The organism is Arthrobacter sp. GQ119 (assembly GCF_059759125.1).
Genome location: NZ_JCAXEA010000028.1, coordinates 1 through 55,925 on the forward strand (window position 1 = coordinate 1; position 55,925 = coordinate 55,925).

Annotated in this window: 54 protein-coding genes (1 of these 54 running past the window's edge); 23 read left to right on the forward strand and 31 right to left on the reverse strand. The window is 65.2% G+C overall.

All coding sequences use genetic code 11. The features are described from left to right. Window positions 1–18: 18 nt before the first annotated feature. Both AC6CH3_RS20455 and AC6CH3_RS20460 read right to left on the reverse strand, forming a co-directional pair. The gene (locus tag AC6CH3_RS20455; protein WP_498134165.1) at window positions 19–1,626 is read right to left on the reverse strand and encodes an HNH endonuclease signature motif containing protein; all 1,608 of its coding nucleotides are present in this window, start codon (window positions 1,624–1,626) and stop codon (window positions 19–21) included. Between the two features lie 94 nt (window positions 1,627–1,720). After that, window positions 1,721–2,407 carry a ferritin-like fold-containing protein gene (locus AC6CH3_RS20460; protein WP_498134166.1) on the reverse strand — a complete coding sequence of 229 codons (687 nt, stop codon included), beginning with the start codon at window positions 2,405–2,407 and terminating at the stop codon, window positions 1,721–1,723. A 41-nt stretch (window positions 2,408–2,448) separates the two neighbouring features. On the opposite strand from AC6CH3_RS20460, the gene AC6CH3_RS20465 reads away from it, so the two are divergent. The 3 genes from AC6CH3_RS20465 to AC6CH3_RS20475 all read left to right on the forward strand — a co-directional run bounded on the left by AC6CH3_RS20465 (window position 2,449) and on the right by AC6CH3_RS20475 (window position 6,767). After that, window positions 2,449–3,945 carry an RNB domain-containing ribonuclease gene (locus tag AC6CH3_RS20465; protein WP_498134167.1) on the forward strand — a complete coding sequence of 499 codons (1,497 nt, stop codon included), beginning with the start codon at window positions 2,449–2,451 and terminating at the stop codon, window positions 3,943–3,945. A gap of 252 nt (window positions 3,946–4,197) precedes the next feature. Beyond that, a complete protein-coding gene (locus AC6CH3_RS20470; protein WP_498134168.1) occupies window positions 4,198–5,886 on the forward strand; it encodes a DEAD/DEAH box helicase in 1,689 nt (562 codons plus the stop codon). A gap of 8 nt (window positions 5,887–5,894) precedes the next feature. After that, a complete protein-coding gene (locus AC6CH3_RS20475) occupies window positions 5,895–6,767 on the forward strand; it encodes a DNA-methyltransferase (RefSeq protein ID WP_498134169.1) in 873 nt (290 codons plus the stop codon). 15 nt (window positions 6,768–6,782) lie between these two features. Here AC6CH3_RS20475 and AC6CH3_RS20480 read toward each other — a convergent pair whose 3' ends face one another. Continuing rightward, entirely contained in the window at window positions 6,783–7,628 is an 846-nt protein-coding gene (locus AC6CH3_RS20480) for a PHP domain-containing protein (RefSeq protein WP_498134170.1), read from the reverse strand. A 107-nt stretch (window positions 7,629–7,735) separates the two neighbouring features. Here AC6CH3_RS20480 and AC6CH3_RS20485 point away from each other — a divergent pair, with 107 nt between their 5' ends. Beyond that, entirely contained in the window at window positions 7,736–9,325 is a 1,590-nt protein-coding gene (locus AC6CH3_RS20485) for an aminopeptidase P family protein (RefSeq protein WP_498134171.1), read from the forward strand. 107 nt (window positions 9,326–9,432) lie between these two features. Here the strand turns inward: AC6CH3_RS20485 and AC6CH3_RS20490 are convergent, their stop codons facing one another. Then, entirely contained in the window at window positions 9,433–10,485 is a 1,053-nt protein-coding gene (locus AC6CH3_RS20490) for a YflT domain-containing protein (protein WP_498134172.1), read from the reverse strand. A gap of 76 nt (window positions 10,486–10,561) precedes the next feature. Here AC6CH3_RS20490 and AC6CH3_RS20495 point away from each other — a divergent pair, with 76 nt between their 5' ends. The 3 genes from AC6CH3_RS20495 to AC6CH3_RS20505 are packed head-to-tail and all read left to right on the forward strand — an operon-like array spanning window position 10,562 to window position 13,690. Further along, the gene (locus tag AC6CH3_RS20495) at window positions 10,562–11,845 is read left to right on the forward strand and encodes a magnesium transporter MgtE N-terminal domain-containing protein (RefSeq protein ID WP_078028204.1); all 1,284 of its coding nucleotides are present in this window, start codon (window positions 10,562–10,564) and stop codon (window positions 11,843–11,845) included. Next, window positions 11,799–12,551 (forward strand): DUF1003 domain-containing protein, encoded by a 753-nt coding sequence (locus AC6CH3_RS20500; protein ID WP_498134173.1) that lies wholly within the window; start codon window positions 11,799–11,801, stop codon window positions 12,549–12,551. Before AC6CH3_RS20495 ends, AC6CH3_RS20500 begins: the two co-directional genes overlap by 47 nt. 11 nt (window positions 12,552–12,562) lie before the next feature. After that, entirely contained in the window at window positions 12,563–13,690 is a 1,128-nt protein-coding gene (locus AC6CH3_RS20505; RefSeq protein WP_498134174.1) for an Mrp/NBP35 family ATP-binding protein, read from the forward strand. 59 nt (window positions 13,691–13,749) lie between these two features. Here the strand turns inward: AC6CH3_RS20505 and AC6CH3_RS20510 are convergent, their stop codons facing one another. From AC6CH3_RS20510 to sigE, 3 genes are all read right to left on the reverse strand, one after another. Next, window positions 13,750–14,157, reverse strand: coding sequence for a twin-arginine translocase TatA/TatE family subunit (locus AC6CH3_RS20510; protein WP_498134175.1), 408 nt, complete (start codon window positions 14,155–14,157; stop codon window positions 13,750–13,752). 69 nt (window positions 14,158–14,226) lie between these two features. Beyond that, on the reverse strand, window positions 14,227–15,291 hold the full coding sequence (locus tag AC6CH3_RS20515) for an anti-sigma factor (RefSeq protein ID WP_498134176.1): 1,065 nt from the start codon (window positions 15,289–15,291) through the stop codon (window positions 14,227–14,229). A gap of 8 nt (window positions 15,292–15,299) precedes the next feature. Continuing rightward, window positions 15,300–15,920 (reverse strand): RNA polymerase sigma factor SigE, encoded by a 621-nt coding sequence (gene sigE, locus AC6CH3_RS20520; protein WP_498134177.1) that lies wholly within the window; start codon window positions 15,918–15,920, stop codon window positions 15,300–15,302. Between the two features lie 309 nt (window positions 15,921–16,229). Here sigE and AC6CH3_RS20525 point away from each other — a divergent pair, with 309 nt between their 5' ends. Then, window positions 16,230–16,862: an O-methyltransferase gene (locus AC6CH3_RS20525; RefSeq protein ID WP_205655450.1), complete on the forward strand. Its 633-nt coding sequence runs from the start codon at window positions 16,230–16,232 to the stop codon at window positions 16,860–16,862. A 232-nt stretch (window positions 16,863–17,094) separates the two neighbouring features. Here the strand turns inward: AC6CH3_RS20525 and AC6CH3_RS20530 are convergent, their stop codons facing one another. From AC6CH3_RS20530 to AC6CH3_RS20545, 4 genes are all read right to left on the reverse strand, one after another. Then, on the reverse strand, window positions 17,095–17,262 hold the full coding sequence (locus AC6CH3_RS20530) for a DUF3117 domain-containing protein (RefSeq protein ID WP_009357720.1): 168 nt from the start codon (window positions 17,260–17,262) through the stop codon (window positions 17,095–17,097). Between the two features lie 232 nt (window positions 17,263–17,494). Beyond that, window positions 17,495–18,742 carry a putative hexosyltransferase gene (locus AC6CH3_RS20535; protein ID WP_498134218.1) on the reverse strand — a complete coding sequence of 416 codons (1,248 nt, stop codon included), beginning with the start codon at window positions 18,740–18,742 and terminating at the stop codon, window positions 17,495–17,497. Between the two features lie 125 nt (window positions 18,743–18,867). Beyond that, window positions 18,868–19,326, reverse strand: coding sequence for a DivIVA domain-containing protein (locus AC6CH3_RS20540; RefSeq protein ID WP_498134178.1), 459 nt, complete (start codon window positions 19,324–19,326; stop codon window positions 18,868–18,870). A 32-nt stretch (window positions 19,327–19,358) separates the two neighbouring features. After that, window positions 19,359–20,144, reverse strand: coding sequence for an LOG family protein (locus AC6CH3_RS20545; protein ID WP_498134179.1), 786 nt, complete (start codon window positions 20,142–20,144; stop codon window positions 19,359–19,361). Between the two features lie 105 nt (window positions 20,145–20,249). Here AC6CH3_RS20545 and AC6CH3_RS20550 point away from each other — a divergent pair, with 105 nt between their 5' ends. The 4 genes from AC6CH3_RS20550 (at window position 20,250) to AC6CH3_RS20565 (ending at window position 23,526) form a co-directional block, all read left to right on the forward strand. Next, complete coding sequence (locus tag AC6CH3_RS20550; protein ID WP_498134180.1) at window positions 20,250–21,005, forward strand: amino acid ABC transporter ATP-binding protein; 756 nt, start codon at window positions 20,250–20,252, stop codon at window positions 21,003–21,005. A 51-nt stretch (window positions 21,006–21,056) separates the two neighbouring features. Further along, complete coding sequence (locus AC6CH3_RS20555; RefSeq protein WP_498134181.1) at window positions 21,057–21,941, forward strand: glutamate ABC transporter substrate-binding protein; 885 nt, start codon at window positions 21,057–21,059, stop codon at window positions 21,939–21,941. A 98-nt stretch (window positions 21,942–22,039) separates the two neighbouring features. Further along, window positions 22,040–22,690, forward strand: a complete 651-nt coding sequence (locus AC6CH3_RS20560) for an ABC transporter permease subunit (RefSeq protein WP_494034960.1) — start codon at window positions 22,040–22,042, stop codon at window positions 22,688–22,690. Then, on the forward strand, window positions 22,687–23,526 hold the full coding sequence (locus AC6CH3_RS20565) for an ABC transporter permease subunit (protein ID WP_494034959.1): 840 nt from the start codon (window positions 22,687–22,689) through the stop codon (window positions 23,524–23,526). Before AC6CH3_RS20560 ends, AC6CH3_RS20565 begins: the two co-directional genes overlap by 4 nt. 81 nt (window positions 23,527–23,607) lie before the next feature. Here the strand turns inward: AC6CH3_RS20565 and dapE are convergent, their stop codons facing one another. Then, on the reverse strand, window positions 23,608–24,732 hold the full coding sequence (gene dapE / locus AC6CH3_RS20570) for a succinyl-diaminopimelate desuccinylase (protein ID WP_498134182.1): 1,125 nt from the start codon (window positions 24,730–24,732) through the stop codon (window positions 23,608–23,610). Between the two features lie 59 nt (window positions 24,733–24,791). Here dapE and dapD point away from each other — a divergent pair, with 59 nt between their 5' ends. Beyond that, the gene (dapD, locus tag AC6CH3_RS20575; RefSeq protein ID WP_498134183.1) at window positions 24,792–25,820 is read left to right on the forward strand and encodes a 2,3,4,5-tetrahydropyridine-2,6-dicarboxylate N-succinyltransferase; all 1,029 of its coding nucleotides are present in this window, start codon (window positions 24,792–24,794) and stop codon (window positions 25,818–25,820) included. A gap of 58 nt (window positions 25,821–25,878) precedes the next feature. Continuing rightward, on the forward strand, window positions 25,879–26,733 hold the full coding sequence (locus AC6CH3_RS20580) for a hypothetical protein (protein WP_498134184.1): 855 nt from the start codon (window positions 25,879–25,881) through the stop codon (window positions 26,731–26,733). A gap of 8 nt (window positions 26,734–26,741) precedes the next feature. Here AC6CH3_RS20580 and AC6CH3_RS20585 read toward each other — a convergent pair whose 3' ends face one another. The 5 genes from AC6CH3_RS20585 to fdxA all read right to left on the reverse strand — a co-directional run bounded on the left by AC6CH3_RS20585 (window position 26,742) and on the right by fdxA (window position 31,253). Continuing rightward, a complete protein-coding gene (locus tag AC6CH3_RS20585) occupies window positions 26,742–27,353 on the reverse strand; it encodes a hypothetical protein (RefSeq protein WP_498134185.1) in 612 nt (203 codons plus the stop codon). A 90-nt stretch (window positions 27,354–27,443) separates the two neighbouring features. Next, complete coding sequence (locus tag AC6CH3_RS20590) at window positions 27,444–28,073, reverse strand: TetR/AcrR family transcriptional regulator (protein ID WP_498134186.1); 630 nt, start codon at window positions 28,071–28,073, stop codon at window positions 27,444–27,446. A 113-nt stretch (window positions 28,074–28,186) separates the two neighbouring features. Then, entirely contained in the window at window positions 28,187–29,470 is a 1,284-nt protein-coding gene (locus tag AC6CH3_RS20595) for a citrate synthase (RefSeq protein WP_498134187.1), read from the reverse strand. A 298-nt stretch (window positions 29,471–29,768) separates the two neighbouring features. After that, window positions 29,769–30,917 carry a succinyldiaminopimelate transaminase gene (gene dapC, locus AC6CH3_RS20600; protein WP_498134188.1) on the reverse strand — a complete coding sequence of 383 codons (1,149 nt, stop codon included), beginning with the start codon at window positions 30,915–30,917 and terminating at the stop codon, window positions 29,769–29,771. Between the two features lie 9 nt (window positions 30,918–30,926). Next, entirely contained in the window at window positions 30,927–31,253 is a 327-nt protein-coding gene (fdxA, locus tag AC6CH3_RS20605) for a ferredoxin (protein ID WP_028269445.1), read from the reverse strand. 152 nt (window positions 31,254–31,405) lie between these two features. Here fdxA and AC6CH3_RS20610 point away from each other — a divergent pair, with 152 nt between their 5' ends. Continuing rightward, window positions 31,406–31,651 (forward strand): putative acetyltransferase, encoded by a 246-nt coding sequence (locus AC6CH3_RS20610; RefSeq protein ID WP_400578775.1) that lies wholly within the window; start codon window positions 31,406–31,408, stop codon window positions 31,649–31,651. Between the two features lie 15 nt (window positions 31,652–31,666). Here AC6CH3_RS20610 and AC6CH3_RS20615 read toward each other — a convergent pair whose 3' ends face one another. Further along, complete coding sequence (locus AC6CH3_RS20615; RefSeq protein WP_498134189.1) at window positions 31,667–32,902, reverse strand: MFS transporter; 1,236 nt, start codon at window positions 32,900–32,902, stop codon at window positions 31,667–31,669. Window positions 32,903–33,009: 107 nt separating this feature from the next. Between AC6CH3_RS20615 and AC6CH3_RS20620 the strand changes: the two genes are divergently transcribed. Continuing rightward, the gene (locus AC6CH3_RS20620; RefSeq protein ID WP_494034951.1) at window positions 33,010–33,519 is read left to right on the forward strand and encodes a helix-turn-helix domain-containing protein; all 510 of its coding nucleotides are present in this window, start codon (window positions 33,010–33,012) and stop codon (window positions 33,517–33,519) included. Here the strand turns inward: AC6CH3_RS20620 and AC6CH3_RS20625 are convergent. Both AC6CH3_RS20625 and typA read right to left on the reverse strand, forming a co-directional pair. After that, a complete protein-coding gene (locus AC6CH3_RS20625) occupies window positions 33,516–33,947 on the reverse strand; it encodes a hypothetical protein (RefSeq protein WP_498134190.1) in 432 nt (143 codons plus the stop codon). The two genes, AC6CH3_RS20620 and AC6CH3_RS20625, sit on opposite strands and share 4 nt — an antisense overlap. A gap of 27 nt (window positions 33,948–33,974) precedes the next feature. Further along, entirely contained in the window at window positions 33,975–35,903 is a 1,929-nt protein-coding gene (gene typA / locus AC6CH3_RS20630) for a translational GTPase TypA (RefSeq protein ID WP_498134191.1), read from the reverse strand. A 271-nt stretch (window positions 35,904–36,174) separates the two neighbouring features. Between typA and AC6CH3_RS20635 the strand changes: the two genes are divergently transcribed. Then, window positions 36,175–37,020 (forward strand): SGNH/GDSL hydrolase family protein, encoded by an 846-nt coding sequence (locus AC6CH3_RS20635; RefSeq protein ID WP_498134192.1) that lies wholly within the window; start codon window positions 36,175–36,177, stop codon window positions 37,018–37,020. A gap of 10 nt (window positions 37,021–37,030) precedes the next feature. Here the strand turns inward: AC6CH3_RS20635 and AC6CH3_RS20640 are convergent, their stop codons facing one another. After that, window positions 37,031–38,860: an ABC transporter ATP-binding protein gene (locus AC6CH3_RS20640; protein ID WP_498134193.1), complete on the reverse strand. Its 1,830-nt coding sequence runs from the start codon at window positions 38,858–38,860 to the stop codon at window positions 37,031–37,033. Between the two features lie 79 nt (window positions 38,861–38,939). Here AC6CH3_RS20640 and AC6CH3_RS20645 point away from each other — a divergent pair, with 79 nt between their 5' ends. Continuing rightward, entirely contained in the window at window positions 38,940–39,569 is a 630-nt protein-coding gene (locus AC6CH3_RS20645) for a PH domain-containing protein (protein ID WP_498134194.1), read from the forward strand. 13 nt (window positions 39,570–39,582) lie between these two features. Here the strand turns inward: AC6CH3_RS20645 and AC6CH3_RS20650 are convergent, their stop codons facing one another. The 3 genes from AC6CH3_RS20650 to AC6CH3_RS20660 all read right to left on the reverse strand — a co-directional run bounded on the left by AC6CH3_RS20650 (window position 39,583) and on the right by AC6CH3_RS20660 (window position 44,222). After that, window positions 39,583–40,737, reverse strand: coding sequence for an ABC transporter permease (locus tag AC6CH3_RS20650; protein ID WP_498134195.1), 1,155 nt, complete (start codon window positions 40,735–40,737; stop codon window positions 39,583–39,585). Beyond that, window positions 40,734–42,275, reverse strand: a complete 1,542-nt coding sequence (locus AC6CH3_RS20655) for an ABC transporter permease (RefSeq protein ID WP_498134196.1) — start codon at window positions 42,273–42,275, stop codon at window positions 40,734–40,736. Before AC6CH3_RS20655 ends, AC6CH3_RS20650 begins: the two co-directional genes overlap by 4 nt. Before the next feature lie 168 nt (window positions 42,276–42,443). Further along, window positions 42,444–44,222 carry an ABC transporter family substrate-binding protein gene (locus AC6CH3_RS20660; protein ID WP_498134197.1) on the reverse strand — a complete coding sequence of 593 codons (1,779 nt, stop codon included), beginning with the start codon at window positions 44,220–44,222 and terminating at the stop codon, window positions 42,444–42,446. Window positions 44,223–44,835: 613 nt separating this feature from the next. Between AC6CH3_RS20660 and AC6CH3_RS20665 the strand changes: the two genes are divergently transcribed. Further along, window positions 44,836–45,117, forward strand: a complete 282-nt coding sequence (locus AC6CH3_RS20665; RefSeq protein ID WP_498134198.1) for a hypothetical protein — start codon at window positions 44,836–44,838, stop codon at window positions 45,115–45,117. Window positions 45,118–45,131: 14 nt separating this feature from the next. Here the strand turns inward: AC6CH3_RS20665 and AC6CH3_RS20670 are convergent, their stop codons facing one another. Further along, window positions 45,132–46,898, reverse strand: a complete 1,767-nt coding sequence (locus AC6CH3_RS20670) for a GNAT family N-acetyltransferase (RefSeq protein ID WP_498134199.1) — start codon at window positions 46,896–46,898, stop codon at window positions 45,132–45,134. A gap of 84 nt (window positions 46,899–46,982) precedes the next feature. Between AC6CH3_RS20670 and AC6CH3_RS20675 the strand changes: the two genes are divergently transcribed. From AC6CH3_RS20675 to AC6CH3_RS20685, 3 genes are all read left to right on the forward strand, one after another. Then, window positions 46,983–47,762, forward strand: coding sequence for an alpha/beta fold hydrolase (locus AC6CH3_RS20675; RefSeq protein WP_498134200.1), 780 nt, complete (start codon window positions 46,983–46,985; stop codon window positions 47,760–47,762). A gap of 819 nt (window positions 47,763–48,581) precedes the next feature. Beyond that, window positions 48,582–48,995: a hypothetical protein gene (locus AC6CH3_RS20680; RefSeq protein WP_498134201.1), complete on the forward strand. Its 414-nt coding sequence runs from the start codon at window positions 48,582–48,584 to the stop codon at window positions 48,993–48,995. Window positions 48,996–49,721: 726 nt separating this feature from the next. Continuing rightward, entirely contained in the window at window positions 49,722–49,820 is a 99-nt protein-coding gene (locus AC6CH3_RS20685) for a hypothetical protein (RefSeq protein ID WP_498134202.1), read from the forward strand. Between the two features lie 402 nt (window positions 49,821–50,222). On the opposite strand, the gene AC6CH3_RS20690 is transcribed toward AC6CH3_RS20685, so the two are convergent. The 4 genes from AC6CH3_RS20690 to ychF all read right to left on the reverse strand — a co-directional run bounded on the left by AC6CH3_RS20690 (window position 50,223) and on the right by ychF (window position 52,654). After that, a complete protein-coding gene (locus AC6CH3_RS20690) occupies window positions 50,223–50,735 on the reverse strand; it encodes a hypothetical protein (protein WP_498134203.1) in 513 nt (170 codons plus the stop codon). Window positions 50,736–50,964: 229 nt separating this feature from the next. Continuing rightward, entirely contained in the window at window positions 50,965–51,267 is a 303-nt protein-coding gene (locus AC6CH3_RS20695) for a HigA family addiction module antitoxin (protein ID WP_498134204.1), read from the reverse strand. Beyond that, window positions 51,254–51,535: a type II toxin-antitoxin system RelE/ParE family toxin gene (locus tag AC6CH3_RS20700; RefSeq protein ID WP_498134205.1), complete on the reverse strand. Its 282-nt coding sequence runs from the start codon at window positions 51,533–51,535 to the stop codon at window positions 51,254–51,256. Before AC6CH3_RS20700 ends, AC6CH3_RS20695 begins: the two co-directional genes overlap by 14 nt. A gap of 33 nt (window positions 51,536–51,568) precedes the next feature. Beyond that, the gene (gene ychF / locus AC6CH3_RS20705) at window positions 51,569–52,654 is read right to left on the reverse strand and encodes a redox-regulated ATPase YchF (RefSeq protein ID WP_498134206.1); all 1,086 of its coding nucleotides are present in this window, start codon (window positions 52,652–52,654) and stop codon (window positions 51,569–51,571) included. Between the two features lie 156 nt (window positions 52,655–52,810). Between ychF and AC6CH3_RS20710 the strand changes: the two genes are divergently transcribed. Continuing rightward, a complete protein-coding gene (locus AC6CH3_RS20710) occupies window positions 52,811–54,052 on the forward strand; it encodes a DNA recombination protein RmuC (RefSeq protein WP_498134207.1) in 1,242 nt (413 codons plus the stop codon). 44 nt (window positions 54,053–54,096) lie between these two features. Here the strand turns inward: AC6CH3_RS20710 and AC6CH3_RS20715 are convergent, their stop codons facing one another. Both AC6CH3_RS20715 and AC6CH3_RS20720 read right to left on the reverse strand, forming a co-directional pair. Further along, a complete protein-coding gene (locus tag AC6CH3_RS20715; RefSeq protein ID WP_498134208.1) occupies window positions 54,097–55,173 on the reverse strand; it encodes a 4-hydroxy-3-methylbut-2-enyl diphosphate reductase in 1,077 nt (358 codons plus the stop codon). 90 nt (window positions 55,174–55,263) lie between these two features. Further along, on the reverse strand, window positions 55,264–55,925 hold the 3' portion of the coding sequence (locus AC6CH3_RS20720; protein WP_498134209.1) for a hypothetical protein. 187 nt of this gene lie beyond the right edge of the window; the window shows 662 of its 849 coding nt (coding positions 188–849); its start codon lies off the right edge, out of view — the gene reads right to left on this strand; it ends in the stop codon at window positions 55,264–55,266.

Consider the following 55,925-nt stretch of genomic DNA (forward strand, 5'->3'; position numbering starts at 1 on the left):
GCCAATAGAAGGGTCACTCTAGGCGGCCGTGAACTGTGCCCAGTCGGGAAAGGGATCCACGGGCAGAGGTCGGTCAAGGCTGGCGGGGTTGTCCGGCTCGGGGTTGTCCGGCTCGAGGTTGTCCGGCTCGAGGTTGTCCGGCTCGAGGTTGTCCGGCTCGAGGTTGTCCGGCGCGAGGTTGTCCGGTCCAGGGCTACCGGGCTCGAGATAGTCTGGCTCGGGGTTGTGGGGCCAGTGTGGTGGTTCCCAGTCCTGTTCTTCACTGGGATAGGACCGTCCCGTGGGTGAGATCCAGCCAGGCGGACTGTCCCGGGTCGCAGCGACCGGCCGCCACGGCGTGGTGTGTTTGAGGCGGTGATGCTTCCGGCACGGCTGGCCCAGGTTGCTGATGCCGGTCCCGCCGCCCGCGGACCAGGCCAGCAGATGATCCGCCTCGTTATCCAGGGACTGGTTGCTGCAGCCGGGAAACGGGCACCGTCCGTCCCGCAGCCGCAGCCATTGCCGCATCGGCTTCGGCACCCGGTAACTGCTCCGGCCGATCTCCAGCGGCGCCCCGTCGCGCGGATCGGTCAGCACCCGCAAAAACGACCCCGCCCCGTCCGCGACAAGCCTGCGGGCCATGGACGCCGGGATCGGCCCGTACCCGTCCAGCACCGCCGGTTCCTCACCGGCACCCAGCAGCGAAAACACCGGCACCGTGACCAGGACCTGCGCCGCCGGGGACGGGGCACCCTCCGCCACACCACCCAGCAGCCAGCACCCGGTGACGTCCGCGCGCAACTGGGTCAGGGTCCGGGATTCGCCAGGAGCCTGCAGGGCGCGCCCGGCCTCGGTGGCCCGGGCCCAGATGCCGGCCGCGGTGTCCGCGGGCAAATACAACGACAGCCACGCCATGCCGTCCCGGTCCGGAACGAACTCCACCCGCCGGTCCTTCACGCTCCTGCGGTGGCGTGCCTCGATGCCCACCGGGTGGTGCCGCTCCCGCCAGGCACGCGCCCTGGCCCGGAACCTGCCCGGCACCAACTCCCCGGCCAGGCAACCCCGCGCACGCCCGGGCACGCCCGTGCCCGGAAGACCAGGATCCAGGGAGTCCGGGCCCAGGAAATGGGCTTCCATCGCCGCCACGGCGGCAGGCTCCAGCCCGGAGGTTTCATCACACAGCACCCTGGCGTGCTGCCAGGAAATGCTCCCTGACTGCAGCGCGGCCAGCGTCAACGGCAATCCGGTGGTCAGGGCGCGGGCCTCGGACAAAAGCGCACCGGCACTGCGTTCGCCCACCGTCAGCACACACGCGACCTCAGCGGTCACCGCCATCTCCTGGGCGGTGCGCTCCTGCGGGGAACCGGCCGGCGCCGCCACCGCCTCGGCAGCGGCGGCGTACCCGGCCGCGAACTGAACCTTCAACGCGGCCAGCCGCGCTTCCAACCTGCCCACCTCCGCCAGACCATCCAGACACGCCTCCGCCCGGTCCCGCAAAGGATCAGCACCGGCAAACGCATCGGCACCCGTAAAAGGATCAGCACCGGCCGAAGCCACGTTGCGGGCGCCGCGGCCCACAACAGCAGCCAACGCAGCGACAGAGGCCCCGATGCCCTCCAACGCCGCCAACACCGCCCCGTCATCCATACCCACAGCATGACAGCAGGCAGTGACAATAACGCCGCGATGGAACCCACCGAACACAACGCGTGGCACTCCTGCCGGAGCACCCAATCACGCCTTAGCCGCTCAGCCCAAGCTGCACCATCCGCTTGGAATGGTTTTCCGCGAGTTCCCTGGTGAGGCGTTGCACCAGTTCCCTGGCCGCGGCATCGTCCGCACCGCTGTCGGCTGCCGTGATCAGCTCGGTCAGGAAGGCGTGTTCGTACCCCACCCGCTGGGCCTGGGTGAGCGCTTCGCCCAGGAGCCGCCGGCCCCATAACGCCAGGCGGGAGGCCAGCCGGGGGTCATCGGCCAGGGCCACCCGCAACCGCTCCCTCAGCACGGCTGTTGCTTCCTCGGTCGCCTGGATCTGCTGGATCAGTTCCCGGGTCCCGGGATCCACATAGCGGGCCACGGCCTGGTAGAAATCGGCCGAGACCGTATCCACCACGTAGGCCTTCATCAGGGATTCGTACCAGTCGGCAGGCCGGGTCCGCTCGTGGAAGTGGTCCACGGCGGCCTGGAACGGCACCATCGCGTCCTCGACGTCCACGCCCATGTCCGCCAGCTTTTTGCTTACCAGCTCGTAATGCTGGAACTCGATGACGGCAATCCGGCCGAGCACGGCGCGGTCATGGAGTGTCGGGGAGTAGCGGGCGTCTGACGAGAGCCGTTCGAAGGCGGAAAGCTCCCCGTACGCCATCACACCGAACAGGTCAGCGACGAAACGATCGTAGTGAACGGTGTCAGCCGAGGATGTGCCCATAACCCAAGACTAACTGCGGAAATCCGACTAACCTGATTTTCGTGCCACATCATCGCCTGTCCCCCAGCGTCCACGAACAGACCAACGCCCTGGCCGCGGCCCTGAGCGCGCTGCGGACGGAGCTGGAGCTTCCCGGGGAGTTCGCCGACCACGTACTCCGGGAGGCCGAGGCGGCGGTGGCGCGGCTGCGGCTCCCGGAGCTGGACCTGACCGGCGTCGAATTCCTGACCATCGATCCGCCGTCGTCCACGGACCTCGACCAGGCCCTCTTCATTGAGCGGTCCGCACACGGCTACCGGATCCTTTACGCCATCGCTGACGTGCCATCCTTCGTGGTTCCCGGCGGTGCCCTCGACGCCGAAACCCGGCGCCGCGGCCAGACCTTCTACGCTCCAGACGGCCGCATCCCCCTGCACCCGGAAGTGATCAGCGAGAACGCGGGCAGCCTGCTCGCCGGCCAGCTATGTTCGGCGTTCGTCTGGGAGTTCGAACTCGATGCGGAGGCCGAGGTTGTCTCCGTGCTGGTGCGGCGGGCCAGGGTCCGCAGCCGGGCCAAGCTCAACTACAAGGGTGTACAGGCAGAACTGGATGCCGGGACGGCCTCGCCCGTGCTCCAGCTCCTGCGCGAAGTGGGGCTCAAGCGCGTGGAGCTGGAACGGGCCCGCGGCGGCGCCAGCCTGAACATGCCGGAGCAGGAGATCGTGCAGCTTCCCGACGGCGGCTACCGGATTGTGGCGGCGCCGCAGCTTCCGGTGGAGGACTGGAACGCCCAGATTTCCCTGATGACGGGCATGGCCGCCGCCTCGCTGATGCTCGACGGCAAGGTGGGCATCCTCCGCACCATGCCCGCGCCGGACGAACGGTCCCTCGGCCACTTCCGGCGCCAGACGGCCGCATTGGGGAAGCCGTGGGACGGAACGGTCAGTTACGGGGAGTACCTGCGCACGCTGGATCCCACCGATCACCGGCAGTTGGCCATCATGCATTCGGCCGGCATGCTCTTCCGCGGGGCCGGCTACACATACTTTGACGGAACGGTTCCCGACGACGCCATCCAGTCCGCCATCGGCACGGCCTATGCACACACCACGGCACCCCTGCGGCGGCTGATCGACCGCTTCGTCCTGGTCATCTGCGAGGCGCTGAGCAACAACCGCCCCGTGCCGGCGTGGGCGCGGGAAGCACTGCCGTCCCTGCCGGAGATCATGGCCGCCTCCGACCAACTGGCCGCCAAGATGGAGCGTCTGGCACTGGACACGGTGGAGGCGGCGCTGCTCATCAACCACATCGGCCAGGAGTTCGACGCCGTGGTGATCTCCGGGTCCAAACCCGCCAAGAACAACGGCTCCGGCGGCAACAATGGCAACGGGAACGGCAAAGGCCCCAACGGCGGTGGCCCGTCCGGCATCGTCCAGATCGCCGAGCCTGCCGTCACCGCCCGCTGCGCCGGCGAAATGGAACCCGGTACCCGGGTGCGGGTCCGGCTGCTCTCCTCAGACATCGCCACACGGGACGTGCATCTCGAGCTGGTCGGCTGAGTCTTGAGGCACAGGCTAGACTGAAGGGGTAGAAATGGATGCCCGGTCGTTGATTTCGTTTATTTTGAATCAACAAGCCCGCCCCTACGCGATCTTGAGACAGACCCGTTGGTCCCCAGTGCCAGCATTTAGATAGCCCGCGATCGGCTTCCACTGGAATTGCTTGCGCGTCTGAGTGTGCTCCGGATCGGCCCATCCGGCCGGCCGTTGAGCATGCGGCGCCAATGCCCAAATGAATAAGGAAACTCCACTGTGAGTGAATTGCATACCCACCAACTGCTCTCCGATGACTCCGGAACCGAGACCATTGAGCCGGAAGAGACCATCATCTCGGATGAGAAACCGCACGAGATCGCAGAAAAGTCCTTCTCGGACTACAACGTGCGTCCGGACATCGTCGAGTCCCTCGCCGACGCCGGCATCACCCATCCCTTCCCCATTCAGGCGATGACCCTGCCCGTGGCCCTTTCCGGCCACGACATCATCGGCCAGGCCAAGACCGGCACCGGAAAGACCCTCGGCTTCGGCATTCCCGCCCTGCAGCGCGTCGTGGGCCAGGACGACCCGGGCTACGAGAAGCTGCCGGCCCAGGGCGCCCCGCAGGCGCTCGTCATCGTGCCGACGCGCGAACTCGCGGTACAGGTCGCCAACGATTTGCAGACCGCTTCCCGCAAGCGCAATGCCCGCATCGCAACCATCTATGGCGGCCGTGCCTACGAGCCGCAGATCGAGGCGCTGCAGAAGGGCGTGGAGGTCGTCGTGGGTACGCCCGGACGCCTGATCGACCTCTACAAGCAGCGCCACCTGGTGCTGAAGAACGTCAAGATCGTCGTGCTGGACGAAGCCGATGAAATGCTGGACCTCGGCTTCCTGCCCGACGTCGAGACCCTGATCGCCGGCACGCCCCCGGTCCGCCAGACACTGCTGTTCTCGGCAACGATGCCCGGCCCCGTGATCGCCATGGCCCGGCGGTACATGACCCAGCCGACGCACATCCGCGCTGCCGATCCGGACGACGAGGGCCTCACCAAGCGCGACATCCGCCAGCTCATCTACCGTGCGCACAGCATGGACAAGACCGAAGTCGTCTCCCGCATCCTCCAGGCCCGCGGACGCGGACGCACCATCATCTTCACGAAGACCAAACGCACCGCCGCCAAGGTGGCAGAGGAACTCGTTGACCGCGGTTTCGCAGCGGCGGCCATCCACGGCGACCTCGGCCAGGGTGCCCGCGAACAGGCACTCCGGGCCTTCCGCAACAACAAGGTGGACGTCCTGGTCGCCACCGACGTCGCAGCCCGCGGCATCGACGTCGACGACGTCACCCACGTCATCAACTACCAGTGCGTCGAGGACGAGAAGATCTACCTGCACCGGGTGGGCCGCACCGGCCGCGCCGGCAACAAGGGCACTGCCGTGACCTTCGTGGACTGGGACGACATGCCGCGCTGGGGCCTCATCAACAAGGCGCTGGGCCTGAGCGTTCCCGAGCCCATCGAAACGTACTCCTCCTCGCCGCACCTTTTCGAGGACCTGGACATTCCGGAAGGCACCAAGGGCCGTCTCCCGCGCAGCAAGCGCACGCTGGCAGGCGTGGATGCGGAGGTCCTGGAGGACCTCGGCGAGACCGGCAAGAAGGTCTCCCGCGGCGGACGCGACAGCAGCCGCTCCGGTGGTCGCGAGACGGCACGCTCCGGCGGACGACGCAGCGGCGAAGCGGGCGGACGGTCGGGGGACCGCCGTCGTCGTTCCTCTGACACGGCTGACGCCGGCACCGCACCTGCCGCGGCGGCGGCAAACGCCACCACAGCCGGAACGGGTACCGAGCAGCCCCCGCGCGCCCGGCGCACCCGCACGCGTACCCGCCGCCGCAACGGCGAGGTCGTGGCTGGCAGCGAGTCCACGTCAACCGGCTCACAGCCGGGCAGCACCGAGGCCTAACAGCCTCAATGACTGAACCTGTCTGGGCGCCGGACGGCAGCAACCTGGTGGTTCACGCGGACAACGCGGAATTCCTCCCCACGCTGCCGGACGGCGCCTTCACACTCATTTACGTGGACCCGCCGTTCAACACCGGCCGCGCCCAGCAGCGCCAGGGAACCAAAATGGTGCTGAACGCCGACGGCGACGGCGACCGGGTCGGCTTCAAGGGCCGATCCTACGACACCATCAAAGGCGCCCTGCACCGCTACGATGACGCCTTCAGCGACTACTGGTCCTTCCTCGAACCCCGGCTGGTGGAGGCCTGGCGCCTGCTTGCCGACGACGGCACCCTGTACCTGCACCTGGACTACCGCGAGGTGCACTACGCCAAGGTCATGCTGGACGCCATCTTCGGCCGGGAGTGTTTCCTCAACGAGATCATCTGGGCCTACGACTACGGCGCGCGCGCCAAGTACCGCTGGCCTACCAAGCACGACAACATCCTCGTCTACGTCAAGAACCCCGCCAAGTACCACTTCGACAGCGCCGAAGTGGACCGGGAACCGTACATGGCCCCGGGACTGGTGACACCCGCGAAGCGTGAGCTGGGCAAGCTGCCCACCGACGTCTGGTGGCACACCATCGTCTCGCCCACGGGCAAGGAGAAGACCGGCTACCCCACGCAGAAACCCGAAGGCCTGGTGCGGCGGGTCGTCGCCGCATCGAGCCGCCCCGGCGACTGGTGCCTGGACTTCTTCGCCGGATCCGGCACCCTCGGCGCAGTGGCAGCGAAGATGGGACGCCGGTTCGTATGCGTGGACCAGAACCAGCCCGCCATCGACGTCATGGCCAAGCGACTCGACACGCACGCCGAGTTCAGGTCCTACCCACGTACCTAGCTGTCTGGGGTGCGGTCAGCGGATGACCGCGGTTCCGGTACCGAGCTCCTCGATCCGCCCAAACACCTCGGGTGCCGTGAGGTTCTCCCCCAAACGGTTGGGCTTGCCGGCGCCGTGGTAGTCCGATGAGCCGGTAATGAGCAATCCGTGCCTGGCCGCGAGGCCGCGCAAAAACTCGCGGCCTTCCTCGGGGTTGTCGCGGTGGTCCACCTCGAGGCCTGCGAGTCCGGCGTCGATCATGTCCCGGTAGGTGCCCTCCCCCACGACGCGCCCGCGTGAGGACGCCACCGGATGGGCAAAGACCGGGACGCCTCCAGCTGCACGGACAAGCTCGACGGCGAGCGCCGGCTCAGGCGCGTAGTGCTGCACAAAGTACCGCGAATGCGAGGTCAGGATGGAGGTGAAGGCTTCGGACCTGTCCGCCACCACTCCGGCGGCCACGAGCGCGTCGGCGATGTGCGGCCGTCCCAGCGTTGCCCCCGGCGCGACATGGTGAATCACGTCATCCCAGCTCAGCGGGTAGTCCTCGGCGAGCAGCGTCACCATGCGTTCGGCCCGCGTCTGCCGCGCATCCTTGGCCTTGGTGATTTCATCCAGCAGCCCTGCGTGGGTGGGGTCGTGTAAATAGCTGAGGAGGTGCACGCTGATTCCCTGCTCCGTCCGGCAGGAGATCTCCATGCCGGGGACCAGCGCCACGCCGTATTCGAGCGCCGCGCTGGAGGCCTCGGCCCAGCCGTCAGTGGAATCGTGGTCGGTCAGTGCGATGACGTCCAGCCCCGCCGCCGCGGCGGCAGCCATGACCTCGGCCGGCGCCTCCGTGCCATCGGAAACATTTGAGTGGGCGTGCAGATCTATCCTCACCAGCCCAGCCTAGTAGATGGCGGGCCTTCCCCCGGCCCGGACAGGCCGGTTCCCCCTGCCGTCGGCGACGTTGGCCTCAGTTGCGGGGCTGGTGAGACGATGGGACGGTGAACGATGCAGAAGACACCTACAACGGTGAAAATACAGCCTCCCAGCCTCTCGAGGAGCGGGTCAACAACCGCTCGCAGCGGCCCAGTTCCGAGGCCTTCAAGGCCTTCATGGCCAGCAACTGGGCCCCGTCCCCGCAGGTAACCCCTGAGCGTGACGCCGTGGCTGACCACGCCGCCCGCCGCCGGCGCGTCATCTCCGGCCAGTTCAAAGGTGAACGGCTGGTGGTGCCGGCCGGTCCGCTCAAGGTCCGCTCCAACGACTGCGACTACCGCTTCCGGCCACACTCTGGCTTCGCGCACCTGACAGGCCTGGGCCTGGACCACGAGCCTGACGCCGCGCTCATTTTCGAACCGGTCGAGGAAGGCACCGGGGACGACGGCGGCAACCACCGCGTCACGCTCTACTTCCGCCCGCTGGCCGGACGGGACACCGAGCAGTTCTACGCCGATTCACGGTCCGGCGAGTTCTGGATCGGTGCACGCCCCACTCTGGCGGAGTTCGAAGCCCGCCTCGGCCTGCTGACGGCACACATCGACGAGCTCGAAATGGCGATCACCAAAAACGTGGGTGCCCCGGAAATCGGCGGCATCTCCATCCGTCTGGTGCGCAAGGTGGACGAGAACATCGACGCCCTCGTGGACACGGCCCGCTACAACACCGCCAAGGATCCGGACAACCTGGACCTGGGCGTGCTGGACGCCCTCGACGAGAAACTGTCCGAGGCCCTCTCCGAGCTCCGCCTGATCAAGGACGAATGGGAGGTGGAGCAGCTGCAGACCGCCGTGGCCGCCACGGTGGAAGGCTTCATCGAAGTGGTCAAGGCCCTTCCCCGGGCACTGACCCATTTTCGCGGCGAGCGCGTAGTGGAGGGAGCTTTCTTTGCCCGCGCCCGCGAGGAAGGCAACGAGCTCGGCTATGACACGATCGCCGCGTCCGGCAACAACGCCACGGTGCTGCACTGGACCCGGAACACCGGCAGGATCCATGCCGGCGACCTCCTGCTCGTGGACGCCGGCGTCGAGGCCGATTCCCTGTACACCGCGGACATCACGCGCACCCTGCCCGCCAACGGTACGTTCTCTGACATCCAGCGCAAGATCTACGAAGCCGTCCTCGACGCCGCCGACGCCGGATTCGCCGCCGCGCAGATCGGCACCCGCTTCCGGGACATCCACACTGCAGCCACCACCGTCCTCGCGGAACGCCTTGCCGAATGGGGGCTCCTTCCGGTTCCCGTCCAAGAGGCCATCAGCGACCAGGGGCAGCAGCACCGGCGCTGGATGCCGCACGGCACCAGCCACCACCTGGGCCTTGACGTTCACGACTGCGCGCAGGCCAAGCGGGAACTGTACCTGGACGGGGTGCTCGCCGAAGGCATGGTCTTCACCATCGAACCGGGCCTGTACTTCAAGAACGAGGACCTCGGCATCCCGGAGGAATACCGCGGAATCGGCATCCGGATCGAGGACGACATCCTGATGACCGCCGAGGGCCCCGTCAACCTCAGCGCCGCGCTCCCCCGCACCGCCGACGACGTCGAAGCCTGGATGGCGGGCATCTGGCAGGAGGCCAACGGCAAGGGTTAGCCCCCGCCGGGCTTGCGGCCAGCCAGCCTCTGCAAGCGAAAAAGAGAGGGGCACCGGATTTCTCCGGTGCCCCTCCCTTTCGGTCTCGCCTTTCGGCTCGCCAAGCGCTAACGCTTCTCGTCCTCGCCCTGCGCCGGCTGGTTGGCGTCGTTAACGCGCACGCCGTACTGGGGGCGGCCATCAGGCAGGTCGGGGTAGCGAACAGCCGCCGGACGCTGGCCAGCGCGCTGCCCGGCGTCCGGACCCTCGGCGCCTTCCGGGGCGCGGCCAGGCTGGCCGGGCTGGCCCTCGACAGCCCCGTACTGGGGTGCACCCGGAACCGGCGCGCCCTGCGCCTGGGAACCGGGAGCCTGGGAACCCTGGGGGTATTGTCCCTGGGCATCCTGGGTCCGCTGGCCGTACGGGTCGTTCCAGCCGGCGGGCCGCTGAGGGGCCTGGCCCTGGTACGGGCCCTGGTGCCGGCCGGGCTGACCAGGCTGACCGGGCTCCCCAGGCTGACCGGGCTGGCCGGGCTGGCCGGGCTGCTGGTTGTGGTAGTCACTCTGGGTGTAGTTGGAAGGCCCCGTGTAGTTGGAAGGCCCTGTGTAGTTAGAAGGCCCCGTGTAGTTGGAAGGCCCCGTGTAGTGCGACGGCCCTGCGCCGGCGGTGGCGTCCGACGGCGTCATCGGCAGCTGCTGCAGCAGCCGGCGGGCCTCGTGTGCGGCCTCGAAGGAGACCACGACGTCATAGTTGGTCGCCACGACCTGGCTCGTCGACGTAAAGTCACGCTTTCCGCGCTGCATGGCGTAAGTCACGATCCCGAACAGCATGAAGAACGCCGCGCCCATGAGGACTGAGCTGATAATCGAGAACGTCCCGCCGGCCGGTGTGAAGAACGACAGCATGACACCGACGAAGAGGCCAAACCACATGCCGCTCAGGGCACCCGAGAGCGCCACTCGAGGGTAGCTGAGCCGTCCCGTCACCCGTTCCACCATCTTCAGGTCATTGCCCACGATGGACACCATGTGCACCGGGAACTGCTGATCGGCGAGGTAGTCGACAGCCTTCTGGGCGTCCAGGTAGGAGGTATACGTGCCGACGGTGTCCCCCGTGGGGACTGTCCGGGATTCGTCGGAGCCGTTCGGGACGCCCTTAGGACCACCAAAAATGTTTGACATACACCCATTCTTGCCCATAAGGATGTGTGCGAGCTGAAATTCAGCTAAAAGAGAGCAGACTCGGTAGCCTGTAGGGGTGAGCACAAATCCTACACGCGTCTTCGTGGCGCGCCTTCTGGGACTGGACGTCTTCGACCCCCTGGGCGACCGCCTGGGGCGGCTTCGCGACGTCGTCGTGCTCTCCCGCGGAACCCGTGGCGCACCCCATGTGGTGGGCATCGTCGTCGAAGTGCCGGGCAAGAAGCGGGTCTTCGTTCCCATGACCCGGATTACGTCCATCGACCAGACGCAGATCATCTGCACCGGACTGGTCAACCTGCGCCGCTTCGAACAGCGCGGCGCCGAGACCCTCGTGGTCGCCGAGATGTTCGACCGGCGCGTGACGCTGCGTGACGGCAGCGGTGACGCCACCATCGAGGACATCGCCATGGACCAGCACCGTTCGGGCGACTGGTTCGTCAGCAAGCTGTTCGTCCGGCGCGGCCATTCGCTGGCTCCCCTGAGCAGGCTCCGGCGCAACGAAACCATGATCATTGACTGGGCGGACGCGCACCAGGGTGCCAAGACCGAGCCGCAGGCTGCCACCCAGTTCGTCGCCAACCACGAGGACCTCAAGCCTGCCGACTTCGCCGAGGCGCTGCAGGAGATGAGCGACAAACGGCGGTTCGAAGTGGCCAGCGAGCTCCAGGACGAACGGCTTGCCGACGTCCTGCAGGAGCTGCCGGAAGACGACCAGGTGGAGATCCTCTCCGCGCTCGACGTCCAGCGCGCGGCCGATGTCCTGGAGGAGATGGACCCCGACGACGCCGCCGACCTCCTCGGTGAACTGCCGTCTGCGCAGGCCGAAGAGCTGCTGCAGCTGATGGAGCCCGAAGGTGCAGAGGACGTGCGCCGCCTCCTCGAATACGACGAAGACACCGCCGGCGGTCTGATGACCCCCGTTCCCGTCATCCTGCCGCCCGAGGCCACGGTGGCCGAGGCCCTCGCCCACGTCCGCCGCGAGGAGCTGTCCCCTGCCCTCGCCTCCTCCATCTTCATTGCCCGGCCGCCGCTGGAAACCCCCACAGGCAGGTTCCTGGGAGTGGTCCACATTCAGCAGCTGCTGCGGTTCCCGCCGTTCGAACCGCTGGGCAACCTGGTTGACAAGAACCTGGAGCCGCTTTCGGACCAGGCCCATATCAGCGAAGTTGCCCGCACCCTGGCCACGTACAATTTGAACTCCCTTCCGGTGGTCAACCAGGCCGGCCGTCTGGTGGGGGCAGTCACCGTCGACGACGTCCTTGACCACCTGCTTCCGGATGACTGGCGGGCAAATGACGGCGAGGCCCCGATCAGAAGGCTTGGAGGCCGCATTGGCTGACATCACTCCAAAGGGCGCAGGTTCGCGGGGACGGGACAAGGCCGCCAGCAAAGGCAGCCTGGACACGCCCCTGAGCGGGCGTCAGCGCATCCTGCCGAAATTCTCGCCGGACCCGGACGCCTTCGGCCACGCCACGGAGGGCTTCGCCCGTTTCATGGGCACGCCGCAGTTCCTGCTCTACATGACGGTGTTCTGCGTTTTCTGGCTGGTCTGGAACACGTTCGCGCCCACGGACTGGCAGTTCGACAAAGTGGAACTCGGCTTCACGCTCCTGACGCTGATGCTCTCGCTGCAGGCCTCCTACGCGGCCCCGCTGCTGCTGCTGGCACAGAACCGCCAGGACGACCGCGACCGCGTCTCCCTCCAGCAGGACCGCCAGCGCGCCGAACGCAATTTGTCTGACACCGAATACCTGACCCGGGAGCTGGCGTCGCTGCGGATCGCTCTGCGCGAAGTGGCCACCCGCGACTACGTCCGGGCCGAGCTGCGCAGCCTCCTGGAGGACCTGGTTGAAGCGCAGGAGGAAATCCGCAGCCACGATGCGACCGGGCAAGGCAGCCACGAGTCGCCACGGGAGCTGGTCCGGGAGAAACTCAAGGAAAAGCGGCAGCGCAGTCCGCGGACCCAGCAGATTCCCAAGATCAAGCCTGACAAGCCACGCCAGAGCCGGTCAACCGATCCGCGCCACACCTCCCCCGAAAGCTGAGCATCCACAGCATGAGCACGTCCCTCGCCCCGGCAGTCAACGCTGCCCTGGCTACCGTTATCGACCCCGAGCTGCGCCGTCCCATCACGGAGCTCGGCATGGTTGATTCCGTGGAAATTTCCGACGACGGTGCCGTCCGTCTGTCGGTGCTGCTCACCATCGCCGGCTGCCCCCTGCGGGACACGATCACGAAGGATTCGGAGGCCGCCTTGCTGGGCGTTCCCGGTGTCACCGCCGTCGAGGTCGAACTCAAGGTGATGACGCAGGCCCAGCGCGATGCCCTCAAAGAGCAGCTTCGGGGCCCGGGCGGCCAACGGGGCATTCCGTTCAACCAGCCGGGATCGCTGACCAAGGTCTTTGCCGTGGCCAGCGGCAAGGGCGGCGTGGGCAAATCATCGGTGACGGTGAACCTGGCCTGCTCCCTGGCCAGCCAGGGCCTGCGTGTGGGGATCGTGGACGCGGACGTCTACGGCTTCTCCGTACCGGGCCTCATGGGCATAACCCAGGCCCCCACCCGGGTGGATGACATGATCCTTCCCCCGGTGGCGTACGGCGTGAAGGTCATCTCGATTGGCATGTTCGTCGCCGGCAACCAGCCGGTGGCGTGGCGGGGTCCCATGCTGCACCGCGCACTGGAGCAGTTCCTTACCGACGTCTATTTCGGCGACCTCGACGTGCTGTTCCTCGACCTGCCGCCGGGCACCGGCGACATCGCGATCTCGGTTGCCCAGCTGCTTCCCAAGGCCGAGATCCTCGTGGTCACCACCCCGCAGGCGGCCGCCGCAGACGTCGCCGAGCGTGCCGGGGCCATTGCCACCCAGACCGGGCAGACAGTGGCCGGCGTCATCGAGAACATGTCCCACCTCGAAATGCCCGACGGCGGGCGGATGGAGCTGTTCGGAAGCGGCGGCGGGCAGCTGCTCACCGAAAGGCTAAGTGCCACGACGGGCACGCCGGTACCGCTCCTCGGACAAATCCCGCTCGACATACTGTTGCGGGAAGGCGGGGATTCGGGCCAGCCGATCGTCCTCGGCCGCCCCGAAACACCTGCCGCGGCGGCACTGTCCGCCATCGCCGGCAAACTGGCGTCCCGGCCGCGTGGCCTGACGGGAATGAAGCTGGACGTCCAGCCCCGGTAACGGGAGGCCGAAATCCGACTCCAGTGACTGGGCCGTCGAAATCCAGGCCGGATGAGCCCCTAGGTGGCTTCCGTGTCGAACGGCGCGGCTTCGCCGTCGGGCAACCGTTCGACGGTTCGGCCCGGCCGCGGGGCAGCTGACTGGTCTACGGCCCCGGACACGGCCGCGCCGGCGGCGGCAACTGCGGGCCCGCCGGGGCTCACCGCCTTCGCGGTGTCCTCGAGCAGGGCTTCCTTGATGATGCGGCGGGGATCGTACTGACGGGGATCGTACTTCCTCCAGTCGACATCATCGATGTCTATGCCGACTTCTTCCTTGATCTGTTCCCGCGCACCGGACGCCATCCGCCGCAGTTCCCGAACGAGGTTTGTCAGTTTCTGGGTGTATTCGGGCAGCCGCTGGGGGCCGATCACCAGAATGCCGATGAGCAGCAGAAGGAGAAACTCCGGGCCGTTGATTCCAAACACTTTAGGAAGATTACCCTCTCCGGAGAGGCGGTGACGATTTCGCCGCCGTCACGGCGGCGCTGCGCCGCGTCACCGCGCCAGGTGCCCGGTCATCTTGTCCCAGTGCAGGGCGAGTCTGCGCAGCCCGCGTTCCAGTCTTTCCACGACTGATTCATCGCCTGAACCTCGCGTCTCCGGGCCGGAGCCTGCCGCCACGCCATGGTCCAAACCGACCTGACTGACAGGGCGTCCGGCCGCAGCCAGGGCTGCGACGGCATCGTCAGCAGCGTGCGCGGGCAGGTCCGATACGTACGTGAATGTGCTCTTGCCGGTCTGGTAAATGGCACTCCACGGGGCGGTGGCCTTGATCCAGAGCCGTCCCGCCCCTGCATTACCGGCCGCATTGACGGCCACGAAGCCATCGCTGCTGGCGGGGTGCCCCGTCAGGGGGTTGACCGGCACAGGCGGCAGGGCTGACGCCGCGGGCAGCTCCGGGTTGCCGGCTGCCGGCGCGGAGCGCTGTTCGAGGACAGTTGCCGTGTGCTGTCCGTCCGAGAGTCGCAGCTCCACGGCAGGCCGCCCGGCGTAGACCTTTGACGTGGCAGACACGATGTGGAAGCCCATGGCCTGGAGATCGGGGCAGGCCCAGCCGTGCGAACGCAGAACCGCCACGTTCGAATTGGCGGACGGATCCGCGGACACTTCCGCGCCGGAGCTGCCCCCGGCCTCCGTTCCGCTGCTGCCGGCGGCGTCCGCGGAACGCTCCGCCTGTCCTGAGAAAGCAGCGGCCGCGTACTGCCGCGGTTCCCCGGCGGCGATGTACGCGCCCGCCATGACGGCACCTGCAGCCACGATGGCAACGCCACCGGCGGCCAGGCCTGCCAGCCTGAACGGGTGTGCCTGCGGGGCCGGCGCGGCCTGAGCCATGGCCAGTTCCCGGGTGTTGAGCAGCAGCCGCGCTGTCAGCTCGTCGCTGGCCGCCGGGACAGCTGCTTGCCGAAGCCGTTCAAGATACTCGCGCTGCCGGCGAAGGGCAGCGGCGCAATCGGCGCACCGGCTGACATGGTCAGGGGTGCCCGGATGCCGCGATCCTGCCAGGGGCAGGGATGCGGCCGATTTCCTGGCGTTATGCAGCAAGCGGTTCAGTTGATGCATGGCGCCGATCAGAGAACGCCGGCGATGCGGGGCAGCTTGAGCCGCGGCTTGCGTGCCTGCTGCGGCCTCGGATCGCGGTGGGCAAGCTTTTCACGCAACATGGTGCGGCCACGGTGAATGCGCGAGCGCACCGTACCGAGCTTCACGCCCAGCGCTTCGGCAACCTCGTCGTAGGACAGGCCCTCCAGGTCGCACAGCACAACCGCCGCCCGGAAGTCCGGGGGAAGCTCCTCCAGCGCAGCCTGGACGTCCAGGTCCAGGTTGTTGAGCTCGAAACTCTGCTCGGGTCCCGGCTCGCGCCCCGGAAGGCGGGACTCGGCATCCTCCGCCAGCGCGTCGAAGCGGATCCTGCTCTTGCGCCGGGCCTGATCGAGGAACAGGTTGGTGGTTATGCGGTGCAGCCAGCCGTCGAGCGTTCCGGGCTTGAAATTCTCCAGGGAACGGAAGACGCGGACGAACACCTCCTGGGTGAGGTCCTCGGCGTCGTACTTGTTGCCGGTGAGGCGATACGCCAGCCGGTAGACCTTTGCCGAGTGGTTGGTCACCACCTCTTCCCAGGTGGGCCTGACCCAGTCGGCCCCGGACTCTTCAACTGCAGGGACAGGTGCCACAACTGATCCTGATGACATCGTCCACTCCCCTCGTGGATGTACTAACGCCTGATGCGGTTTACATCATTGGTTCGGCGCCGATCACCACTTGGATGAGCGGATAATTATCATTTCAAACTTGGCTGGGAATTTCCTGACTGCGGGTCCCCCTTTAGCCGTAGGCGCAACCGAAACAGAGCCGGCGCGGGCCGCGGGCACCGGACGGCTGCGGCCGGGCGCCCGTGGTATCCGGCATCACAGCCTGTCCCGCCGTCACCTTCCCGCGCCATGCCGCCGGACACAGTACTCTGTTAGAAACATCCACCTGCCGCCCAGAAAGCGAAACCCATGAGCGCCGATAAGTCCACGAGCTGGTCCTATGCAGAAGATCTGCCTGCCGAGGATGAGGTCCTGCTCCGCGCCCGGGAACGTTCGTTCGAATTGGGCGTCACACCCATCGGACGAGGGGTCGGGGCCGTGCTGACGGTTCTGGCCGCGGCATCAAAGGCCCAGACGGCCGTCGAAATTGGCACCGGCGCCGGGGTGTCCGGTGTCTGCCTGCTTCGCGGCCTGGGCCCGCAGGCGGTACTGACCACCATCGATGTGGACGTCGAGCACCTCAAAGCAGCACGCGAGGCCTTCCAGGAAGCCGGCAGCCCCGCGAACCGTACGCGCACCATTTCCGGCCGTGCCGGTGACGTCCTGCCCAGGCTGACAGACGCCGCATACGATCTCGTGTTTGTCGACGGCGACAAGCCGAACTTCCCGCGCTACGTGGACCAAGCCGTACGCCTGCTCAAGTCCGGCGGCCTCCTGATCGTCAACGATGCCCTGGACAAGGACCGCGTCTCCAACCCCGCGGCCCGTGACGCCACCACCGTGGTCCTGCGGCAGGTGGGCAAGGCCGTCCGCGACGACGACCGGCTCGCCTCCGCGATGCTGCCCACCGGCGACGGCCTGCTGGTAGCGGTCAAGAAGTAGGGCCGCGCCTAAGAAGCGGGGCCGTGCTTAAGAAGCTGGGCTGTGCTTAAGAAGCTGGGCTGTGCTTAAGAAGCTGGGCTGTGCTTAAGAAGCTGGGCTGTGCTTAAGAAGCTGGGCTGTGCTTAAGAAGCTGGGCTGTGCTTAAGAAGCTGGGCTGTGCTTAAGAAGTAAGGCAGCGTTTAAGAAGTAAGGCAGGGCGCGCACCTTTCCGGTGCAGGCCCTGCCTGGCAATTTATTCCGTAACGCCTACGAGGCATTCCTTGAGGTTGGCCGCCTCGGCGGCATTGAGTTCAACCACCAGCCGCCCCCCACCTTCGAGCGGCACACGCATGATCAGGCTGCGGCCCTCCTTGGTTACTTCCATAGGGCCGTCGCCGGTGCGTGGTTTCATAGCCGCCATGAGGAATATCCCCTCCAGTAGTCCCAGGACTGAGCAGCCCGGACGGGCTGAGTCCGCATGGTCAAACAAGCCGCTATGGCGGCCGGTTCGGCAGCCGCCATGACTGAACTCTTCGAATGCTTTTTGTCCTTGCTTAGCTCCTATTATCCTGTAATTACCCGTCTGTAGCTAATCGATGGATATTCGATGGTGCACGGATTCCCACGGCAGCGGCGCAGGTCTGGCCACGGCATCAGGGCGGATAGTCCCCTCCACCGGGCAGCTCAGCCCAGGCCCACAGCCAGACCACCCAGACGATCTGAAGCAGGACAAACATGGTCAGGACAGCTCCACGGTAGGCCCTCGACCGTGAGACCAAAGCCGCCCCCAGGGCCAGCGGAAACAGCGGCAGCAGCATGCGGAAGGTGCTGGTCTGCGGGTGCAGGAACACCAGCAGGTATCCCATGTAGCAGGCGCACCACAGCCGCAGTTCCACACCCAGCTGCAGCACAGGGCGCGAGAGCATGAGCAGGGCGAACACGGCGACATAAACGAACGGCGCTACGATGCCCAGCACCGGGCCGAACAGGAGCACACCGGTATCGAACCAAGGCTTGAACGGCACAAGGTCGTGCCCGCGCCACACGGTTTCGGTCTTGGTATAAGCCTCCATGTCACCGGTTGCTGCCCACGCGATGGCTGGCCACAGGACCGCTGCTGCCCCGCAGGCTGCGGTCAGCCCGGCCAGCGACCACAGTTCCCGCGGAGTGTGGGCCGCCGTTTGTGCCTGACGACCGGCGGCAGTCTTCTGCCTGCCGCCCCGCCACGCCTCCCAGAGGCGGTAAAGGAAGAGGATCCCGGCCATGGCTGCGAACGGCACACCCGTGGGCCTGGACAAACACATCAGCACGGCCACCGGGATCGCCGCAAGGTAATGCCGACGGAGTACCAGCAGGAGCGCCGACGCCAGCAAAAGGATGTTCAGGGACTCGGCGTACGGAACCTGCAGCACCGCCGAGACTGGAAAGCAGGCAAAAAATGCCACGCCCCACAGCGACGGCACATGGGCCGCCCGGTGCCGGAACAAGGCGTAGACCGCCAGGGACGCGCCGAGGCCTGCGAGCATTGCGATGAGCGTGAGGGAGACTCCCGGGTCCATTCCCGTGGCCGCCGAGAGGGTCCGCCCCAGCAGCGGGAAGAGCGGATAGAAAGCCCAGGCGTTTTCCTGGACGTTCCCCGCTTCGTCGACCGGAAGCTCTGAGGGATAGCCATTGGCGATGACCTCGCCATACCAGCGGGCGTCCCAGATGTTGATGAAGTGCCAATAATCGGGCTTGGCCGGGAACCACGGATTGACGCCCTGGTGCAGCGCGGCCGACATGAAGATGCAGGCACTGACCAGCCTGGCCGCCGCATAAATCACCACGACCTGGACCCACCACGGCCACTGTGCAGCCGCCGCCCACAGACGTCCCGCGGCTGCGCCCAACGCACCCGTCACGGCAGAGGTCCGGCGCACCTCGGGGGTGCCGGACGCTGTCCGCTCATTGCTGTCTGTGGCTGAACGCGAGCGTGGCCCGTCGGATGCTCCGGCGGCCTGCGGGCCGTGACCGGAGGCCGAACCGGTCAAGACTGTTCCTCTGCCACACGCCGGTCTGCCTGCACGGGTGGCTCCGCAATTGCTGCGTGGTCCGGTGCAGCAAGGTCCCGTGCCGCACTGTCCGCCGCCACGGACTGCTCCGCGGAGGCAGCGCCATAGCTCTGGCCCCGAAGATGGGCGCGCAGGCCGGCGATTTCGGCATCCTTGGAGGCAAGCTGATCCCTCAGCTCATCAAGCACCTGGTCCACCTGATCCATCCGGTACCCTCGCAGTCCCAGGGCAAACCGGACACGGTCGACGTCGGCCGGCTTGGCTTCAGCCGGCAGCAGGACCGGCGGCAGCGAGGCCACGGGCTCCTCGAAAGCGTCGTCGAACACCATGCCGGTGGGGCGTTTTCTTCGGAGGATTCGAGCCCCGATGTCCGTTCCGATGACAGCCGTGACCCCGATCAGGACGATCGCAAGGAAAACAAGGAAGAAACTCACATCACCCATGGTGCCAGACCCCGGCGCCGCCGCTACTCAGGCCGCTGGTCCCCGTTCGTCGACGGCGGGCGCACATGTCCGTGGAGGACAAGGTTGACGGCTTCTTCCGCGGAATCCACCACCTGGATCAGGTCCAGGTCCTTCTCGGACACCATGCCTTCGGCCACCAGGGTGCCCTTGATCCACTCGATCATGGGCCCCCAGAAGGTGGTGCTCAGCAGAACGATGGGGAACGAAGTCACCTTCTGCGTCTGGACCAGGACCATTGCTTCGAACAGCTCATCAAGCGTGCCGAGGCCGCCCGGAAGGACGATGAAGCCCTGCGCATACTTGACGAACATGGTCTTCCGCGCGAAGAAGTAACGGAAGTTGATGCCCAGGTCCACCCACTGGTTCAGGCCCTGTTCGAACGGGAGCTCAATTCCGAGACCAACGGAGACACCATTGCCTTCCACAGCTCCCCTGTTGGCGGCCTCCATGGATCCCGGACCGCCACCCGTGATGACAGCAACCCCCGCTTCCGCCAGCTTGCGTCCCACGTCGACGCCCATCTCGTAGTACATGCTGCCCGGTTTCGTGCGCGCCGAACCGAAGACACTGACGGCCTGGCCAAGGTCGGACAGCGCTCCGAAGCCTTCCACGAATTCACTCTGGATCCGCATGACACGCCACGGATCGGTGTGGATGAAGTGGCCCGGGCCTTTGGTATCAAGCAGCCGTTGGTCCGACATCTCCACCGCAGCCTGCTTGCGGCGCAGCTCGAGGGGCCCCTTGCGGCGGGGCTGGGCGGATTTAGACGGATCTGCGTTGATGCTCATCGTCCAAGGCTAACCTGCTGACGTGCAGGTATCTCTTGAATTACGATCAGCAGGAAGTCGGAGTGATTGCGGTCATAAGTGCGTGATGTTCGATAGATTCTTTCCATGACTACTCAAGTGCCCGGCGATGCGCTCGTCTCCCTAAATGCCGTGAACAAGCATTACGGCCAGCTGCACGTTCTGAAGGACATCAATCTCCAGGTCCGCAAGGGCGAGGTCGTTGTGGTCATCGGGCCTTCGGGCTCGGGCAAGTCCACGCTGTGCCGCGCCATCAACCGCCTTGAAACGATTGACGACGGCGACATTTCGATTGACGGCAAGATGCTGCCCGAGGAAGGCAAGGAGCTCGCGCGCCTCCGCGCCGACGTCGGAATGGTCTTCCAGTCGTTCAACCTGTTCGCCCACAAAACCATCCTTGAAAATGTCACCCTCGGACCCATCAAGGTCAAGGGCATGTCCAAGGCGGAAGCGGACAAGGAAGCCATGGCCCTGCTCGAGCGCGTCGGAGTGGGCCACCAGGCTCCGAAGCTCCCGGCCCAGCTCTCCGGCGGCCAGCAGCAGCGCGTGGCCATCGCCCGCGCGCTCGCCATGAAGCCGAAGGTCATGCTCTTTGACGAGCCCACGTCCGCCCTGGACCCCGAAATGATCAACGAGGTCCTGGACGTCATGATCCAGCTGGCGAAGGAAGGCATGACCATGATCGTCGTGACGCACGAGATGGGATTCGCCCGCAAGGCTGCGGACCGCGTCGTGTTCATGGCGGACGGCCAGATCGTGGAGGATGCCACGCCCGAAGAATTCTTCACCAATCCCCAGAGCAGCCGGGCCAAGGATTTCCTGTCCAAGCTCCTCACTCACTGAACCCCCGGGTTCGCCCTGGCCGCTACTCGGCCGCCCAATGAAAGGAATGTCATGAAGGCATTTTTGACCCGAAGGAAATCCCTTCTCGTAGCAGCATCCGCAGCCCTGGCGCTGACTCTGAGCGCTTGCGGCGGCGGCGGCGGCACCGGCACCAATCCTGCGCCCGCGGAGCAACCGAGTTTTGCTGCAGGCTCCACCATGGAGAAGCTCTCTTCAGCCGGCAAGGTGACGATCGGCACCAAGTTTGACCAGCCCCTGTTCGGCCAGAAGGGCCTGGACGGCAAGCCGATCGGCTTTGACGTTGAGATCGGGAAGCTCATCGCAGCCAAGCTGGGAATCCCGGCTGACAAGATCGAATGGGTCGAAACCGTCTCCGCCAACCGCGAGCAGTTCATCAAGCAGGGCAGGGTGGACCTGATCGTCGCCACCTACACGATCAACGACAAGCGCAAGACCGAAGTCGACTTCGCCGGTCCTTACTACGAAGCAGGACAGGCGCTCATGGTGAACAAGGACAACACGTCCATCACCAAGCCTGAGGACGTCAAAGGCAAGAACGTCTGCTCCGTGACCGGTTCCACACCTGCCGGCACGATCGTGGAGAAGTACGGCGCCGTCCTCGTTCCGGCCGCCACCTACTCGGCCTGCCTTGAGCCGCTGCGCAACAAGCAGGTGGAGGCCATCACCACGGACAACGTGATCCTTGCCGGCTTCGTGAACAAGGAGCCGGATGCCTTCAAGCTGGCGTCGGACGAAACCTTCACCAAGGAGCCCTACGGCATTGGCCTGAAGAAGGGCGACACCGTCTTCCGTAACTGGATCAACGACCAGCTTGAGGAATTCGCCAAGGACGGGTCCTACAAGAAGGCCTGGGAGGACACAGCCGGTGCGGTCATCAAGACGGCACCTGAACTTCCCGCCATCGACCGCTACTAGAGCAGGCGTGGCGGTCACCGGCGGCCGGGCATCCCGGCACCGGTGACCGCCGCTCCTTTTTTCCGAACAATTTCCCCCAAACGCAGCTGAAGGACCCTATGGACGTCATCATTGAAAGCCTCCCGCAGTATTGGGACGGCTTTCTCAGAACCTTGTTCCTGGCCGTCGTTTCCGGCATCATTGCCCTCGTGGCGGGCACACTGCTGGCAGCAGCCCGCGTATCCCCCGTGGCAGCGCTCCGCGGATTCAGCATGGCCTACGTGGAGGTGGTGCGTAACACCCCGCTGACCATCGCCTTCTTCTTCGCCGCCATTGTCCTGCCCCGGCTCGGCGTCACGTTCCAGCAGTTCGAAATCGCCGCCATCATCGCACTCAGCGCCTATACGGCCGCCTTTATTGCCGAGGCAGTGCGCTCGGGCGTCAACAGCGTTCCTCTGGGCCAGGCTGAGGCTGCGCGCAGCATCGGCATGACGTTCGGCCAGGTGCTGTCCCTGATCATCCTGCCCCAGGCCCTGCGCACGGTGATTCCGCCCATGATCAACATCCTCATCGCGCTCGTCAAGAACTCCTCCGTGGCCGGCGCATTCTTCGTGCTGGAACTGTTCGGCTACGGCAAGCAGCTGGCCAATGACCACGGCGACGCCGTCATGTGGGTCCTCGCGGGCGTTGCATTCTTCTATCTCCTGATCACTGTGCCGCTGGGCTACATCGCTCACCAGGTCGAACGAAAGGTGGCGATCGCGCGATGACTTCCGTTCTCTACGACGTCCCCGGGCCCAAAGCCCGCAGAATCTCGCTGATCGGCTCGGTCGTCGGTGTCGTCCTCATTGCCGGCCTCCTCGCACTTGCCCTTTTCACGCTCGCCCAGCAGGGAATCTTCGAGGCGCGGAGATGGGCTATCTTCGGGCAGGCGGATGTCTGGACGCTGATCTTCGACGGCATCGGCGCCACGTTGAGTGCTGCCGCCATCGCAGCGGTGATCGCGTTCCCGCTGGGGCTCCTGCTTTGCCTCATGCGCATCTCGGACGTTGCATGGATCCGGGTTCCCACCCGGATCGTACTGGAATTTTTCCGCGGCATGCCCGTGGTGCTGATGATGCTGTTTGTCCTGCTGGTGTTCGCCACCAGTCCCTTCATCGCGGTTGTGGCCGGGCTGGTACTGTACAACGCGGCGATCTTCGCCGAGATCATCCGCGCCGGCATCCAGTCCCTCCCCAAGGGACAGCGCGAGGCCGGCCTGGCAATCGGCCTGACCAGCTTCCAGTCACGGCTCAGCGTCGAACTGCCGCAGGCCATCCGGCGCATGCTTCCGTCCCTGGTGGCCCAGCTGGTGGTCCTTCTGAAGGACACCTCACTGGGCTACATCGTTGCGTACGGCGAGCTGCTGCGTGCCGTACAGGTCATGGCCGACTTCCTGGGGCCGCAGTTCCTGTTCCCCGTGTTCTTCGTGGCGGCGGCGATCTACATAGCCATCAACCTGGCTGTGTCGCGCCTCGCCATCTGGATTGAGCGCCACGGCTCCAAGAAGGCAGCAGGCGGTGTCGCGAAGGCCCCCACCGCCGGCGTGACCACCGTGATCAAGTAAACATGCTGTAATCAAACCGAGAACCCAAGGCGAAGGCCCGCAACCTGTTGGTTGCGGGCCTTCGTTGCAGTTAGGGCAGCCTCAGGCCAGCCACTTCTGCAGCGCCCGCAGGCAGGCACGCACCGCTTCGGCGTCGACGTGTTCGTTGTCCTTGTGCGCAAGCAAAGCGTCGCCCGGCCCGAAATTCACCGCCGGGACACCCAGTTCACTGAAACGCGCGACGTCGGTCCAGCCGTACTTGGGTTTGGGCTCGGCGCCCACGGCGGCCACGAACGAGGCGGCGGCCGGGTGGTTCAGTCCGGGCCGTGCCCCGGCCGCGCTGTCGGTGCGGACGACGTCGAACCCCTCGAGCAGTCCCCGCACATGGGCTTCGGCCTGGTCAGGCGTTTTGTCCGGCGCGAAGCGGTAGTTGATCTCGACCACGCAGCGGTCCGGTATGACGTTGCCCGCCGTACCTCCCTGGATCTTCACGGCGTTGAGGCTTTCGCGGTAATCCAGTCCGTCCACGTTGATGGTCTGCGGCTCGTAGGCTGCAAGCCGTTCGAGAATGGGCGCGGCGTCGTGGATGGCGTTCCGTCCCATCCAGGCGCGCGCTGAGTGCGCTGCCTCGCCCAGCGTAGTGGCCTGGAGCCGCATGGTACCGTTGCAGCCTCCTTCCACGGTGCCGTCCGTTGGCTCCAGGAGGATGGCAAAGTCTCCTTCGAGAAGCACTCCGTGGTTGCGCACCAGCCTTCCGAGGCCGCTCTTCACAGCCTCCACCTCCTCGTGGTCGTAGAAGACGAAGGTGACATCCTTGGACGGCTCGGCACCGCCGTCGAACAGGGAGGCCGCCAAGGCCAGCTGGACGGCTACGCCGCCCTTCATGTCGGTGGCACCCCGGCCGTACAGGACGCCGTCGCCGGCAACACCGGACGGCCAGGTGGACGGCACCGTCCCCAGCGACTCCCCGGTGACCGGCAGCGGCACTGTGTCCAGATGGCCGGCGAGGATGACGCGCTCAGACCGTCCGAGGGATGTGCGGGCGATGATGGCGTCCCCGTCGCGCAGCAGGTTAAGGCCGGGGAGCTGCCGGAGGGCCACCTCCACAGCGTCGGCAAGCTCCGTTTCGTTGCCCGACACACTGTTGATGTCGATCAGCGCGGCTGTCAAAAGCGCCACGTCCTGGCGGAGGTCGAGGGTTATGGGTGCGGTTTCGGCAATCACCATCCAACTCTATCCCCGGGGCGCGTTTCGGCGGGTGCAGGTCGGCTCGATAGACTTGGGCCATGACTGAAACCGCTTCTTCCGCCGTGCCCGCTGCCCAGACACTGTCCGACGATTCCCGTTCGGCCTATGGATTCGGGGTGGCCACCATCGCCACCCGCAATGGGGACGCCACGGTACTCGACGTCTGGTTCCCGGCGCCCGCCTTGGGCGTGGCAGCCGAAGCACTCCGCGCAATCGAGAACGCCGATGAGACGCTCGCCGACATCGCCGCCGCCGGCACCGACGCCGACCGCGGCACGGAACAGAAAGTCGTGTTCGTCCAGATCAACCTGGATGAAGCACCGGCCGACACGGCAGACGCCTACCTGCGGCTGCACCTGCTCTCCCACCGCCTGGTCCGCCCCAACACCATCAACCTCGACGGCATCTTCGGCAAGCTCCCGAACGTCGTGTGGACCAACTTCGGACCGTGCGCCGTGGACGGCTTCGAGCTGACCCGCGCCAAGCTGCGCAAGCGTGGCGCCGTGACCGTCTTCGGCGTGGACAAGTTCCCGCGCATGGTGGACTACGTTGTACCGGCCGGCGTCCGCATTGCCGACGCCGACCGCGTCCGCCTCGGTGCCCACCTCGCCGAGGGCACCACGGTCATGCACGAGGGCTTCGTTAATTTCAATGCCGGAACGCTGGGCACCTCCATGGTCGAGGGCCGCATCTCCGCCGGTGTCGTGGCGGGCGACGGCACTGACGTCGGCGGCGGCGCATCAATCATGGGCACCCTTTCCGGCGGCGGCAAGGAAAAGATTGCCCTCGGCCGACGGGTCCTCCTGGGCGCGAACTCGGGCGTGGGCATCAGCATCGGCGACGACTCCGTCGTGGAGGCCGGGCTCTACATCACTGCCGGCACCCGCGTGCGCGTCACCGGTGCCAAGGACGCCGACGGCGAGGACACCAGCCGGATCATCAAGGCCGTGGAACTCTCGGGCGTCCCGAACCTGCTGTTCCGCCGCAACTCCACCACCGGCGAAGTGGAAGTGCTTCCGCGCAAGGGCCAGACGGTGGAGCTGAACGACGCCCTGCATGCCAACTGATTATCCAGGGTCGGCCGGCACTGCTGCCGGCCGACCCCGGTCCTGAGGGAGTATCCACGTGACACGCCGACGCAAGGTGCGCGGAGCGATCGTTGCGGCGCTCTCCGTCGCGCTTGTCAGCGGGGGCGTTTACACCGCTGCGGCCCTGCTGCAGAGATCGGAGCGGCTGATCACGGAAGGGTGCGTGGCCGCCGTCGGATCCCAGCAGGCGGAACTGGCCACCGACCAGGCAGCAAACGCCGCACTCGTCACCGCCGTCTCAGTGCGGCGCGGGCTGCCACCGCGAGCCGCCAGCATTGCCCTGGCCACCGCCATGCAGGAGTCCAAGCTGCGGAACATCGACCACGGCGACCTCGCAGGACCGGACTCCCGCGGTCTTTTCCAGCAGCGCCCGACACAGGGCTGGGGCAGCACGGAAGAGGTCATGGATCCGCACTACGCGACCAATGCCTTTTACGACGCACTGGTGAAGGTGCAGGGCTACGCAGGCATGGATGTCACCGAAGCTGCGCAGCGTGTGCAGCGCTCGGCGTATCCGCGCGCGTACGCCCAGCACGAGGCGATGGGCCGCTCCTTTGCCTCGGCCCTGAGCGGGCAGACGCACGCCGCGCTGGACTGCTCCCTCCGCTCCCCTGAGCAGGCGGGCGATCCCGCGGCGCTCCTCGATGAACTGCAGGCGCAGTACGGGAGCATTCCTGCTTCTGCCTCCGGCCGGACGCTGGTACTGGAGGCCACGGATGACCTGGCATGGTCGCTTGCGCACTGGGCAGTGGCAAACGCCAAGGAATTTGCTGTGGTGCAGGTCGATGTCGACGGAATGAGCTGGAACCGGCAGGCACGCAACGGGTGGCAGGAGTCGCCCGGTGGCGGCGGCACTGTAACGGTAACGTTTGCCGAGGCTCCGGCGGGATAAGGACCCGCCTACACCAGCATTTCCACAACCGGCTGGACGTAGCTCCGGAACACTTCCGGTTGCTGCAGCAGGTCATGGCTCATGATGATCTTGTCCGGCTCCAGGAACCATGCCCGCTGCTCGTCGAGGGGCAGCTCGATGATGGTCAGGTCGAAGTCCCGGGAGTTCCTGCCCACTTCCAGCAGGCGGTCTTCCACGATGTCCTCCAACAGGTGCCCCGAGCCGCCGGCCACCCGCTCAGCCTCCAGCTCGGCATACTCCGTGCGGCGTTCGCGCGCCCATGTCAGGGCGGCGCCGAAGTGAGCCTGCAGGACCCGCCGCAGGGCCGGGGAATTGGCAAAGGACCTGAAACCCGGCGGCGACAACTCCGGGGACATCTGCGGGTGCGCCTTCAGCAGCTGCTCCCACCAGGCTTCCCATTCGGTTTTCAGGGCGCTGAGCCCGCCGACCTCTGCGGTAAGGTGCGAATGGTCCGCATGCCTGATTTTCGGAGCCGCATGGGACAGCGCAGGGAAGCCGGCACCGTCCAACCCGGCGACATCTCGTATGTAAAGGGCGATGAGCATGGGCCCCGACGTGTCCATGGTGATCCGCCAGCCTGGACCGCCTGTGTGCTGCATCCGCATGCCTCCTTGGCTTCTTGATGTTCGCCCCGCCTGCCAACGGTTACCCGCTCTCCCGCTCCAGTCTATTCCCCCAGCCCGGGGACGTTAATGGCTGGCGGCTGCGGTCCTTCCCAGCCCCGCCACATGGGACTCGAGCACGTCGCGGCACATTTCCAGCGTCATCCATCCCGGCTGCAGGAGCGCATGCATCGTCAGGCCGTCCAGCGTGGCAAGCAGCCGCTCCGCTTCGATGACCAGCCGCAGCCGGTCACCGCCCTCTTCATCAACCAGCCGGGTGATCAGCTGCCCGACGACGGCGGCCACCGTCCGGTGGCTTCTGTCCGCCTCCGCAGCCAGGAAAGGCCGGATCCTGGCGGCGTTTTTGAAGGCCAGCCAAGCGCAGGCGTCCAGTGCCCTCTCCTCGTCCAGCGGCAGGAATTCACCCAGCAGGGTTAAAACGGCCGCATGGTGTTCTTCACTGCGGGCGGGCGTCACGGCCACATGCGCGTACGCGCGGTCCAGGCGTGCCACGATGCGGTCCACGACAGCCGCGAAGGAGAATGTCAGCAGCTCCTCGCTGCTCGCGAAGTAGTGGCGCACCGAACCGACAGCCAGCCCCGCCTCGTCCGCGACCTCACGGAGGGAAGCCCGCTCCAGTCCGTCAGAACCAATGATCCGGCAGACAGCATCGACGATCTCCCGGCGACGGACGGCGGCATCTACAATTTTCGGCACTCCTCGTTTTAGCACGGTTGTGCTGGAGGCACCGGCAGGCCCGCCGGACACAAAAGCAGCGGCCGCCCACCTGAGGGTGGGTGCCCGCCGTCGTCGTTGTATTGTCCGGGCCGTTAGCTGGCCGGGTAGTCGCGCTCCGGCGATCCTGTGTAGAGCTGGCGCGGGCGGCCGATCTTGGTCGTGGGATCGCTGATCATCTCGCGCCACTGTGCGATCCAGCCAGGCAGGCGTCCGATCGCGAACAGCACGGTGAACATCTTCTCCGGGAAGCCCATGGCCTTGTAGATCAGGCCGGTGTAGAAGTCCACGTTCGGGTAGAGCTTGCGCTGGATGAAGTAGTCGTCATTCAGGGCCTTCTCTTCGAGGCGCATGGCGATGTCCAGCAGTTCGTCATTGCCGCCGAGCTTGCCGAGGATCTCGTGCGCCGTGGCCTTGACGATCTTGGCACGCGGATCGTAGTTCTTGTAGACGCGGTGCCCGAAGCCCATGAGGCGGACGCCGTCTTCCTTGTTCTTGACCTTCTCCATATAGTCCTCGGGCTTGGTGCCGTCGGCCTGGATCTGGCGGAGCATCTTCAGGACAGCCTCGTTGGCGCCGCCGTGCGCAGGGCCGAACAGGGCGTTGATTCCTGCGGACACGGACGCGAACAGGTTGGCGTTGGAGGAACCCACCAGGCGCACCGTGGAGGTGGAGCAGTTCTGCTCGTGGTCGGCGTGCAGGATCAGGAGCAGGTCGAGGGCCTTGACGACCACCGGGTCCAGCTCGTACTGCTCGGCAGGCAGGCCGAAGCTCAGGCGGAGGAAGTTCTCCACGAGGTTCATGGAGTTGTCCGGGTACAGCATCGGCTGCCCGATCGACTTCTTGTGGGCGTAAGCGGCGATGACCGGGAGCTTGGCCATGAGGCGGATGGTGGAGACTTCCACCTGCTCGGCGTTGAAAGGGTCCAGGGAGTCCTGGTAGAACGTGGACAGCGCGGAGACGGCCGAGGACAGCACGGGCATGGGGTGTGCGTCCCGCGGGAAGCCGCCGAAGAAGCCCTTCAGCTCCTCATGCAGGAGCGTGTGGCGGCGGATCCGCTGGTCGAAGTCCTCCAGCTCGGCGGGAGTCGGCAGGTTCCCGTAGATCAGCAGGTAGGAGACTTCGAGGAAGCTGGAGTGCTGTGCGAGCTGCTCGATCGGGTAACCGCGGTACCGCAGGACCCCTGCGTCCCCATCGATGTAGGTGATCGCGGACGTTGTGGCTGCGGTGTTCATGAAGCCCGGGTCAAAGGCGACGGCGCCGGTCTGCTTCAGCAGTTTGGAAACGTCGTAGCCTTCGTTTCCCTCGACAACCTTGATGCGCGGGAGTTCGAGCTCGCCGCCTGCGTGGCGCAAGGTTGCGCTGGTGGTCTCAGTCATGGAGTCCCCTTCATGAGGCTTCTAGGCCTCTGTAGAAAGCTTGATCCAACATCAGGTGAGCCGCGCGGGGACCCCCGCACCGGCGGGATGTCCAACGGCCGTGCTGCCTTCTTGTAGAAAGCCACCATTGATAGTCAGTTAAAAAGTACCGCCACTTTCACCCTGCCACTAATCCGCGGGCCCCTGATTCCCCCCAAAACACCCAACTTGTGGCGCGTGTCACATGTATTGTTACGCGGCCATGGCAGCCGGAAAGGCTTTGCCGGCGGCCTTCACAGAACGCCCGGACCGGCCCCTGTCACGCCGTTTCAGCCAGCCGGGCCACGGCGGCATCGATCCGTTCGTCGGAACCGGTCAGCGCCACCCTCACGTAGCCGTTTCCGGCGTCCCCATAAAACACGCCCGGCCCGGCAACGATGCCGCGCTCAGCCAGCCGGGAGATCGTGTCCCAGGTGGCTTCCCCGGCCGTGGACCAGAGGTAAAGCCCGGCATGCGATTCATGGATTTTCAGCCCGAAGGTTTCAAGGGCCGGCACAAGGCGCTCACGGCGGCCGCGGTACAGGTCCTTCTGCGCCTGCACGTGCGCATCATCCCCGAGGGCAACCCGCATTGCTTCCTGAACCGGGTACGGCACGATCATGCCGGCGTGCTTCCGGCTGTTCACGAGACTGGCCATGATGGCGGGGTCACCGGCGACAAACGCGGCGCGGTAGCCGGCGAGGTTGGACTGCTTGCTCAGCGAGTACACAGCGAGCAGCCCTTCATGCGAACCGCCGGAGACTCGCGGGTCAAGGACGCTGGGCACCGCTACTCCGCCCCGCTGAAGGTCCCATTCGCCCCAACCAAGCTCCGCGTAACATTCGTCCGAGGCCACCAGGGCGCCGATTTCGCGGGCCTGGTCGACGATCTTCCGGAGCGACTGTGCGTCCCGGACACTTCCCGTCGGGTTGCCCGGTGAGTTGACCCAGACCAGGCGGACTTTGGCGCGGGTGGCGGCGTCCAGTTCGTCGAGATCGTCAGCCGCTACGGCGGTGGCGCCGGCGAAGGTGGCTCCGATGTCGTAGGTCGGATAGGCGACCGTGGGGCGGACCACGACGTCGCCCGGCCGCAGTGCCAGCAGGAACGGCAGCCACGCCACCAGTTCCTTGGAACCGACCGTCGGCATGACATCGTGCGGGTCGAGGCCTTCCACACCGCGGCGCCGCGCGAACCAGGCCGCGATGGCTTCCCGGAGCGCCGCCGTCCCGTGGACAGTGGGATAGCCGGGGGCGTCCGCCGCGGCACGGAGCGCATCCTGAATCACGGCAGGCGTGGGGTCCACGGGCGTCCCGATGGACAGGTTCACCAGTCCGCCCGGGTGTTCGGCCGCCTTGGCGACATACGGCGCCATGGCCTCCCATGGGTAGTCGGGCAGGCTCAGGCCGAAACTGCGCACAGCTGTAGTCACCTACGCGCCTCAGTGATCCTGGTTCTGCGGGGGCAGCGCTGCAATCATGGGGTGGTCCGTGTGGGTGTTGCCGACCTTGGCGGCACCGCCCGGCGAACCCAGGTCATCGAAGAACTCGACGTTGGCCTTGTAGTAGTCAGCCCATTCCTCCGGGGTGTCATCCTCGTAGTAGATGGCTTCGACGGGGCAGACAGGCTCGCAGGCGCCGCAGTCGACGCACTCATCCGGATGGATGTAGAGGGAACGCTCGCCTTCATAGATGCAATCGACGGGGCACTCCTCAATACATGCCTTGTCCTTGACATCTACACACGGCTGCGCGATTACGTACGTCACGTCCCTTGCCTCTCCACGTTGTTACCGGCGGCTGGCCGGCTGGTGCTTCCGGCCTGCATGCCGGTCTATCGACTTCAGAGCCTATTATCTCCCAGCCTCGCTCCGCGAACGAAGCGGCGCGTCACACTCGGGACGCGGCATACGATGAACCCGTGAGTGTGACACCGCCTTCAGCCCGTGAATTCCTCGCCGCCGCGTCCCCCGGAACCCGGGTGGTGGTCCGCTACCGGATCGACGGCGGGTTCACGGACGCGCTGGGAGACCTCCTGGAGTGCGGCGTCACCGACTGTACAGTGCGCACCCGCACTGCCGACGTCGTCATCCACCTCGACCGGGTGGTCGCCGCCAAGCAGGTACCTCCCCCGCCTGCGCGGCGCAGCCCGCGCACCGCAGGCTAGGACCCGCGCGTCGGGTCAGGTGCCCTCGACCTGGCTGGGCAGGGTGCGCATTCCCAGCAACGGCGAGAACACCACCGGGGCCGCCGCGAGGAAACTTCCGGCCGTTCCGATCCAGATCACCGCAATGAGGCCGAGGTGCTCGGCGAGGAACCCGGACGCCAGGGCGGCCAGGGGCATCACCCCCCAGACAACAAACCGGATGGACGCGTTCATCCTGCCCAGCAGGCGGGGCGGACACACGCGCTGGCGCATGCTGAGCTGCATGATGTTGTAGATCAGGACAACAAAGCCGAAACAGAGCTCGGACAGGAGCAGCAGTGCCAGCGAAACCCCCGGCTCGGAGGCCATGGCGGCCAGCGGCAGGGGCACCAGGAAAACCGAGCTGGCAACCGCGCAGAGCGGTATGACCGTGCCTTCGCCCACCCTGGCCGCCACCCGCGGCGCCGCCACCGCCCCTAGCAGTCCGCCGGCCGCGCCCACGGCCATGACGAGTCCCATCCCCTGGGGCCCGAATCCGAGGTTTCGCAGGATCAGCACCGGCATCATGGTGAAAATCACCATGCCGAAGAAATTCATGGCTGCCGTGCAGGCCGCTATCCGGCTGATGAGCGGATGTCGGATCACGAAGGCGAGCCCCTCTTTGATCTCGACGCGCAGGGGACGGCGGTCCCCCAGGGCGGCGCGAACCTCCCGGTCACGGGTGCGGGCGAGGAAGGTGGCGGACAGGAGGTAGCCGACGGCTTCGCCCACGAACAGCACAGGTGCCGTGACCACCGCCAGCAGCAGGCCACCCGCGGCGGGTCCGCCGATCCTGGCGACCTGGGCGGTGCCTTCCAGTTTGGCGTTGGCCTGGTTGACCTGGCCGGGCGCGACGAGGACCGGGACGTAGCTCTGATATGAGACGTCGAAGAACACCGTGGCTGTGCCGACGATCGCCGCGATGACATAGAGGTGCCAGATCTCCAGCATTCCGCCCCACCACAGCAGCGGAACCGCTGCCATCGCGGCCATCCGGGTGAGGTCGGCATGGATCATGGTAGGGCGCTTCAGCCAGCGGTCCACCCAGGCGCCGGCCGGGAGCCCCAGAATGAGGAATGCGGCGAGGCCGGCGGCATTCAGCACGCCAACCTCGAATTCCGAGGCGTGCAGCATGGACACGGCGAGGACCGGAAACGCCACTTGCCCCAACTGGGCACCGAACTGGCTCATGGCCTGCCCGGCCCAAAAAGTGGTGAAGTTACGGTCAAGCAACAGCGATCTGGATGCTTGACCTGTGGCGGTCCGGTCGGCTGTCACCGACTCAGTTTCCAGTGGTGATTGATATATGTCAATCACTTTTTGCTGGCTAGACTGGCGCTATGACACCCGCCCCGGAAAGCGATGATGCGGACCTGGTGGCGAAGGGCCGTGCGCTCAGCTCCCCGATCAGGCTCCGGATTCTGCGGCTGTGCCTCCACCAGGCACGCACCAACAAGGAAATAGCCGAATTGCTGGGCATCAACCCCGCTTCCAGCCTTCATCATGTGCGCACGCTGGTGCGGACGGGCTTCCTGCTGGCAGAGGAACGCCGGAAGGGTCGGCGGGGCGCAGCTGAGGTGCCCTACATTGCCAGCCGCAAGTCCTGGAGCACGTCCGTGGACAACGTGGCCCCCATCCTCATTGAGACGTTCGTGCAGGAAACCCGGGACCTTCCGCCGGAGGACATTGAGGTGTGGCGGCTGGGCGTGAAATTCAACGCGGCCCGGCGGCAGGAGATGCTGGGAAAGCTCCGGGCGGTGCTGGACGAGTACATGGCCCTTCCGGCCGACGACGACGGCGAGGCCACGTCCCTGATGATCGCCCACCACCGGGATCCAACGGCAGATTAGCCCTGTTCTCCCGTTGCGGCCGCCGGTACAGGCCCGACGGGGGTCTGCCCTGCCGGGCTCCGCCGCCGGTACCGCCGGCACCATGCCAGCATCAGCACGGTGACCACAGCGATACCGTACACCCACATGTTCCCGGCCGGGTCCCCCGCAATGAGGCGCTTCCCGGCCGGCATGGTGGACCACCAGCCCGCCAGGACGTAGCACAGAACCCCTGTGGCCGCCGTCGGCACCAGAGAACGGAAGGCCGCCCCCACCAGCAGCTCGAGGGATCCCAGCAGCACCAGCGCCGCGACCGCGCCCAGCGGCAGCACGACGTCGGCGGCCGCCAGCTGCTGGCGGTGCAGGGCTGTACCGGCGAAGGCAGCAAAAAGAGCTGCCGGCACGGCGGCGGCCAGACCGCCTGCCGTGCCGGCAGCTCTCTTATTCACGCGAGTGATGACCGGAACGTGCCGGGATCAGACCTTGGCGCGGGCGCGGTTGGCCTTGGCGCGCTCGTTGGTGTCCAGGATGACCTTGCGGATGCGGATGGACTCCGGGGTAACCTCAACGCACTCGTCCTCGCGGGCGAATTCGAGGGACTCCTCGAGGGTGAGGTCGCGGGGCGGCGTCAGGTTCTCGAAAGTGTCGGAGGAAGCGGCACGCATGTTGGTGAGCTTCTTTTCCTTGGTGATGTTGACGTCCATGTCGTCGGCGCGGGAGTTCTCGCCGACGATCATGCCCTCATAGACCTCGGAGGTGGGCTTCACGAAGAAGGAGCCGCGTTCCTGCAGGTTGATCATGGCGAACGGGGTCACCACACCGGCGCGGTCGGCGACCATGGAACCGTTGGTGCGGTACTCGATCGGGCCGGCCCAGGGCTCGTAGCCCTCGGAGATGGAGGCTGCGATACCGGCGCCGCGGGTGTCCGTGAGGAACTTGGTGCGGAAACCGATGAGGCCGCGGGCCGGGACGATGAACTCCATGCGGCACCAGCCGGTGCCGTGGTTGGCCATGTTGGTCATGCGGCCCTTGCGGGCGGCCATGAGCTGGGTGACGGCGCCGAGGTACTCTTCCGGCACGTCGATGGTCATGTGCTCCATCGGCTCGTGGATCTTGCCGTCGATGGTCCGGGTAACAACCTGCGGCTTGCCGACGGTCAGCTCGAAGCCTTCGCGGCGCATCTGCTCCACGAGGATGGCCAGCGCGAGTTCGCCACGGCCCTGGACTTCCCAGGCGTCGGGACGCTCGGTGGGGAGAACCTTGATGGAGACGTTACCGATCAGTTCCTTGTCCAGGCGGTCCTTCACCTGGCGGGCAGTGACCTTGGCGCCCTTGACCTTGCCGGCCAGCGGGGAGGTGTTGATACCGATGGTCATGGAGATCGCGGGATCGTCCACGGTGATCAGCGGCAGCGGCTGCGGGTTCTCGGCGTCGGTCAGGGTCTCACCGATGGTGATCTCCTCGATGCCGGCGACGGCGACAATCTCGCCAGGACCTGCGGACTCGGCCGGGACGCGGTCCAGCGCCTTCGTGGCCAGCAGCTCGGTGATCTTGACGTTCTTCAGCTCGCCGTTGGCACGTGCCCAGGCGACGGTCTGGCCCTTGCGCAGGGTGCCGTTGTAGATACGGAGCAGAGCGAGGCGGCCCAGGAACGGTGAGGCGTCCAGGTTGGTGACGTGCGCCTGCAGGACACCGTTCGGGTTGTACGTCGGCGCCGGGATGTGCTCAATGATGGTCTGGAACAGCGGCTCGAGGTCCTCGTTCTCCGGGGCGGTGCCGTCGGCCGGCTGCTCCAGGGAGGCGCGGCCAACCTTGGCTGCTGCGTAGACGACCGGAACTTCGAGGATCTTGTCCAGGTCGAGGTCCGGAACTTCGTCGGCGAGGTCGGAGGCCAGGCCCAGGAGCAGGTCCATGGACTCGTGGACAACTTCTTCGATCCGGGCGTCGGGGCGGTCGGTCTTGTTGACCAGCAGGATCACCGGCAGGTGCGCGGCGAGGGCCTTGCGAAGGACGAAGCGGGTCTGGGGCAGCGGGCCCTCAGAAGCATCGACGAGGAGCACAACGCCGTCAACCATGGACAGGCCGCGCTCCACCTCGCCACCGAAGTCAGCGTGGCCCGGGGTGTCGATCACGTTGATCGTGATGGTCTCGCCCTTGGAGGACGGACCGTTGTAGGCCACCGTGGTGTTCTTGGCCAGAATGGTAATGCCCTTTTCGCGCTCCAGGTCACCCGAGTCCATCACGCGGTCTTCGAGGTGGTTGTGCTCGGCAAAGGAATTGGTCTGCTTGAGCATGGCGTCAACCAGGGTGGTCTTGCCGTGGTCAACGTGGGCCACAATCGCGACGTTGCGCAGGTCACTGCGCGATGCAGTGGCTACCGCAGTGTTGGTGGTGGTTTCAGACATGCGTTATTGCTCGATTCAGTGGTGAAGTCAGCTGTTGTATCGCGACATTTCCAACCGGAACGCACGACGGATCAGACCCTTTACACAGGGCACCTGCTTCAAGTCTAAACGCTCTGCCATTTATTGGCCTAAAACCGCAAAAACCGCGGCCCCCGCCGCGTTACCAAATCGTGAGTCTGCAACCCGCGTCACGTGGGCAGGTTCACTGGCTTTTCCGGAACTGATCCATCACTATTGCTTGAACACTATGCAACAGGCCAGGAGTCCACGGATGCTACAAGCCTCAACGCGGGCTGTCCTGATTGCCCTCGCCCTTGCCGCATGCCTGTTGTTGGGCGCGTGCGGGTTGCCCTCCCAGCGCGATGCCGGGACGGGCGGCCCATCGGTTCCCCGCGCTGCTGTGGTGCCCGTTGCAGCGCCCGGCGAGGCAGTCGCCGCCGGTTCGCCGGCCACCGGCGGGTTCGCGGCGGTGGACCCTTCGAGTCTGCCGGCGGGTGCCCTGTTCCGCAATCCTGCCAACGGCCGGGACGAAGTCATCACCGACAACATCGGCCGCACGGCGCTGCTGATCGGCGATTCGCAGTCCGAGCCGGCGGCAAGCTGGCCGCGCCGCGCCCTGGCCGGACTGGGCTACGACGTTTTCTTCTGCGGCAGGAGTGGAACGGGCTTTGTGGCGTCCAACGGGACCACGGGAAACTACGTCGATGCCCTGCAGCGGGGACACTGGCACCTTCCCTACGGCTTCCCCCCGCTCGTCGTCATCGAGGGCGGCGGAAACGACGCCAAGCAGGGAGCCACCGACGCGCAGATTGCCGCCAACGCGAAGAGCCTGATCACCACCCTGAAACAGCGCTACCCCGGCGCCAAGCTGGTGATGGTGGGAACTCTGGGCAAGGGCGGAGGAAACGGCAGCGGGCGGCGCGCCGAAGTGGACGCGCTGCTGGGGACGGTGGCAGCCGAGCGCGGCATCCCGTTCGTCAGTGTCGGCGACTGGCTCACCCGCTACGGGCTTGAGGACCAGCTCGCCGACTCAGTTCACATGAACGACGACGGCCACCGCGCCCTGGGAGCATTGCTGGGCGGCCGGCTTTCGGCCCTCGGCCTCGACGCCGGCTAGGGCCGGGAGGTCAGTCCAGGCCGGCCGCGAGCAGCTGGGCACGCAGTTCCCTGCGCTCACGCTGACGTTCAGGGTCCGGCAGCGGGACGGCCGCCAGCAGCCTTTGCGTGTACGGCTCCTGCGGATTCCGGAGGATCTGGTCACGGGTCCCCTGCTCCACGATGCGTCCCCGTTGCATCACGCAGATCCTGTCGGCCAGCACGTCCACCACCGCCAGGTCATGGGTCACGAAGAGGCAGGCGAAACCCAGCTCGCGCTGCAGGTTTTGGAACAGTTCGAGCACCTTTGCCTGGACTGACACGTCGAGCGCGGACGTCGGCTCGTCCGCCACCATCAGCTTCGGCTTCAGCGAGAGGGCACGTGCAATGCCCACGCGCTGCTTCTGCCCGCCTGACAACTCGTGCGGATATCTGTTGCGGTACGCGCGGGGCAGTTCCACCTGGTCCAGCAAGGCCTCGATCCGCTTCTGCAGGTCCGCGCCCTTTGCAACACCGGCAAGGTACATGGGTTCGCCGATGCTTTCGCCGATGGGCAGGCGCGGGTTCAGCGAGGACGACGGGTCCTGGAAGACCATTCCGATGTGGCGCCGCACGCTGTGCAGCTGCCTGCCGTTCTTCTTGGCCGCGGAAATGTCCTGGCCCACCACGCGCATCGTGCCGGCCGCGACGGGCAGCAGGCCCACGGCTGCCCGGCCGACGGTGGTCTTCCCGGAGCCGGACTCCCCCACGAGGCCCACGACCTGCCCCGGGTAGATGGTCAGGTTGGCGCCTTCCACGGCACGGAACGCAGGCACGCGGCCCTGCTTGGGGTACTCGATGGCCACATCCGTGAGTTCAAGGACGGGCTCACCGGTGGTCCTGGCGGCCGCGGCGGCGGCCAGCGCGGCGGCGTTCTCGCGCTCCCGGCGGACCAGTTCCTCGTGATCCACGGAGTCGAGTTCTGCATGTGTGGCGGCCGCCAGCGCGGCAGTCACGTCCACGTCGGTCTCTGCCCCCTCGCCGCGCTGCCCAAGGTGCGGCACGGCGGCAAGGAGGGCCTGCGTGTAGGGGTGCTGCGGGTGGTGGAAGATCTGCTCCGCGGTGCCCGTTTCGACGATCAGCCCCCGGCGCATGACCGCGATCCGGTCGGCGAGGTCGGCCACGACGCCCATGTCGTGGGTGATGAGGACGATCGCGCTGTCCAGCTTGTTTCGGAGGTTTCTCATGAGGTCGAGGATCTCGGCCTGCACCGTGACGTCGAGGGCCGTGGTGGGTTCGTCCGCGATCAGCAGTTTGGGGTCGCAGGAGAGAGACTGCGCGATCATGGCGCGCTGCCGCTGCCCGCCGGAGAGCTGGTGCGGGTAGGACTTGAACGCCTTCTCCGGATCGGGCAGTTCCACGAGGTCCAGCATCTGCAGTGCGCGTTCACGGGCCTGGTCCGGTGAGACCTCGTTGTGCAGTCGTATGGTTTCCACAATTTGCGCGCCCACGGTGTAGACGGGGTTCAGCGCGGTCATGGGTTCCTGGAAAATGACGGCCACATCCTTGCCGCGGACGTTGCGGATGTTGGATTCATCCGCCCCCAGCAGCTCCTTTCCGGACAGCTTCACGCTGCCGGAGACGCGGCTGTTGCTGGGCAGCAGTCCCAGCAGGGCCATGGAGCTTGCGCTCTTGCCCGACCCGGATTCGCCAACGATGGCCAGCACCTCGCCGGCGCGGACTTCGTAGTCGAGGCCGACGGCGGCGGGCACCCACGTCTTTTCCACCCCGAAGTCGACGCTCAGGTTGCGCACCTCAAGGACCACCGCGCCTTTGTTGCCGGAACGGGTCGTGGCGGGGCCGGTGCTGATGTAGTCAGACATTTTGGGATTTTCCTTCCACCCGGGCCGGCGGGGCAGCTGAAATTAGTGCCGCGGCTCGGAATCCTGAATTATGGGGGGCATGAGCACTGCGCCGCACGCCGACAACGCTGCGATTTTCAAGGCCCGCACCAACAAATGGTTCGCCGGGCTGGCCTGGCTGATAGCGGGCATCGGACTCGCCAGCACAGCCCTGACGGGCGGAGCAGAAGCGTTGCCCGGCATCGGGCCGCTGCTGCTCATCGCATACCTCGGCTGGCTCCTGTTCTGGCGCCCGTCCGTGGTGGTCCACGACGCCGGCGTCAGGCTCGAGAACCCGTTCCGGTCCGTGATGGTACCGTGGGCTGCCCTTGTCCAGGTGGACACGCGCTACGCCCTGACGCTGATCACGCCGTCCCGAAGCTACGGTGCGTGGGCTGCGCCCGCGCCGGGGATCTGGGGCGGACGCAATGCCCGCCCCGAGGACCTCCGGGGCCTGCCGGGCAGCACCTACGGGCCCGGGCAGTCCGTCCGTCCCGGTGACCTGAAAAGCACGGACTCCGGACAGGCCGCCCAGCTGGTGCGCGCCCGCTGGCAGCAGCAGGTCGAATCCGGGGCCGTCGACGCCGGAACCGCCGGGGAGACGCCCGTGACGGTGACGGTCCGCTGGCTGGAATTGGGCGCGACTGCAGCGCTCGTCGCGTTCAGCATCTGGGGCGTGGCCCTGCTGTAGGGCGCGGTCCACGTCAGGCTCCCCGGGTATCGCCGGGTGCCGTGCCGTCCCCGGCGGCCCTGTCCCCCGTGCCGGCATCCGAGGCGGTGACCGGGGACTTCTCCGGCGCCATCGGGCTGCCCGTATCCCGGGCTTTCTTGGCATTGAACTTTTTCTGGCGGGGATCAAACGCGTCCCGCAGCCCGTCGCCGATGAAGTTGATGCTCAGGCAGATGAGGACGATGAACAGTCCGGGGAACCAGAACAGCCACGGACGGGTCGTGAAGGCCTCCTGGTTCTGTGAGATGAGCAGGCCGAGGGACGTGTCCGGGGACTTCACGCCCACGCCGAGGTAGCTCAGTGCAGTCTCGGTAAGGATCGCCGCGGACATGGTCAGCGTGACGTTGACGATCAGGACACCGACGGCGTTGGGCAGGATGTGCTTGAAGATGATCCTCGCGTTGCTGGCCCCGGATATCCGCGCGGCGTCGACAAATTCACGTTCCCGCAAGGTCAGGAACTCACCCCGCATCAGCCGGGCCAAGCCCACCCAGCTGATGAGCCCAAGGAAGATGCCCAGCGCCAGCACGCCGTTGGTGCTCGCAAACGAGGCAAACCAGCTCCCTTCGTCCCTCCGGCCCGCGAACTGGGCCATGACGGCTGCCAGGAGCAGCGCCGGGATGATGATGATGATGTCGGTGAGGCGCATGAGAATGGCCTCGGTCCAGCCACGGAAGTAACCGGACAGCGCGCCCACGGCCACGCCGATCAGGCCGGCGATGAAGCCGATGACCACCATGATCGTGATGGACTGCTGCGCTCCGCGCATGGTCATGGCGAACAGGTCCCGGCCGATGCGGTCCTGGCCGAAGGGATGTTCTCCCCAGGCCAGAGGCCACAGGGACGCCGTCGGGGCGCCGTCGTTGACGAGCGGCGAAACGGCTACGTGGGTGTATTTCCACCATCCCGGGATTCCCGCGTATCCCACGGACGTGAAGGCCGTCAGGAAGATGATGGCAAAGACAACCAGGCCCACGATCGCGCCGGAATGGCCAATGAACCGCTTGCGGACAATCTGTCCCTGGCTGAGTCCCTTGGCCTCGATAACGGGCTCGATGCCCGCGGCCTGCTGCCCTTTCAGGCCGGCCTGTTCAGCTACGATTTCATCCTGCTGGCTCGGCTGGCTCATGATTTCACCCTTACTCGTGGATCCAGTGCGGAGTAGGCAAGGTCTGCGATGAGGTTGAACACCATGGCCGTGATGGCCACGCAGATAAAGACGCCCATGACGGGGTTCGGGTCCACATGCAGGATGCCGTCGAGGAACAGGAATCCCATGCCGCGGACCGAGAACACCGTCTCGGTGATGACGGCGCCGCCGATGAGCCCGCCGATGTCGAAGGCGACGATCGTGGCCACCGGGATGAGGGCGTTGCGGAAAGCGTGCCGCATGACCACGGTCCGCTCGGAGAGGCCTTTGGCCCGCGCGGTCCGGATGTAGTCCATGTTCATGATCTCCAGCATGGAAGCGCGGGTGAATCTCGTGTAGCCGGCCAGGGAGATCAGGACAAGTGCCGTGGTGGGCAGGATCAGGTGGGTGAACGAGTCGAGCCCAAGGATCCAGAAGTCACCCTCGATGTTCGGAGTGCCGGCGCCGATGGTCGCAATGGGGCGCCCGCGGACCCTGCTGTTGTTGAAATACGCCGGCCAGGCCTGCATGTAGCGGTCCAGGACGATGAGGACTCCCAGCAGGAAGGACGTGATCGCCGCAGCACGCATGGATTGGCCGCGGTCATACCCGCCCACCAGGTAGCCGATCGCCATGCCGATGAGGACCGTGGCCACCGCGAGCAACATGATCATGAGGAAGGTGGCCTGATTGAGCAGTGGTTGGATGACGAAGTAGGCAACAACGCCCGCACCTGCGGCAATGAGCGCCGACTGCAGCGCTTTCCTGTTCCTCAGCCCTGCGGTCAGCAGCGTCACGGCAAAGGCCAGTCCCACTCCAGCGATGGCGATGACCACGGGGCCGAGCCCGGGTGTCTTGAACCAGAGGGTGACCGAGAAGTAGATGAGCACGGCCGTTACAGCCGCGAAAACCGTTCCGCCCGTCAACACCCGGCGCCTGGCATCACCTCCCGCGACGACGAGCGCCACCAGGCCGAACACCGCGCCGACCCCTATGGCCACCGGAAGAGGGATCTCGGGATTCCTGAGGAAGTTGTTGAAACCAATGGCGCCGAATTCCTTCAGCAGCACGGCGACCCAGAAGATGGGCAGCGAAAAGAACAGGAACGCCATGAAGGTCACGCCGTAATCCAGGCTGCTGTACTGGCGCAGCGCGGTGATGATGCCGAGGGTGATCCCGATGAGTATCGCCAGGATGGTGGCCGCGGTAACGAGCGTGAGGGTCTGGACCAGGGCGTGCCCCAGCGCGTCGGTGATGGGCTGGCCCGCGATGTTCTTGCCCAGATCGCAGGTGCCGGCAAAGGGTACGAGGCATTGGGCGGCACCGCCGAGCCACTTGAAGTATCGCAGCGGCGCCGGCGTATCCAGGTCCAGCAGCGCGGCGCGCGAATCCATCAGTTGCTGTTTGTTGGGGGCGCTGCTGGCTCGGAACTCTGCCAGCGGATCGCCGGACGCCGCGGTGAGCAGGTACACCAGAAAGGATGCGCCCAGAAGAATGAGTGCAGCGGTGACTAGCCGCCGGACAATGTAGGTCACCATCGTGAAAGAACCTCAGTATTCGGGCCCGGGGATTGCCCGGACCGGTCGCAGGTTTGGCCGTGCCCGCCTGTGGTGCCGGCACCGGCGGTGGATATCGCCACAAGGCGCCGGGACCATGGTGCTTGATCCCGGCGCCTCAGCTAGCTTGTTGCTGTTGTGGTCATCGGCTTACTTTTCGGCCCACTCCCAGAAGTTCCACCAGATGCCCGTCTGATTGGGCATGTACTTCACACCGGTGATGCGGTCGCTGTACGCGTCCACACCAATGGACTGGAACAGCGGGAGACCGTACGCGGCGGCCCAGATCTTCTGGTCAATCTGCCTGGTGAGCTCGTCCTGCTTGCCGCGGTCGGTCGTGACAATCAGTTCGTCCATCAGCTTGTCGGCCTCCGGATCGGAGAACTTGTTGAAGTTGGAACCGTTGCCCGTACGGAAGATCTGCGGTACGCCGGAGACGCCGACGCCCGGGTTGATCCAGCCGAAGATAGAGGCGTCGTAGCCGCCCTTGCCGAGCGCCTTGCCCCAGTCGGAGGCGCCAAGGCCGCCGTCGACGATCTTGAAGCCTGCCTTGGTCGCGGATTCACGGATCAGCGAGAAGGCGTCCACGCGGTTCGGGTTGTCCTTGTTGTACATGATGCGGATTTGCGGAGTCTTGCCGGCGAGCAGCTGCTTGGCGCCGTCAATGTCCACATCCTGGTAGGCAGCAGAACCGTTTTCCTTCACAGAGTCGGCGTAGGCGGGCTGCGCGGGAACGAAGAGCTGTGAATCCAGCGGCTTTGCTTCCGGTTCCAGCTTCTTGATGATCTTGTCCACAATATCCTTGCGGGGAACCGTCTTCATGAACGCTTCGCGCACATTCTTTTCCGCGAAGACGCCATAGAAGTTCAGGTCAACGTGGTCGTAGGAAAGCTGGTTGCCCTGCTCCACTGTTACGCCCTGGCTCTCGAGCGCCTTGAGCTGTTCAAGGGTGTCGGCGGACGCCTGCGGGGCGATGATGTCAGCCTCGCCATTTTTCAGCGCCTGGACCTGTGCCGGTGCGGAACCGATGTAGCGGACGGTGATCTCGTCGAGCTTGGCTTCAGGGCCCCAGTTGTAGTCCTTGTTCTTGACCATGGTCAGGGACTGGTCCTGGTTCACGCTTTTGACGATGAACGGACCGTTGGAGAGGAACAGGCTCGGGTCGCTCGGCAGGGTCTTGGAGTCGAATCCGGTGTTCCAGAGGTCGGCCATGGCTTTGAGCTTGCTGTCTACAGGCTTCGGGGCCTTGGCATCACCGCGCGGCATGCCCTTGAGGTGGTCGATGAACTCCTGCGTGTCGGCCATGCCGGCCTTCTTCGCCAGAACGTGGGCGGGGATGTCGATCCCGGGGCCGCCGAGGGCGATCTCCCAGTCGGCGAACGGCTTGGAGTACTTCAAAGTCATGGAACGGTTATTGTCACCGATTTCCGGGAAGTCGGTGAGTGCGAGGCCCGTTGGGTCGCCGGCGTACGAGAAGTAGGACGTTCCGGCCTTTCCTTCCGCGTCGGCGTCGTTGTAGTACCCCGAGAAAGCGGCCCACTGCAGGAGCAGGTCCGCTGCGGTGACCGGTGTGCCGTCAGACCATTTGACGCCTTCGTTGATGGTGTATTTGACCGTGAGGGGATCGTCAGAGGTCTTTTCCATCTTGCCGAACTTCTCATTGCGGACGATGTTGAGTTGGTTGTCGATGTAGTAGAAGCCGGAGTGGGTCGCGTAGCTGACCTTGGAGTTGATGTCAGTATTGCCGTCCGCCGTGTTGGGGTTGAACGTGTTGAATGCGTTCACCTCGACAACGGTGGCGGTTCCCCCCTGCTTGCCCGCTGCGTCGCTGGTCGGGGTTGTCCCGGTGTTGGTGTTTGCGCAGGCGCTGAGTGCCAGCGCCGCAGCCGCGGCGACGCCTACTGCTTTGGAAATACGACCGAATCGCATTCCGCCTCCTATGTCTGTTTAAGTGTGGAAAAGACCGCCGCTGTGTAGACGCCGGCCAAAACGCCACATCCCCCCAGTGAGCATGTGGCATGTCTCACATGGGAAGTAGCCTAGACCCGAAGGCATGGCTGGCGGACAGAAAGTTGTCCCTCAGTAAAGGTTGTTATCGAGATGCAACCTAGCAGGAACTGCGGGGCGTTCCGCGGCAGTCTTTGCCGGGTTGGTTTGGGTGCCCGGTTATCCATGCCAATCACAACGAAAGCCCCAAGCCACGGGATCAGGGCTTTTGATTGTTAATCCTCAATCACTGAACAGCAGGCGCGGCCACCCTTGATGTCCAAGCGGGATGCGCGCTCTTATTGATCCGAGGTCCTCCAGCGAAGTCCTCTAGGCTGAGGACACCGGAACGGGATCCGGCAGCGTGTAATGGAAGGCTCGCACAATGACCTGGAACAGCCCCCTCAACCCGCAGCCATAACTCTGGCACGACGTAGCCAAACCGGTAGTCAAACTGGATAGTCGGATCCGCCTGAGTAGGCGAGTGCCCGTGCCGGGGAAAGACAAGTACTGAGTACTGATGTCTTGATATCCACCCCTCATTTACATTCGGGCTATGGGTGAAGACCGAGAGGACCGCGGAAGTGCCGGCATTCCTGTGCCTGTCGTGATGGGCTGCCGAGGGATGCTGCCAGCGGCGATGTTCGGTTTCAAGGACGGTGTGGCCTGGGTGGCTGACGACGTGTTCGTGACTCGTTATAAAGGCGGGATCCTGCTGGTCGAGCGATGGGATGGGCGGAGTGTGAGGTCTGCCGTTCTCCGTCCAGACGGCGAGGGTTTCCTCCGCGCACTGTGGGTGGCGCTCAACGCAGTTGCAGTGAACGGTGCTCCCGAATAGAGCAGTAGAAGTGCCTATATGCTCCGTTTCAGCCCGACGTGGGCCGTCCGATATCCGAGTCGCGTGTAGAAGGCTCGAGCCCGTTCCCGTGCTTCGTCGGTGGTCACCTGTGCCAGTTGCGCCCCACGCGCACGCCCAAAATTGTGTGCCCACTCAAGCATCGCGGTCCCCAAGCCATGTGAACGTTCCGCGGCCGCAACTCGCAGTCCCTCGATCTGTAGTCGCGAAGAACCACCCCGGGAAAGACCTGGAATGACGGTCAATTGCATCGTGGCAACGATGCGATCGGCACCATTGCGGACAACCCCCAGATAGTTGGAACTGTCGCGAACAACCACGTTGTAGGCTGCCTCGTATCGTTCGAGCTCGACGCACTCACGATCGCGGCCGAACTGATCATCAGACAGCAGCGCGGCGATGGCCTCAACATCATCGCGACTCGCCCGTTCCAGTCTGAAAGTCCGGCCCGCCACCCGCAGCAGTCCTCGAACCGAGGATCGCGCATCTGCCTGCAAACGGGCGACCAGCAGATCAAGCCATCCGCCGACGTTGGCTCGAGCCTCAACGGTGTCGGGATAACGGCATCTCAAGTGCAGACCGGACTCGTCCAGGATGAACCAAAGCATGACGCTGTCGGTGTCGATTGTCGCGCTCACATAATGGGCGTCGAGTCCGACGGAGTCGATTCGCACCGGCAGTCTACGTAGGTCCAGCCAGGAGATCGCGAACATACCAGGAGCTACGGGCATGCCGCCCCATTGAGCCAGCACGTCTGCGAGCGGCCACGAGCCAAGTTGCACAGCCTCTTTTACCGCGGCCGCCGCAGCGCGTGGCTCAGCGACCGCCGACTCAAGTACCGAATTAGTAATGAACCAGCCGACTGAGTCATGCCAGTTGTCGCCGACGCGGCTGTGCACGGGAAAGACGGCTCGAAGCGGGGTTCCCGCCAACTCGCGGGTCACCGCAGTCATCGCAACAACAGCGAGTGCGAGCGTTGAGACACCGTAGTCGCGGGCCTGGGCAGCAAATGCGGCACCGTCGTCGAGATCGAACACATCGCGCACTTCTACACGCTCGCGCTGCGGGTCGGGAGCACCCAGGGTCAGTGGGAATTGCGGCATTACGCCGCCGCTGTCCCTGATGATGTCTTCCCATCGGTGACGCACGTGGTCCGGTGCCGCCTCCCGATCCAACAGTGCTTGCGTGTGTTCAACAAATGCCGGCGCTGGCCCGGGCAACAGTTCACGGCCAGCCCTCCCAGCATCGAGCGCCGACAGCAGGTCGCGCGCGATCACCAGCATCGACCACATATCGACGTGGGCGTGGTCGGCCGCAATCACAACGGTGAGTCCAGCAGCAGTCTCCAATACGCAGAGCCGGTGTGAGGGCTTTTGGTATGGCGAACATGCGGCATCGAGAATCTCCCGCACCGCGTCATTGACGGCCTGACCAGGAGACACCTGATGCTCGACCCAGGCTCCCGGACCAATCTCAATTTCGTGAAGTTCCGGATCGCCATCCGCGCCGGGCACGAATGCCGTTCGCAGTGTGCCATGACGGGCGACGACAGCCAGCCAGGCATCGGCAATTGCCTCAAGACGAGTTGGTGTAGGCAGCCGAAAAGACAATGCCATCCAGGAGCCGGGGCGGTCGCCTGCCCCCACATGGAGCCGCTGGTCAAAGGACGCTGGAAGACGTCGGTCGAGCGCAGACACACTGACGTCGTAGCCCCAAACTCGTCCGAACGGTAGGCGCAGGTGCGAGACGTTGGTCAGCCGCATGGCAGTATCCTAACGCCCCAGATAGCCTGAATGCTCCACGCGGCCGCTCGAGGTGACGCGGTCAGTCACGAAACGAGGAGCCCAATGCCCGCTTTCGAGGTTCCCGGAGCCGAGCTTGCGGTTGCTTTGAGCGACGAAGGTGGACACCCAGTTGTCCAACTGCACGGCCTGACCTCAAGCCGCGCGCACGATCGCGTGCTCAACCTCGACCTCGGTCGAGGGCTTAGTGGAACTCGACTGCTGCGGTATGACGCACGCGGCCATGGCCGGTCGACGGGGCGGAAGGTCCCTGAGGACTATCAATGGCAAAGCCTCGCCGACGACCTCCTGCGACTGCTCGATCACTGGTTCCCGGGCGAACGTGTCCACGGAGTTGGTCCATCCATGGGTACCGGCACACTCTTGCACGCCGCTTCGCGCGAGCCAGACCGCTTTACCGGGCTCACGCTTATGGTGCCACCAACCGCGTGGGAAACCCGACGTGCACAGGCTGCAAACTACCGAGTTGCAGCGGCGCTTATCGAGTCTGTTGGTGTCGAGGCATTCCTCGCCACCATCCGCGGAGCAACACAGCCGCCAGCCACAATTGGTGCGCCGGAGACGGCGCCCGACGTCGCCGAGGCCCTATTGCCGTCGTTGTTTCGAGGCGCGGCACTCAGTGATCTGCCTGCCCCTGAGGCCCTCGCCCGAATCGACGCACCGACGACAATCCTGGCGTGGATTGATGATCCGGGCCACCCGCTGTCAACCGCGGAATCCCTTGCCGCACTGCTCCCGCAAGCAACGCTGACGGTCGCCCGCACACCAGGAGATGTCGAAACCTGGCCTAATATTCTGCGCGAAGCTGTCGCCCGTCCGGGCTAACCGACAATTCGCTCGACTATATGCTCATCGTCAAGCGGGAACTGAATTAGACATTGAAGCGGAACGTACCTTATCTACTCGTGCAATGTTGGACGGTGCTGTCAGCCTTGATTTACAGGGGTTCTAGTGGTTGGTAGGGATTGGCCCATTTCGCCCGTTTGCGGACTTCTTGCGGACTCTCTGCGGACTGAGAGCGACGCCCCCCGGGCCAGGGCTGAGCGGTTTTGCCTTCGGGGAGGAAGCCGGGGAGCCTCTTGCCCCACCAGATCGGGCGCCGCTCGGGCGGGCACTGGTGGTATTCGATAATGTCCCACTCGGAGGCGGTGAGGCGGCGGGCGTTGTCTTTGGGGGGCCATGCCATGTGCGTGTGGCCCCCCAAAGACAAGCCAGCGGGCGAGGATGAGCATGTGAGTCCAGCGCATCGCTTCGCCCTAGACCTTGACGGTCCCGCCGTCCTTGAACGGAACGGCCGCCTCAACCCGCGGCCATTGCCGGTACTCCCAGAGTGCACGTCTTCCGGGTCGCCCTCGAGCTTCGGTGTCAGGTAGTCATACTCGACGCCGGCAAGAGTGGAAGTGGGCATGGCCCTAATATATCCGCGCCGCTTCCCGCGTACCCATCATTAGGGGGCCTCCCTCTGTCACTCCCAAGGTTTTTCCAAGGTCTCAACCCAAGCATTTACCCTACCGGGTGGCACTTAGTCGCATCCCGACGCCTTGAATCGTGGCGGAGTGAACGTTTCCGTCAGTGCATTTCGCTGTGCACATTTTTCTACATGCCATCCCGAGGCATTCCTTTCCCGATGACAGAAGGGTCATCATGCGATTTATTCTTCGATCCCTAATCCCATTGGCCTTGCTCCTGGGGTTTCTCATTCCAGCGACGGCCGCTACCGCCGCACCAGCGCAGAACTTTCGCGAAGAGACGCTCGCATTCGCCATCAACGATTGCAACGATGAGCCAGTCTTCATGGAAGGGACGTACCGTCAGGTGTCCAAAACCCAGAAGGATGGGAAAACTGTTTACACGGACACACTTCATGCCAAGGGCGTGGGCACCCAGGGCAACGAGTACGTCCTGAACGGCACAAGCCATTTCCGGACGAACGTTCCCGAATTCGACAACGTTTCATCTTTCACGTTGATCAGCAAGGGATCAGCTCCCAACCTGATCATTCATGCCCGTCTCAGCTCGAACCATCCCCCCGTCATCACGGGCGGATGCAGGGGTTAAGTCCACAGGAGCATAGGCGCAGCGATCATGAACGCCGGCCCCATCAGTAGATGGCCCGCCTGACGGTCCTCGAGCAGAAAAGGGACACCGCATAGGCTCAACGCAGGAGACCCCCGCCAGCTTGGTTAGCTGACGGGGGTTTCTTTGTACGCTGCCACTCAGAGCACCAGCACGGGGCCACCTCGGCGCGCGCCGTCGCGTCAGGCGTTGGACTGCAAGCCGTGCAGCGCGTTCGTGCAGCCCACAAACGAGGAAATGTCCGAGATGACGTTCATCCGTGTCCAGGAAATGCGGTCTCGCCTATGTGCTTCTGCCGTGCCGCGTCCACGGCCTCATCCAAGACCGGCCCTGAAGCAGCGGGCCGACAGCGTCCTCAAGCGAAGTTACATCGACAGCATCAATTCCCGATTGATGAGGAAAATGTCAAGCATTCAGAAGCGTGAGAACGGATCCTGGCGTGCCCGATACCGCGACGATACCGGCAAGGAGCACGCCAGGCCCATCGCGCGGAAGATAGACGCTCAGAAGTGGCTCGACGGCGTAACCGCGTCAGTCACGACTGGAACATATGTGGATCCCAAGTCCGGCAGGGTCACGTTGATCTCAGCGACAAATATGGGCTGACGGTACGACTAGGGCCATGAGTCTGGCCGTACCTCATGCTCGTTCGCTGATGTGGAGTTCCGCAGCCTGAAATGCGCACACGTTGAGTCATGGGTAAAGAAGATGACTGTTGACGGCCTCGCTGCCGGCACCATCAAAACACGCTTCAACAACGTCAGGTCAGTGTTGCGTCAGGTCAGTGTTGCGGGGAGCACGGAATGACCGGATGCTCGCGACGGATCCGGCTGACGGGGTTACACTCCCCCGTGCGCGGAAGAGTGAGCACGCAATGGTCATCCCATCCCCCAGCGAGGCGGCTCCTGACGACTTCTGAGGACTGGTTCCGTCCGTTCATAGCCATGTGCGCGTTTGCCGGGCTAAGGCTCTTTAAGGCCACGACGACGCTCAACACGTGCGCACACGTCCGGCCCACCGCGGAAGACCGCACAAGGGCCGCTGCGCGGGCCATGATGGACGATGCACTCAGCATTCTTGCGGACCCTGTGCGGACTGGCCTAGCTGATCCCTTTGTTTGCAGGGGAAAACAGGCAACATCACACGTTAAACCGGAACTCGACCACGTCGCCGCAGTTACGCCCCTTACGGGCGCTGTCAGGATCATCGCTACCCGATCAGGCAGACCATCCCGCGCCCCTCATCGGCGAGATTCGTGGCGAAGACCCGTGCCCGTCGAAGATAGCCAACGGCATACTCGACGTCAAGGTCCCGATCGACATACGGCGAAACCGGCAACCGCAGCCTCACCTCCCCGTCAGAGACATCATCCAAGTCCTGAGCAATCGCCAAAACCTCGGACGGTGTGAGGGCCCGTACCCACGGCTCCCAAACTTCGCCACGCATGGTCACGTTGCCTTCAAACATACGAAAAGCGGGTCGCGCCGCCACGCCCGCCCGCAATGGGGCAGTGAGAACCCGCAGATGCCGCCACGCCTTGTCCAGGTAGAGCATGTCGCGCTCAGATATCAATTGCTCGAAGGTGGTACGACTGGTCCCGACACCAGGTTCAAGGCCCCAAGCATCAGCAAGCGGATCGACCGACACGACGCTCGTCGGGTCGGAAAGCACCTGTTCAGTGACGTCGCCGTCGAATGCATATGCGTAATATCTGATTCCCATTCACCAAGTATTGCCACGGGGCAAGCTGCGCAGGACGGCCGCGTTGCGTTATGTGGATAACTCGCGAGATGAACTTTACTGGCTCGCTGTTTGAGACCTGACGAGTGTGGGGTGGGGCCCCATCGCTGGCCTGCGCGTGATTACACGGGCTGGCCCGAGGACGCCCTCCGCATCGAAAGCAGTTGGGTACGACCGATCTGCATGTCTATGACCAGCCGCACCGAGCTGTTCACGCGACCTTGAGAGGCGTGATGGCCGCGATCTGCTCGGCCGCACGATCTTCGGCACGGTCGAGATCGTAATGCGTCTGCAGGTTGAGCCAGAACTGAGCCGACGTTCCAAAATACTTGCCGAGACGCAGTGCAGTGTCGGCTGTGATCGCACGCTTGCCATGCACTATCTCATTGATTCGGCGCGGCGGCACATGGATCGCCACGGCGAGCTTGTTCTGCGTGATGCCAAAACCCTCAATGAAATCCTCCATGAGAACTTCACCTGGGTGAATCGGCGCAAGATAGTCAATGGTGGTCAACGATCTCCACCTCCTCTGGTCCAGCGCCCGTCCACCTAAAGCAGATCCGCCACTGGTCGTTGATCCTGATGCTGTATTGACCAGCCCGGTCACCTTTCAGCGCTTCGAGCCGGTTCCCCGGTGGAACGCGGAGATCCTCGATCGACTCCGCGGACCCCACCTGGCGAAGCTTGCGGAGGGCGGACCGAAGGATCCGTGAATCCATCGAAGCCACATGCTCACGACGCCACAGTCGTTCGGTGTCTTTGCTCCCGAACGACCTGATCACGGCATCAGGATATAACGCACAGCGTTAATAACGCTAGACGTTAAACCTGAATTCCACGACGTCGCCGTCGGCCATCACGTATTCCTTGCCTTCGATGCGGACCTTGCCGCGGGACTTCGCCTCGGACATGGATCCCGCGTCGATGAGGTCTTCGAAGGAGACGACTTCGGCCTTGATGAAACCACGCTGGAAGTCGGAGTGGATTACTCCTGCCGCCTGCGGGGCGGTGTCCCCCCGGTGGATGGTCCAGGCCCTGGCCTCTTTGGGACCTGCCGTCAGATACGTCTGCAGCCCCAGCGTATGGAAGCCCACCCGCGCCAGCTGATCGAGACCCGACTCGTCCTGGCCGTTCATCTCAAGCATTTCGCGGGCTTCGGCCTCGTCCAGCTCCACGAGGTCGGACTCCAGCTTGGCGTCGAGGAAGATGCAGTCAGCGGGCGCAACCATGGCGCGCAGCTCGGCCTGCTTCTCAGGGCTGCCGAGGATGGCTTCGTCGGCGTTGAAGACGTAGATAAAGGGCTTGGCCGTAAGGAGGCCAAGCTCCTTGAGATGCTCCATCTCCAGCTTGTCGGTCTTGATGGAGGAGTAAATGGTGTCGCCGCGCTCCAGGACCGCCTGCGCGGCCTTGATGGCAGCGAGCTCAGCGGCCTCCCGCTTCTTGATCTTGACCTCTTTTTCGATCCGGGGAATGGCCTTCTCGATGGTCTGCAGGTCTGCGAGGATCAGTTCGGTGTTGATGGTTTCCATGTCCGAACGGGGGTCGACTTTGCCGTCGACGTGGATGACGTCGGGGTCGTCGAAGACGCGCACCACTTCGGCGATGGCTTCCGCTTCGCGGATGTTGGCGAGGAACTGATTGCCCAGCCCTTCTCCTTCGGATGCGCCCTTGACGATGCCGGCGATGTCGACGAAGGAGACCGCTGCGGGCAGCACGCGCTGGGATCCGAAGATCCCGGCGAGCTTCTGGAGCCGCGGGTCGGGCAGGTTCACGACGCCGATGTTCGGTTCGATGGTGGCGAACGGGTAGTTCGCCGCCAGCACCTGGTTGCGGGTCAGTGCGTTGAAAAGAGTTGATTTGCCGACGTTGGGCAGTCCGACGATGCCAATAGTAAGAGCCACGGACATTGATTCTACCCGTTGCACCGGCGCCGGCTGCTACCGGCCCGGTCTCCAGGCGTCACCACCCTGCACGCGGCCCGGTTCTGTCAGGGCGCGGCTGGCCGGGGCGCCGCTGCCTTCGGCAAAAATGTCGCACCTGCATGCCACAGTGAAGGCATGGATTCTTTTGCAGTCATTCTGGCCCTCCTGATGCTGTTGCTCGGCGCCCTCGCCGGGGCGGCCTTCGCCTACACGGTGCTGCGCCGCCGCACCGCGGCGCTGGAAGCGGATTTCGACGGCGTTTCGGCGCGGCTCTCGGCGGTCACCGCCCAATATGCTGCTGCCGAAGCCGAGCGGAAGCTGCTCGCCGTGCAGAACCGGGAACTGGGCGAATCACGCCAGCAGGACGGCAGTGTCCTGCGGGCCCTGGCGCCGGTCGCCGAAAAGCTGACGGCCGTTCAGCAGCAGGTTTCCCTGCTGGAACGTGACCGGCTGGAGCAGTACGGGCAACTGGCACAGCAGCTGCAGGAGGCCAGGCTTTCGGATGAACAGCTGATGAGGTCCACGCATGCCCTCGAAGCGGCGCTGCGTTCGAACAGCGCCCGCGGCCAATGGGGTGAAGTCCAGTTGCGGCGGGTCGTTGAGGCCTCCGGGATGCTGCGCCATGTCGATTTCCACGAGCAACTTCACAGCGCGGGAACTGACGCATCGGTCCGTCCGGACCTCGTGGTGCAGCTGCCCGGTGACAAGCAGCTGGTGGTGGACGCCAAAGTGCCGCTGTCCGCTTATCTTGAGGCCCAGGATCTTGGCCACACCGACAGGGACACAGCCGGGAGCCGGTCAAACCAGCAGGTCCTGCTGGCTGCGCACGCCAAGGCGCTCAAGTCCCACGTTGATGCCCTCAGCAACAAGAAGTACTGGGACATATCGGGCAACTCCCCGGAGCTGGTCATTTGCTTCCTGCCGGCTGAGTCCATCCTCGCGGCCGCGCTCTCTGCCGATCCCGGGCTCCTGGACCATGCGCTGTCCAGGAACGTGGTCCTGGCCTCGCCCGGCACACTGCTCGCCGTCCTCAAATCCGTCGCGTTCACCTGGCGGCAGGACGTGCTGACCGACAGTGCCCGCGAACTGTTCGAACTGGCCCGGCAGCTCTACGAACGGATGGGAACCCTCGGGGAAAATGTCAGCAAGCTGGGGTCCTCGCTGAAAACCTCGGTGGACCGGTACAACTCCATGGTGGGCACGTTGGAAGCACGGATCCTCCCCACGGCGCGGAAGCTCAATGCCCTCGACGCCACCGGGCTTGCCACACCTCCCGCGGTCCAGGTCACCGCCCGCGCCGTATCCGCTCCCGAGCTGCAGGCACGGGAACGGTCAGCGGCTACAACAGAGGAGGCATCGGAAGAGGACGCCGCGTAGGCCTCACCCTTCCGGCCTGCCGGGCTGGGTTGAACGCCTGCCGGCTAGTTTGAGCGCCTGCCGCCGAGGGCCCGGGAGACGTCGCCGGCTTCCTTGAGGGTTGCGCGCAGTTCCTTGGGCAACGAGAAGAGCAGGTCCTCTTCGGCGGTGACGACTTCCTCGACGCTGCCGTAGCCGTAATCGGCCAGCAGGCGGAGAACGTCCTTGACCAGCACCTCGGGAACGGAGGCACCGGACGTGACGCCGACAGTGGCCACGCCTTCGAACCAGGCCTCGTCCACCTCGTTGGCGAAGTCGACGCGGTAGGAAGCCTTTGCCCCATACTCGAGCGCGACCTCAACCAGGCGCACCGAGTTGGAAGAGTTGGCCGAACCGACCACGATCACGAGGTCCGCCTGGGGTGCGATCTTCTTGATGGCCACCTGGCGGTTCGTGGTGGCGTAGCAGATGTCATCACTGGGCGGGTCCTGCAGCGTCGGGAAGCGCTCCTTGAGCAGGCGGACTGTTTCCATGGTTTCGTCGACGCTCAGTGTGGTCTGCGACAGCCAGATGACTTTTTCCGGATCCCGGACGGTCACCTTGTCCACCTCATGCGGACCGTTGATGATCTGGATGTGCTCCGGTGCTTCCCCGGCGGTGCCCTCCACTTCCTCATGGCCGTCATGGCCGATCAGGAGGATATCGAAGTCGTCCTTCGCGAAACGGACGGCTTCCTTGTGGACCTTCGTCACCAGGGGGCAGGTGGCATCGATCGTGCGCAAGCCGCGGTCGCCCGCGGACTGGACGACGGCCGGTGACACGCCGTGGGCAGAGAAGATGACAAGGGCGCCTTCGGGCACCTCATCGGTTTCGTCCACGAAGATGGCGCCCTGCTCTTCAAGGGAGCTCACGACGTGCACGTTGTGGACAATTTGCTTGCGGACATACACCGGAGGCCCATAGTGCTCCAGGGCCTTCTCCACCGCGATGACGGCACGGTCCACACCCGCGCAGTACCCGCGGGGGGCCGCCAGCAGGACCTTCTTGGGGCCGGATACCGGTGCGGCTGCCGACACTTCCTCGGGCGAACGCCGCCGGCGCGGGACAGTTGGCATCGAAAGGGAGACTGCTGAGGAGGTCATTTCTCCATGCTACCGGGTGTGGCAGCGCGTCCCCGCAGCCCGGCCGGCCGGCCCAAAATCCTATGGTCCGGGCACTATCCCCGGAGTCCTTCAGCGCTTTCGGGCAGCGCCGCCAAGAAGACCGAACACGAGGCCCGCGCCCAGCAGCACGGCCCCGGTGACCGCGCCGGCCTGGATCCAGGACCCGAATCCGTTTGCCGAGGCTGCCACGAATTCCCGCTTAAAGAGGTCTGCCACCTCGTTGCCGCTCGCTGTGCCCATGACCGCGTCGGTTGCCCAGCGGGATCCCAGGCTCCACAGGCCGGCCAGCCCGAGGCCTCCAATCCCCGTGCCCACCAGCACTGACCAACGCCGCCGGGCCGCCACAAGGGCAAGGAGGAAGGCGATGCCTGCCCCGATAGCCAGGCTGTAGCCAACCGGAGCGTAGGCGGCGACCTGCTCGATGAGCTGGCGCTGGCTGGACTGGCCAACGGTCAGCAGAGTCTGCTCCGGGGCTTCCAACGGCACCCCGAGATGCTCGGAGATCTGCTTGGCCGCGAGGGCCACAAGCGGCGCCACATCCAGGGTGATGGAGGTCGCGGCCTCAGTTTCGGAGGTGCTGCCGCCCGCCGCGGCAAAGTTGAGCCGGTGGCTCTTCCGCAAGGTTTCTTCCCAGGCAGCGGGGTAGCCCGGAAGTCCGGTGAGCGACGCGGCAGCCGATTCCAGCAACGGCCGGACGGCCTCGGCCAAGGGGCCGGGTACCGCTCCCCCGG

Bases quoted from the DNA above. Each gene is read 5' to 3' on its own strand.
- AC6CH3_RS20645 (WP_498134194.1), top strand. From the start codon at position 38,940: ATGAGCACTGCGCCGCACGCCGACAACGCTGCGATTTTCAAGGCCCGC.
- typA (WP_498134191.1), bottom strand. From the start codon at position 35,903: ATGTCTGAAACCACCACCAACACTGCGGTAGCCACTGCATCGCGCAGT.
- AC6CH3_RS20560 (WP_494034960.1), top strand. From the start codon at position 22,040: ATGGACGTCATCATTGAAAGCCTCCCGCAGTATTGGGACGGCTTTCTC.
- AC6CH3_RS20595 (WP_498134187.1), bottom strand. From the start codon at position 29,470: ATGACTGAGACCACCAGCGCAACCTTGCGCCACGCAGGCGGCGAGCTC.
- AC6CH3_RS20665 (WP_498134198.1), top strand. From the start codon at position 44,836: ATGGGTGAAGACCGAGAGGACCGCGGAAGTGCCGGCATTCCTGTGCCT.
- AC6CH3_RS20660 (WP_498134197.1), bottom strand. From the start codon at position 44,222: ATGCGATTCGGTCGTATTTCCAAAGCAGTAGGCGTCGCCGCGGCTGCG.
- AC6CH3_RS20460 (WP_498134166.1), bottom strand. From the start codon at position 2,407: ATGGGCACATCCTCGGCTGACACCGTTCACTACGATCGTTTCGTCGCT.
- AC6CH3_RS20710 (WP_498134207.1), top strand. From the start codon at position 52,811: ATGGATTCTTTTGCAGTCATTCTGGCCCTCCTGATGCTGTTGCTCGGC.
- AC6CH3_RS20515 (WP_498134176.1), bottom strand. From the start codon at position 15,291: ATGCATCAACTGAACCGCTTGCTGCATAACGCCAGGAAATCGGCCGCA.
- AC6CH3_RS20655 (WP_498134196.1), bottom strand. From the start codon at position 42,275: ATGGTGACCTACATTGTCCGGCGGCTAGTCACCGCTGCACTCATTCTT.
- AC6CH3_RS20650 (WP_498134195.1), bottom strand. From the start codon at position 40,737: ATGAGCCAGCCGAGCCAGCAGGATGAAATCGTAGCTGAACAGGCCGGC.
- AC6CH3_RS20675 (WP_498134200.1), top strand. From the start codon at position 46,983: ATGCCCGCTTTCGAGGTTCCCGGAGCCGAGCTTGCGGTTGCTTTGAGC.
- AC6CH3_RS20490 (WP_498134172.1), bottom strand. From the start codon at position 10,485: ATGTCAAACATTTTTGGTGGTCCTAAGGGCGTCCCGAACGGCTCCGAC.
- AC6CH3_RS20545 (WP_498134179.1), bottom strand. From the start codon at position 20,144: ATGAGCATCAACGCAGATCCGTCTAAATCCGCCCAGCCCCGCCGCAAG.
- AC6CH3_RS20640 (WP_498134193.1), bottom strand. From the start codon at position 38,860: ATGTCTGACTACATCAGCACCGGCCCCGCCACGACCCGTTCCGGCAAC.
- AC6CH3_RS20680 (WP_498134201.1), top strand. From the start codon at position 48,582: ATGCGATTTATTCTTCGATCCCTAATCCCATTGGCCTTGCTCCTGGGG.
- AC6CH3_RS20455 (WP_498134165.1), bottom strand. From the start codon at position 1,626: ATGGATGACGGGGCGGTGTTGGCGGCGTTGGAGGGCATCGGGGCCTCT.
- AC6CH3_RS20550 (WP_498134180.1), top strand. From the start codon at position 20,250: ATGACTACTCAAGTGCCCGGCGATGCGCTCGTCTCCCTAAATGCCGTG.
- AC6CH3_RS20670 (WP_498134199.1), bottom strand. From the start codon at position 46,898: ATGCGGCTGACCAACGTCTCGCACCTGCGCCTACCGTTCGGACGAGTT.
- AC6CH3_RS20565 (WP_494034959.1), top strand. From the start codon at position 22,687: ATGACTTCCGTTCTCTACGACGTCCCCGGGCCCAAAGCCCGCAGAATC.
- AC6CH3_RS20525 (WP_205655450.1), top strand. From the start codon at position 16,230: ATGAGCGCCGATAAGTCCACGAGCTGGTCCTATGCAGAAGATCTGCCT.
- AC6CH3_RS20530 (WP_009357720.1), bottom strand. From the start codon at position 17,262: ATGGCGGCTATGAAACCACGCACCGGCGACGGCCCTATGGAAGTAACC.
- AC6CH3_RS20505 (WP_498134174.1), top strand. From the start codon at position 12,563: ATGAGCACGTCCCTCGCCCCGGCAGTCAACGCTGCCCTGGCTACCGTT.
- sigE (WP_498134177.1), bottom strand. From the start codon at position 15,920: ATGTCATCAGGATCAGTTGTGGCACCTGTCCCTGCAGTTGAAGAGTCC.
- dapE (WP_498134182.1), bottom strand. From the start codon at position 24,732: ATGGTGATTGCCGAAACCGCACCCATAACCCTCGACCTCCGCCAGGAC.
- dapD (WP_498134183.1), top strand. From the start codon at position 24,792: ATGACTGAAACCGCTTCTTCCGCCGTGCCCGCTGCCCAGACACTGTCC.
- AC6CH3_RS20635 (WP_498134192.1), top strand. From the start codon at position 36,175: ATGCTACAAGCCTCAACGCGGGCTGTCCTGATTGCCCTCGCCCTTGCC.
- AC6CH3_RS20500 (WP_498134173.1), top strand. From the start codon at position 11,799: ATGACGGCGAGGCCCCGATCAGAAGGCTTGGAGGCCGCATTGGCTGAC.
- AC6CH3_RS20620 (WP_494034951.1), top strand. From the start codon at position 33,010: ATGACACCCGCCCCGGAAAGCGATGATGCGGACCTGGTGGCGAAGGGC.
- AC6CH3_RS20475 (WP_498134169.1), top strand. From the start codon at position 5,895: ATGACTGAACCTGTCTGGGCGCCGGACGGCAGCAACCTGGTGGTTCAC.
- AC6CH3_RS20715 (WP_498134208.1), bottom strand. From the start codon at position 55,173: ATGACCTCCTCAGCAGTCTCCCTTTCGATGCCAACTGTCCCGCGCCGG.
- AC6CH3_RS20690 (WP_498134203.1), bottom strand. From the start codon at position 50,735: ATGGGAATCAGATATTACGCATATGCATTCGACGGCGACGTCACTGAA.
- AC6CH3_RS20585 (WP_498134185.1), bottom strand. From the start codon at position 27,353: ATGCAGCACACAGGCGGTCCAGGCTGGCGGATCACCATGGACACGTCG.
- AC6CH3_RS20685 (WP_498134202.1), top strand. From the start codon at position 49,722: ATGACTGTTGACGGCCTCGCTGCCGGCACCATCAAAACACGCTTCAAC.
- AC6CH3_RS20555 (WP_498134181.1), top strand. From the start codon at position 21,057: ATGAAGGCATTTTTGACCCGAAGGAAATCCCTTCTCGTAGCAGCATCC.